The organism is Nocardia ignorata NBRC 108230 (assembly GCF_001612905.1).
In the GTDB taxonomy this organism is placed as follows: Bacteria; Actinomycetota; Actinomycetes; order Mycobacteriales; family Mycobacteriaceae; genus Nocardia; species Nocardia ignorata.
This window is the reverse complement of the sequence record NZ_BDBI01000005.1, coordinates 114,448-171,347: the sequence shown is the minus strand read 5'-3', so window position 1 is coordinate 171,347 and position 56,900 is coordinate 114,448. Positions and strand designations below refer to the sequence as shown.

52 protein-coding genes and 4 pseudogenes (2 of these 56 only partly in view) are annotated in these 56,900 nt (G+C 69.0%); 19 read left to right on the top strand and 37 right to left on the bottom strand.

Annotated features, from left to right (window positions below):
* Both NI2_RS04555 and NI2_RS04550 read right to left on the bottom strand, forming a co-directional pair.
* Positions 1-563, bottom strand: a pseudogene (locus NI2_RS04555) (transglutaminase-like domain-containing protein); its annotated part reaches 64 nt to the left of the window's first position; the annotation flags it as partial.
* A gap of 2 nt (positions 564-565) precedes the next feature.
* Positions 566-1,182, bottom strand: a pseudogene (locus NI2_RS04550) (alpha-E domain-containing protein); the annotation flags it as partial.
* Positions 1,183-1,356: 174 nt separating this feature from the next.
* Between NI2_RS04550 and NI2_RS32750 the strand changes: the two are divergent.
* Positions 1,357-1,497, top strand: a pseudogene (locus NI2_RS32750) (alpha-E domain-containing protein); the annotation flags it as partial.
* Here the strand turns inward: NI2_RS32750 and NI2_RS32745 are convergent.
* Positions 1,458-1,789 (bottom strand): annotated as a pseudogene (locus NI2_RS32745) (circularly permuted type 2 ATP-grasp protein); the annotation flags it as partial. The pseudogenes NI2_RS32750 and NI2_RS32745 sit on opposite strands and share 40 nt — an antisense overlap.
* Positions 1,790-2,118: 329 nt before the next feature.
* On the opposite strand from NI2_RS32745, the gene rpsT reads away from it, so the two are divergent.
* Together rpsT and NI2_RS04535 are read left to right on the top strand one after the other, a co-directional pair.
* Entirely contained in the window at positions 2,119-2,379 is a 261-nt protein-coding gene (gene rpsT, locus NI2_RS04540; protein ID WP_067486282.1) for a 30S ribosomal protein S20, read from the top strand.
* A 92-nt stretch (positions 2,380-2,471) separates the two neighbouring features.
* The gene (locus tag NI2_RS04535) at positions 2,472-2,717 is read left to right on the top strand and encodes a hypothetical protein (protein WP_067486280.1); all 246 of its coding nucleotides are present in this window, start codon (positions 2,472-2,474) and stop codon (positions 2,715-2,717) included.
* Between the two features lie 3 nt (positions 2,718-2,720).
* Here NI2_RS04535 and holA read toward each other — a convergent pair whose 3' ends face one another.
* The 3 genes from holA to NI2_RS04520 all read right to left on the bottom strand — a co-directional run bounded on the left by holA (position 2,721) and on the right by NI2_RS04520 (position 7,594).
* Positions 2,721-3,689, bottom strand: coding sequence for a DNA polymerase III subunit delta (gene holA, locus NI2_RS04530; protein ID WP_067486278.1), 969 nt, complete (start codon positions 3,687-3,689; stop codon positions 2,721-2,723).
* On the bottom strand, positions 3,652-6,390 hold the full coding sequence (locus NI2_RS04525; RefSeq protein ID WP_067486276.1) for a ComEC/Rec2 family competence protein: 2,739 nt from the start codon (positions 6,388-6,390) through the stop codon (positions 3,652-3,654). Before NI2_RS04525 ends, holA begins: the two co-directional genes overlap by 38 nt.
* 199 nt (positions 6,391-6,589) lie before the next feature.
* Complete coding sequence (locus NI2_RS04520) at positions 6,590-7,594, bottom strand: ComEA family DNA-binding protein (RefSeq protein ID WP_067486274.1); 1,005 nt, start codon at positions 7,592-7,594, stop codon at positions 6,590-6,592.
* Positions 7,595-7,773: 179 nt separating this feature from the next.
* Here NI2_RS04520 and NI2_RS04515 point away from each other — a divergent pair, with 179 nt between their 5' ends.
* Entirely contained in the window at positions 7,774-8,736 is a 963-nt protein-coding gene (locus tag NI2_RS04515; protein ID WP_067486272.1) for a DUF2332 domain-containing protein, read from the top strand.
* 8 nt (positions 8,737-8,744) lie between these two features.
* On the opposite strand, the gene lexA is transcribed toward NI2_RS04515, so the two are convergent.
* The 12 genes from lexA to NI2_RS04455 form a co-directional block, all read right to left on the bottom strand.
* A complete protein-coding gene (lexA, locus tag NI2_RS04510) occupies positions 8,745-9,353 on the bottom strand; it encodes a transcriptional repressor LexA (RefSeq protein WP_210740747.1) in 609 nt (202 codons plus the stop codon).
* A 75-nt stretch (positions 9,354-9,428) separates the two neighbouring features.
* A complete protein-coding gene (locus tag NI2_RS04505; protein ID WP_067487009.1) occupies positions 9,429-9,917 on the bottom strand; it encodes a GNAT family N-acetyltransferase in 489 nt (162 codons plus the stop codon).
* A 63-nt stretch (positions 9,918-9,980) separates the two neighbouring features.
* Entirely contained in the window at positions 9,981-10,823 is an 843-nt protein-coding gene (locus NI2_RS04500) for a DegV family protein (RefSeq protein ID WP_067486268.1), read from the bottom strand.
* A gap of 3 nt (positions 10,824-10,826) precedes the next feature.
* A complete protein-coding gene (gene octT, locus NI2_RS34910) occupies positions 10,827-12,332 on the bottom strand; it encodes a diglucosylglycerate octanoyltransferase (RefSeq protein WP_084475896.1) in 1,506 nt (501 codons plus the stop codon).
* The gene (locus NI2_RS04490) at positions 12,322-12,981 is read right to left on the bottom strand and encodes a histidine phosphatase family protein (protein WP_067486266.1); all 660 of its coding nucleotides are present in this window, start codon (positions 12,979-12,981) and stop codon (positions 12,322-12,324) included. The genes octT and NI2_RS04490 overlap by 11 nt, the downstream gene beginning before the upstream one ends.
* The gene (gene rsfS, locus NI2_RS04485) at positions 12,978-13,394 is read right to left on the bottom strand and encodes a ribosome silencing factor (RefSeq protein ID WP_067486264.1); all 417 of its coding nucleotides are present in this window, start codon (positions 13,392-13,394) and stop codon (positions 12,978-12,980) included. Before rsfS ends, NI2_RS04490 begins: the two co-directional genes overlap by 4 nt.
* Positions 13,391-14,035, bottom strand: coding sequence for a nicotinate-nucleotide adenylyltransferase (gene nadD, locus NI2_RS04480; protein ID WP_067486262.1), 645 nt, complete (start codon positions 14,033-14,035; stop codon positions 13,391-13,393). The genes rsfS and nadD overlap by 4 nt, the downstream gene beginning before the upstream one ends.
* Before the next feature lie 11 nt (positions 14,036-14,046).
* Positions 14,047-15,201: a hypothetical protein gene (locus NI2_RS04475; protein WP_133734019.1), complete on the bottom strand. Its 1,155-nt coding sequence runs from the start codon at positions 15,199-15,201 to the stop codon at positions 14,047-14,049.
* Positions 15,202-15,362: 161 nt separating this feature from the next.
* Positions 15,363-15,698 (bottom strand): MmcQ/YjbR family DNA-binding protein, encoded by a 336-nt coding sequence (locus NI2_RS04470; protein WP_067486258.1) that lies wholly within the window; start codon positions 15,696-15,698, stop codon positions 15,363-15,365.
* Positions 15,699-15,709: 11 nt separating this feature from the next.
* On the bottom strand, positions 15,710-17,101 hold the full coding sequence (locus NI2_RS04465; RefSeq protein WP_067486256.1) for a vWA domain-containing protein: 1,392 nt from the start codon (positions 17,099-17,101) through the stop codon (positions 15,710-15,712).
* A gap of 3 nt (positions 17,102-17,104) precedes the next feature.
* Positions 17,105-18,019, bottom strand: coding sequence for an AAA family ATPase (locus tag NI2_RS04460; RefSeq protein ID WP_067486254.1), 915 nt, complete (start codon positions 18,017-18,019; stop codon positions 17,105-17,107).
* Positions 17,980-19,263 (bottom strand): glutamate-5-semialdehyde dehydrogenase, encoded by a 1,284-nt coding sequence (locus tag NI2_RS04455; RefSeq protein WP_255283997.1) that lies wholly within the window; start codon positions 19,261-19,263, stop codon positions 17,980-17,982. The genes NI2_RS04460 and NI2_RS04455 overlap by 40 nt, the downstream gene beginning before the upstream one ends.
* 166 nt (positions 19,264-19,429) lie before the next feature.
* Between NI2_RS04455 and NI2_RS04450 the strand changes: the two genes are divergently transcribed.
* From NI2_RS04450 to NI2_RS04405, 10 genes are all read left to right on the top strand, one after another.
* On the top strand, positions 19,430-20,305 hold the full coding sequence (locus NI2_RS04450; RefSeq protein WP_067486251.1) for a ribokinase: 876 nt from the start codon (positions 19,430-19,432) through the stop codon (positions 20,303-20,305).
* A 103-nt stretch (positions 20,306-20,408) separates the two neighbouring features.
* Entirely contained in the window at positions 20,409-21,620 is a 1,212-nt protein-coding gene (locus NI2_RS04445; protein WP_067486250.1) for an RtcB family protein, read from the top strand.
* 61 nt (positions 21,621-21,681) lie between these two features.
* Positions 21,682-23,805 (top strand): RecQ family ATP-dependent DNA helicase, encoded by a 2,124-nt coding sequence (locus NI2_RS04440; RefSeq protein WP_067486249.1) that lies wholly within the window; start codon positions 21,682-21,684, stop codon positions 23,803-23,805.
* Positions 23,806-23,882: 77 nt separating this feature from the next.
* Positions 23,883-24,974, top strand: coding sequence for a methyltransferase (locus tag NI2_RS04435; protein WP_067486248.1), 1,092 nt, complete (start codon positions 23,883-23,885; stop codon positions 24,972-24,974).
* Positions 24,975-25,036: 62 nt separating this feature from the next.
* Entirely contained in the window at positions 25,037-25,426 is a 390-nt protein-coding gene (locus NI2_RS04430) for a hypothetical protein (protein WP_225281022.1), read from the top strand.
* Between the two features lie 64 nt (positions 25,427-25,490).
* A complete protein-coding gene (ligD, locus tag NI2_RS04425; RefSeq protein WP_067486244.1) occupies positions 25,491-26,450 on the top strand; it encodes a non-homologous end-joining DNA ligase in 960 nt (319 codons plus the stop codon).
* Positions 26,451-26,527: 77 nt separating this feature from the next.
* The gene (locus tag NI2_RS04420) at positions 26,528-27,478 is read left to right on the top strand and encodes a D-isomer specific 2-hydroxyacid dehydrogenase family protein (RefSeq protein WP_067487003.1); all 951 of its coding nucleotides are present in this window, start codon (positions 26,528-26,530) and stop codon (positions 27,476-27,478) included.
* Between the two features lie 210 nt (positions 27,479-27,688).
* Complete coding sequence (locus NI2_RS04415) at positions 27,689-28,423, top strand: ESX secretion-associated protein EspG (RefSeq protein WP_067486242.1); 735 nt, start codon at positions 27,689-27,691, stop codon at positions 28,421-28,423.
* 36 nt (positions 28,424-28,459) lie between these two features.
* Entirely contained in the window at positions 28,460-28,831 is a 372-nt protein-coding gene (locus tag NI2_RS04410; RefSeq protein ID WP_067486241.1) for a hypothetical protein, read from the top strand.
* On the top strand, positions 28,831-30,174 hold the full coding sequence (locus tag NI2_RS04405) for a hypothetical protein (protein WP_067486238.1): 1,344 nt from the start codon (positions 28,831-28,833) through the stop codon (positions 30,172-30,174). The genes NI2_RS04410 and NI2_RS04405 overlap by 1 nt, the downstream gene beginning before the upstream one ends.
* 139 nt (positions 30,175-30,313) lie before the next feature.
* Here NI2_RS04405 and NI2_RS33520 read toward each other — a convergent pair whose 3' ends face one another.
* The 10 genes from NI2_RS33520 to NI2_RS04355 all read right to left on the bottom strand — a co-directional run bounded on the left by NI2_RS33520 (position 30,314) and on the right by NI2_RS04355 (position 42,975).
* Positions 30,314-30,589, bottom strand: coding sequence for a MafI2 family immunity protein (locus NI2_RS33520; protein ID WP_481850183.1), 276 nt, complete (start codon positions 30,587-30,589; stop codon positions 30,314-30,316).
* A 47-nt stretch (positions 30,590-30,636) separates the two neighbouring features.
* Positions 30,637-31,752 (bottom strand): glutamate 5-kinase, encoded by a 1,116-nt coding sequence (proB, locus tag NI2_RS04395; RefSeq protein ID WP_133734017.1) that lies wholly within the window; start codon positions 31,750-31,752, stop codon positions 30,637-30,639.
* 111 nt (positions 31,753-31,863) lie between these two features.
* A complete protein-coding gene (obgE, locus tag NI2_RS04390) occupies positions 31,864-33,327 on the bottom strand; it encodes a GTPase ObgE (protein ID WP_067486234.1) in 1,464 nt (487 codons plus the stop codon).
* A gap of 118 nt (positions 33,328-33,445) precedes the next feature.
* Positions 33,446-33,712: a 50S ribosomal protein L27 gene (gene rpmA / locus NI2_RS04385; RefSeq protein ID WP_067486232.1), complete on the bottom strand. Its 267-nt coding sequence runs from the start codon at positions 33,710-33,712 to the stop codon at positions 33,446-33,448.
* Between the two features lie 22 nt (positions 33,713-33,734).
* Positions 33,735-34,046 carry a 50S ribosomal protein L21 gene (gene rplU / locus NI2_RS04380; RefSeq protein WP_067486230.1) on the bottom strand — a complete coding sequence of 104 codons (312 nt, stop codon included), beginning with the start codon at positions 34,044-34,046 and terminating at the stop codon, positions 33,735-33,737.
* A 232-nt stretch (positions 34,047-34,278) separates the two neighbouring features.
* The gene (locus NI2_RS04375) at positions 34,279-37,410 is read right to left on the bottom strand and encodes a translation initiation factor IF-2 N-terminal domain-containing protein (RefSeq protein ID WP_067486228.1); all 3,132 of its coding nucleotides are present in this window, start codon (positions 37,408-37,410) and stop codon (positions 34,279-34,281) included.
* 496 nt (positions 37,411-37,906) lie between these two features.
* A complete protein-coding gene (gene ndk / locus NI2_RS04370) occupies positions 37,907-38,323 on the bottom strand; it encodes a nucleoside-diphosphate kinase (RefSeq protein WP_067486226.1) in 417 nt (138 codons plus the stop codon).
* Between the two features lie 46 nt (positions 38,324-38,369).
* Entirely contained in the window at positions 38,370-38,768 is a 399-nt protein-coding gene (locus NI2_RS04365) for a DUF4233 domain-containing protein (protein ID WP_067486224.1), read from the bottom strand.
* A 44-nt stretch (positions 38,769-38,812) separates the two neighbouring features.
* A complete protein-coding gene (folC, locus tag NI2_RS04360; RefSeq protein WP_067486997.1) occupies positions 38,813-40,183 on the bottom strand; it encodes a bifunctional tetrahydrofolate synthase/dihydrofolate synthase in 1,371 nt (456 codons plus the stop codon).
* Between the two features lie 113 nt (positions 40,184-40,296).
* Positions 40,297-42,975, bottom strand: a complete 2,679-nt coding sequence (locus NI2_RS04355) for a valine--tRNA ligase (RefSeq protein WP_067486222.1) — start codon at positions 42,973-42,975, stop codon at positions 40,297-40,299.
* Positions 42,976-43,389: 414 nt separating this feature from the next.
* On the opposite strand from NI2_RS04355, the gene NI2_RS04350 reads away from it, so the two are divergent.
* Positions 43,390-44,019, top strand: a complete 630-nt coding sequence (locus NI2_RS04350; protein ID WP_243749890.1) for an AAA family ATPase — start codon at positions 43,390-43,392, stop codon at positions 44,017-44,019.
* Between the two features lie 116 nt (positions 44,020-44,135).
* On the opposite strand, the gene NI2_RS04345 is transcribed toward NI2_RS04350, so the two are convergent.
* On the bottom strand, positions 44,136-45,086 hold the full coding sequence (locus tag NI2_RS04345) for a diacylglycerol kinase family protein (RefSeq protein ID WP_067486220.1): 951 nt from the start codon (positions 45,084-45,086) through the stop codon (positions 44,136-44,138).
* Positions 45,083-46,711 carry an FAD-binding oxidoreductase gene (locus NI2_RS04340; RefSeq protein ID WP_133734016.1) on the bottom strand — a complete coding sequence of 543 codons (1,629 nt, stop codon included), beginning with the start codon at positions 46,709-46,711 and terminating at the stop codon, positions 45,083-45,085. Before NI2_RS04340 ends, NI2_RS04345 begins: the two co-directional genes overlap by 4 nt.
* A gap of 178 nt (positions 46,712-46,889) precedes the next feature.
* On the opposite strand from NI2_RS04340, the gene NI2_RS04335 reads away from it, so the two are divergent.
* Together NI2_RS04335 and NI2_RS04330 are read left to right on the top strand one after the other, a co-directional pair.
* Entirely contained in the window at positions 46,890-47,498 is a 609-nt protein-coding gene (locus NI2_RS04335) for a TetR/AcrR family transcriptional regulator (RefSeq protein ID WP_371851939.1), read from the top strand.
* 18 nt (positions 47,499-47,516) lie between these two features.
* A complete protein-coding gene (locus tag NI2_RS04330) occupies positions 47,517-49,076 on the top strand; it encodes a glycerol-3-phosphate dehydrogenase/oxidase (RefSeq protein ID WP_067486986.1) in 1,560 nt (519 codons plus the stop codon).
* A 401-nt stretch (positions 49,077-49,477) separates the two neighbouring features.
* Here NI2_RS04330 and NI2_RS04325 read toward each other — a convergent pair whose 3' ends face one another.
* Both NI2_RS04325 and NI2_RS04320 read right to left on the bottom strand, forming a co-directional pair.
* A complete protein-coding gene (locus tag NI2_RS04325; protein WP_084475892.1) occupies positions 49,478-50,113 on the bottom strand; it encodes a GNAT family N-acetyltransferase in 636 nt (211 codons plus the stop codon).
* On the bottom strand, positions 50,110-50,751 hold the full coding sequence (locus NI2_RS04320) for a TetR/AcrR family transcriptional regulator (RefSeq protein WP_067486218.1): 642 nt from the start codon (positions 50,749-50,751) through the stop codon (positions 50,110-50,112). The genes NI2_RS04325 and NI2_RS04320 overlap by 4 nt, the downstream gene beginning before the upstream one ends.
* A gap of 116 nt (positions 50,752-50,867) precedes the next feature.
* Between NI2_RS04320 and NI2_RS04315 the strand changes: the two genes are divergently transcribed.
* On the top strand, positions 50,868-52,064 hold the full coding sequence (locus NI2_RS04315; RefSeq protein ID WP_067486216.1) for an FHA domain-containing protein: 1,197 nt from the start codon (positions 50,868-50,870) through the stop codon (positions 52,062-52,064).
* A gap of 69 nt (positions 52,065-52,133) precedes the next feature.
* Here NI2_RS04315 and mihF read toward each other — a convergent pair whose 3' ends face one another.
* Complete coding sequence (mihF, locus tag NI2_RS04310) at positions 52,134-52,448, bottom strand: integration host factor, actinobacterial type (RefSeq protein WP_019045768.1); 315 nt, start codon at positions 52,446-52,448, stop codon at positions 52,134-52,136.
* Positions 52,449-52,923: 475 nt separating this feature from the next.
* On the opposite strand from mihF, the gene NI2_RS04305 reads away from it, so the two are divergent.
* Positions 52,924-53,733, top strand: a complete 810-nt coding sequence (locus NI2_RS04305; protein WP_067486980.1) for a hypothetical protein — start codon at positions 52,924-52,926, stop codon at positions 53,731-53,733.
* A 77-nt stretch (positions 53,734-53,810) separates the two neighbouring features.
* Here the strand turns inward: NI2_RS04305 and clpX are convergent, their stop codons facing one another.
* From clpX to tig, 4 genes are all read right to left on the bottom strand, one after another.
* On the bottom strand, positions 53,811-55,091 hold the full coding sequence (clpX, locus tag NI2_RS04300) for an ATP-dependent Clp protease ATP-binding subunit ClpX (RefSeq protein ID WP_067486214.1): 1,281 nt from the start codon (positions 55,089-55,091) through the stop codon (positions 53,811-53,813).
* Positions 55,092-55,303: 212 nt separating this feature from the next.
* Entirely contained in the window at positions 55,304-55,969 is a 666-nt protein-coding gene (locus NI2_RS04295) for an ATP-dependent Clp protease proteolytic subunit (RefSeq protein WP_067486212.1), read from the bottom strand.
* A 45-nt stretch (positions 55,970-56,014) separates the two neighbouring features.
* Positions 56,015-56,590, bottom strand: a complete 576-nt coding sequence (locus NI2_RS04290) for an ATP-dependent Clp protease proteolytic subunit (protein ID WP_067486977.1) — start codon at positions 56,588-56,590, stop codon at positions 56,015-56,017.
* 164 nt (positions 56,591-56,754) lie between these two features.
* On the bottom strand, positions 56,755-56,900 hold the final stretch of the coding sequence (gene tig, locus NI2_RS04285) for a trigger factor (protein WP_067486974.1). 1,219 nt of this gene lie beyond the right edge of the window; the window shows 146 of its 1,365 coding nt (coding positions 1,220-1,365); its start codon lies beyond the right edge, outside the window; it ends in the stop codon at positions 56,755-56,757.

The following is a 56,900-nucleotide window of genomic DNA, read 5'->3' as shown; positions in this document are numbered from 1 at the left end:
CCTTTCAGTGGCGGTACATCCGCGTAGTCCCGCCCGACACCCACCGACACGTGCTGCTCGTTGACCGCCAGGTAGTCGGTCGGGTCGTAACCCCACCACTGTCCCGTCCAGGCGTCCACCCAGGCGTGCGACTCCCCCGCCACCGCCTCTCCGATCGGCGCGGCCGGGTTCGGATGCAGATATTCCGACACATAGCGGCTGGGAATTCCCATGGCACGCAACAACACCAGTGTCAGGTGCGCGAAGTCCTGGCACACGCCGCGCCGTTCGGCGAAGGCCTGCGGGGCTGAGGTGTGCACCGAGGTGGTGCCCGCGCTGTAGTCCATTTCCCGGTGCACCCATTCGGCCGCCCGGACCACGGCTTCGGCGGGCGAGACACCGCGCGCCAGCTGTTTGGCCACGGCGTCGAGGGGCTCGTCGCGGGGCACGTAGGCGGTGGGACCGAGCATTTCGTCGAACCGGTCGACGGTGCGTTCGCCACGTAGCTCGGCCCAGGTCAGTTCCGTCGCCGGTTCGGTGAACGGTTCGGTTTCCACCACCGACGACCCACTCACCTCCAGTTCGGCAGCTCGGTCAGACAGGCCTCGGCAACCAGCAACGCATGGAACACCGATCGCGGGAAAAGGCGGTCGTGCAGGAGGAATTCGGCCACCCGGGCCGCGTCGAGCGCGCCACGGTGGGTGCGCAGGTAGGTGTCGTGGGCGCCCGCCGAGCGCAGCACCGTCACCCAGGCGGGTGAGGAGGTGCGGTCACCGGCCCGGGACAGCAGCAAGCGGACCATCATGTCGATGCGTTCGATGGAACGGCCGAGCAGCAGGAAGCGGTATCCGTCGTCGCGGCTCAGCGTCGAGTCGGTCAGTCCGGTGAACATCGCCGCGCGGTCCTTGACGTCGGCGAAGAATTTGTGTGGACCGAGCCCACGGGCGGCCTGCTCGGCGCGGCCAGCCCGTTGTAGGTGGTGTTGAGGCACTCCCACATCTCGCTGGAGGCGACTTCCCGTGCACCACGGGCGTTTTCGCGCGCCTTCGCGATGGACTCGCTGATGGACACGCCGTGCTCGTGGCTGAACGCGACCAGATCGGTGACCGACCAGACGTCCAGGCGCAAACCGACGGGCGGTTCGATGCCGAGCACCTCGAGCAGGACCCGCGACGTGCGGTCGGCGTCGACGGTGGCGTCCTCGAAGGACACCTGGGTGCTGGCAGGCCGCTCCGACGACAGCGAGCTGGCCGGCCCGCAGCTGGTGAGTGATCCGCGCCGATCCGTTCGAGCAGGGCCGCGACCTCACCACCTCGCAGGCTCATCAGCAACAGCAGCAGCAACAACAGACCCAGCGGCTGATCGGGGATTGACCACATGCTCGCCCACAATGCCGAATCCCTGTACTGGATCGGCCGCTACGTCGAACGCGCCGACGACACCGCCCGCATTCTCGACGTGGCCGTGCACCAACTCCTGTCGAGCCAGCAGCGGAAGGTGTCGACATTGGGCAGGACCGGTTTCTCGCCCAGGTAGTACTCGATGATCGCCGGGACGTAGGTGTAGACGAGTTTGTCGTCGCCCACACCGTTGCCGACGGCACTCGAGATCACCACATTGCCCACGCGGGCGGCGCTGAGCACACCGGCGACGCCGAGCACCGAGTCCGGGCGGAAGTGCATCGGGTCGAGGTAGATGTCGTCGATGCGGCGGTAGATCACGTCGACCTGTCGTTCCCCTCGGTGGTCCGCAGGTAGACGACATTGTCGCGGCAGAACAGGTCACGGCCCTCGACCAGCTCCACCCCCACGGGGCCGTAGCCGTGGAACAAACCGGTGTGTGCGACCGCCGGATGACCGTTCGCTGTGGTGGAGGTCATGGGAGAAAACTGTCCACGACCCGGCGACAACGCCGTGTGTGCCACACGTAAATTTCTCGCATCACCTGAAACGGGTGAACTCGCCGTCCGCACCGGTGTGGGCGGGCGGGGCCCGATTTCGCCGGGCGGTGCCGAGCTGGTAACCTCGATCTTCGGCGCGGTGTTACCCGTAGTTCAGCACCATCTGCTGCATCGTGGGCGCGCGCCCGACGAGCTTTCAAGACATACCACCCAGCGACAGGAAACCAGAGGATACAGGCGTGGCCAACATCAAGTCCCAGATGAAGCGGATCCGTACCAACGAGGAAGCGCGCAAGCGCAACCAGTCGGTCAAGTCCGCGCTGCGCACCGCGATCCGCAACTTCCGCGAAGCTGCTGCCAGCGGTGACAAGGAAAAGGCTGCCGAGCAGCTGCAGTTCGCGAGCCGCAAGCTCGACAAGGCTGCCTCCAAGGGCGTCATCCACGCCAACCAGGCCGCCAACAAGAAGTCCGCGCTCGCGCTGGCTCTGAACAAGATCTGATCTGCCCGGGTCGCTAGTACCCGGTTCGCAAGACGCAGCCGCCGTGGCCTCGATGACCACGGCGGCTTTTGTCGTCGGCTACCATTCCGCGCATGTTGACGGTGTACGCGAATCAGACGGTGGTACGAGGCGACGACCTGGCCGAGGTGATCCGCGCGGCGGAGATCCTCGGGCTCGGTCTCAAGATCGAGAACGTGATGGTGCCCGACGAGGACGGCGGCTACAGCGTCGCCTGGGTCGTCACCCGTGAGGACGAGATCCCGCTCTACGAGGAGTGGGAGGGCCGGTACGAGGACCTCGAAGAAGACGAGGAGGCCCTCGCCGTCATCGGCGACTGACCCTCAGCCGGTGGCCCGCAGGTCGAGGATGCGCGCGAGCGCGTGCTCCACGGCGAAGGTGGCATCGGCGGCGCCGCCCTTGACGTCGGCGTTGAGGGCGGCCACCACCTGCAGGGCGGTGCCGATCGAGGCCGGGTTCCAGCCACGCGCCTGCGCTTGGGCCTTCTTCACCTTCCACGGCGGCATACCGAGCTGCTGAGCCAGTTTGAACGGGTCGCCGCGGCCGGCCGATCCCACCTTGGCGATGGTGTGGACCGAGTCGGCCAGCGCGTCGGCCAGCAGCACGTGTGGGACGCCCCGGTCGGTCGCCCAGCGCAGCGCCTCCATCGCGGCCGACCGGTCGCCGGCCACAGCGAGTTCGGCGACGTCGAATCCGGTCACCTCAGCGCGGCCGGAGTAGTACCGGCGCACGGCGTTCACATCGATCTTGCCGCCGGTGTCGGACACCAGCTGCGAACAGGCCGCGGCCAGTTCACGCAGCTCGAACCCGACGCATTCGATCAGCACCTGCACCGCTTCGGCGCCGACCTTCACGCCCGCGGTCCGGAACTCGCCGCGCACGAATTCCACCCGCTCCGCCGGTTTGGTGAGTTTGGCGCACTCGTGCACCACGGCGCCCTGCTTCTGCAGCGCCGGGACCAGCGCCTTGGCGCGGCCGCCACCGGAGTGCAGCACCATCAGGACCACGCCGGGCGGCGGGTCGGCGGCCGCGTCGGTGATCACCGCCACCGCGTCCTTGCCCGCCTCGGCCGCCGATTCGAGCACGATCACGCGGTCTTCGGCGAACAGCGAGGGGCTGAGGAGTTCAGCCAGTTCGGCGGTGCTGGCGTCACCGGCGCGCATCCTGTCCACCGGCACCGAATCCGGGTCGGGCGCCCCCGCCCGTACCTCGCTCATCACCCGCGCGACAGCGCGCTCGACCAGCAGTTCCTCGTCACCGAGAACCAGATGCACCGCAGGGAGTTCGCTCACGAGGCGATCCTACGTAGGGGGACCGACGGGATCGGCGAGGACCGCGATACCGCGGCTCGTCCGCCGCGCACGGGCCCGGTCGCGCTGTGTCGGCGCCTTCCTGTAGCGCCTCACGGATGGGATCACGCCGTCCTCGGCATCGAAGTGCTCGACGTGGACGAGGTGTCGGTGGCGGTAGTCGGCGGGACTTGACCATTCGTTGTTCTGTCGCACTCCCGAGCACGATGACATCGCCGTCGAGGTCGGTTCGGGCGATTGTCGCGCCCAGCGAGGTGAGCACCCCGATGACATCCGGATGTGGATGTCCGAAGGTGTTGTCGGCGCCGGAGCTGATCAATGCCAGGCGTGGCCGGACCGCGCGTAGGAATTCCGCTGTGGTCGTCCGCGACCCGTGGTGTGGAACTTTGAGCACGTCGGCTCTGATGTCGTTGCCGCGCATCGTTTTCCGCTGAGCCTCGCTCTCGATGTCACCTGTCAGCAGAACCGTTCCGAGTGCCGTACGCGCCCGCACCACCAGCGACCGATCATTGGCATCATCGAGTTCCAGCGAACCGGGGGCCCGCTCCCCCGGCGCGAGAACGTCGAGTTCTGTCGCCCCGAAACGCAACACGTGTCCCTGATGCAGCTCGATCAGCGGAATCCCCGCGCCCTCGGCAAGGTCCACGACCCTGCGTACTCCGTCCCGTGAATGGTCATGAGCGCCAACGCTCTCCCTTGTGGTCGTCTCAGTCGACGCAGACCGAACGCAGGCTGTCGGCAGTCTCGAAATAACTCTCGGCAGCGTCTCCGCGGGCCTCGACTGCGATCCAAGGGTTGGCGTGGGGCAGGTGGGTTGGCGGGCTTCGCCGGGGGCGGTGGCTATGGCGTCTACTGTGCGGCCGTGGAGGGCGCCCGCGAGGCCGTCGATGTGGTCTGCGTGCGGGTGGGTGAGGATGAGGAGGGGGATCCGGGTGACCCGGAGGCGGTCGAGGCAGCGGCGGACGGGGCGGGGGTCGGGGCCGACGTCGACGACTACGGCGGCACCATGGGCGACAGCGACGGCGAGGGCGTCTCCCTGGCCAACATCACACATGGCGAGGACCCAGCCCGCAGGGGGCCACCCGGGGTGCCAGAGCCGGACTGGGACCAGGACGACCGCGATACCGAGGCAGACGACGGCAAGGAGCCGACGGGTCCACGACCAGCGCAATGCCGCCACCAGGACGACCATGAGAGCAGCCGCGACCAGGCCCGCCGCAGTGCCCGACCGCACCGTGACGGCGGCGCCGGGAAGAGCGGCAGCGTGTTCGGCGACCCCGAGCAACCACCACAGTGGCGGGCGCGCACACCACAGCACCCACACGGCCGCATCCACCCACAGGCACGCGACTACTGCACCGACCGCTCCGATCACCGTGATCACTCCGACCACGGGTGCGACGAGGGCATTGGCGGCGACGGCTACCAGACTCACCCGCCCGGACAGGGCAACCATCAGCGGCAGTGTCACGACGAAGGCCGCCGCCGACACCGCGAGAATCTCGGCGGGTACACGCCACCACCCGCGCTCGCGCAACCAGTCCGCCCAGCTCGGTGCGATCAGGATCAGCCCGGCCGTGGCGAGCACCGACAGCGCGAATCCCGCACTCACCGCCAATTCCGGTGCGACGGCGAGCAATCCGATCACCGCACCGCACAGGGCGGGTAGTGCCTGTTTGCGTCGGCCGGTCAGCAGGGCCAAGACCGTCACCGAACCCATCGCGGCCGCACGCAACACACTGGGATCCGGCCGGGCGAGAATCACGAACACCACCACTGCCCCCGCGGCGGTCGCTGCCCTGGTTCTTGGTCCGGCGGTGAGGATACGGCTCAAGCCGAGCAGAGCGGTCAACAAGATCGTGAAATTGGCTCCGCTGACTACGCACAAGTGCTGCAAGCCGGCTATTTCGAAGGCATCTCTGACCTCAGTCGACAGGGCGGCGGTGTCGCCGACCACCAGGGCGGGTAGCAGACCCGCCGCGTCGGGCGGGAGGGCGCGCGCCGCCGCGTCGGATAGGTCGGCGCGTACGCCCGTCGCGAGTCGTTGCCACCAAGGCGGAACACCGATGCGTTCCGGTTCGGTGCTCGCCCGCAACGTGGCGACGGTGAGGTCGGCCCGCAACGGTTCGCTCACCGTTCCCCGGAACCGAACCACCTGTCCCGGCGCGAGTTCCGCCCACTCCTCCCCGGCAGCGAGAACCACCAGCGTGCCACCGGCGTGTATGCGGTGCGCACCGCTGCCGAATTCGCGCAGTCCTGCCCGGAGGATCCATCGCCGTTCACCGCCGAACGAGCCTGCCCGAATCTGTTTGGCGTCGTCCGAGATCTCCGCTACCACCGTCACGGTTCGCCCGACCGATTCGCGCAACGGATGCGCCTGCACATGATGTTCCCGCCACGCGGCCGCCGCCCCGAATCCGGCGCCGAGCAGCATCGTCGCTGTCCCCACCACAGCGACGACCCGCCACCGTTCCCGGCGATGCGCCATAGCCCACAACAAGCCGACCCACGCGCCGATCGCTCCCAGCACCGCCAGAACGGCCAGCACCACCCCCGCTCGCCAGCCGAGGGTCAGGGCGATGAGCGTGGCCGCCCAGCATCCGAGTGCGGCGGGCACCAGCCGCATATCGAGGACCGGGGGCTCCTCCTGGTCCTCGTCGGCCGCCGTGTTGTCCGGCGTCACCGAGGGACGACGACTCGACCCCGGCGATCTGGACGACGACCTGCCGACCGACGCGGAACTGGCTGCCAACGGCCGGTCGACAGCTCGACTCGACATGTCCGCTCTCGCCCTGTCCGCCCCGATCCTCATCGACCCGCCGCACCGGCGGCCTGCACAGCCTGATCACGCAGGCCGGTGCCGATCGCGTCTCGCACACGGGTCATGTCGTGACCAGATCGCGCAGGCGAGCCAGTCGGGCCGGACCGATACCGTTCACCTCACCGAGTTGCGCCACATCGGTGAACGGCCCATTGGTCGTCCGCCACGTGATGATCGCCTTCGCGGTGACCGGTCCGACGCCGGGCAGCGCATCGAGTTCGGCCTCGGTCGCCGAATTGAGGTCGACTCGCGAATTGCCGGCCGCACCGGGACCGGGACCCGCGATCTCCCCCGCGGAGCTCGAACCCGGTGGCCCACCGGCGGCACTGATCATCGCGCTGCCCTGCACGGGTTGGCCCGCCTGGGGCCCGGCGGTACCGACAACCACCTGATCACCATCGGCGAGCCGCTGGGCGAGGTTCAGTCCCGCGAGGTCGGCACCCTCGCGGACACCGCCCGCCATCTCGATCGCGTCGGCGACGCGTGCCCCGCCGGGCAGACGATGCAGTCCGGCACGCTGCACCAAACCCACCACGCTGACGACGAGTTCCCCACTCCCACCTCCGGTTCCGGCTCCCGGATCATCGGTCGCGGCACCGCTCGCCGCCGCTACCACAGCGGTCTGTTCAGCGCGCGGAGTGAGGTGCTCGGCGCGCAGTGCCGGTACCGGTGGCACCGCCTGTGATACCGGGCGATCGCGCATCACCATCACCCCGGTAAGCACCACCGCGACCAGGCCGATGATGCCGAGCGCCAGCGCACCGCGCCGTCCCGGATCTATCCGAGCCTGACGAAAACGTTCCGGCACCAAGCGGTTCCGGCCGCGCCGACCTTCCTCGTCCAGCCAGCCGGGCGTCCCCACCTCGCCCGGCGCCCCGTCCGCGGGAGTCAGCTCGTCGTCGTCCCAGTGACCGGTACGCGGCGGATCGGCGGCACCGCCCCGCCGGTAGCCGAGGGGCTCGTCGTCCGCCTCCCACCGAGCCGTCGTATGTGGTCGTGGTTTGTCCTGCACCGCGAGCCCGCCCAACCGCTGCCGAACTCGCTCGTGCTCTTCGTGTCGTGGCATGGCGGCGACGCTAGCCCTCGGCTCTCCTCGAAACCCGCCGCCCACCTGGTCTTTCAACGGGGCTGTGGATAACTCGCGCCCTGTGGACAACTTCCGGTCAGCGGCGCTTTCCCACTGACCAACGGCGGTGCTCGCCGGATACCGTGCGCTCATGGCCGATTCGCAGTACGCAGGTACATATGCACCTGGCACAACGCTTCCGCGACTTCGCGGTGCGGGAGGTCCACACCAACTCCCCGCTGTACTACCGCCGTGCCCTCGACATCGCCGAGGACCCGGCGGTCCTGGCGCTGCTGGCGCGGCTGCCCGTCGAGAAGCAGCAACCCAATCTCGTGCTCGCCGCCGCGACGGTGAACGGCGTGAACGCGGTGCCCTACAGCGAGTTCCACACGCAGCTGATCGAACGGTGGGAGGCGATCGCGACAACGGCGTTGTCCCACCGCACGCAGACCAACGAGGTCGGCCGTGTGGCGACACTGCTTCCGGTGCTGGCCGGGCTACCGGGCCCACTCGCACTCATCGAGGTCGGCGCCTCCGCGGGTTTGTGTCTCTACCCGGACCGTTTCAGCTACCGATACGGCACAACAGTGCTGAACCCACCGGACGGCGAGTCACCGGTGGTGTTGCCCTGCACCGTGCGCGGCCCGGTCCCCGTGCCGACAGCCCTGCCGGAGGTCGTCTATCGCGCAGGCGTCGATCTGAACCCACTCGACGTCACCGACCGGCACAGCCGCGAATGGTTGGAGGCACTCGTCTGGCCCGGCCAGGAGGACCGGAAGACGCGACTGCGCGCAGCCTGCGAGATCGTCGCGGCCGACCCACCGATCCTCGTCACGGGAGATCTGAACGAACGGATCACCGAACTCGTGCGCGCCGCGCCATCCGACAGCACCGTGGTGGTGTTCCACAGCGCCGTCCTCACCTACCTCCCGCCGGAAGCCAGGGAACGGTTCCGCACGACAGTGCGATCGCTGCCCTGCCACTGGATTTCCCAGGAAGGCACAGGCGTGCTGCCCTGGCTGTCCGGTCGGCTCCCGCCACGGGCGTCCGAGGCGGCGCGCATGGTGGTCGCGCTGGACGAGGTCGCGTCGGCCTTCGCCGACCCGCACGGCCGGTCGCTGGACTGGTTCGGTCCGGCGTAGCGGCGGGCTCAGAGCCGGCGCATCACCGAGACCACTTTGCCGAGGACGACGGCGTCGTCGCCGTCGATCGTCGAATAGGCGGGGTTGCACGGTTCGAGGTGGATGTGGCCGTTGCGGCGGCGGTACACCTTCACGGTCGCCTCCTCGCCGATCATGGCCGCCACGATGTCGCCGGAGTTTGCCTCACGCTGGCTGCGGACGACGACGAGATCGCCGTCGCAGATGGCGGCGTCGATCATGGAGTCGCCGCGCACCCGGAGGCCGAAGACCTCACCGCGTCCGACCAGCTCACGTGGCAGCGTCAAGACGTCGTCGGCATGCTGTTCGGCGGTGATCGGTGTGCCCGCCGCGATGTCACCGACAACCGGCACGCTGACGGCCGAATCGGAGCCCGCACCGGGTGCGCCACGCAGGAAAAGACGCACGTCGATGGGCCGGGTCATCGCCGCGCCGCGACGCAGAAAACCGTCCTCCTCCAGTGCCTTCAGATGTTTGGAGACCGTCGAGGTGGATCGCAGCCCCACCGCGTCGGCGATCTCGCGCGCACTCGGCGGATAACCGTGCGCGAGCACCGAATCCCGGATCACCGCGAGGATGTGTTGCCTGCGCGGCGGCATGTTCGAGGTATCGGGAAAGTCGAACTCGTCGAATGCGGTCACGCTGGCATCGTAGAGCCCGGCCACCGCACCCTTTCAGGCCAGGTTCTTGGCGAAGCAGTTCGACAGCGGCAGCTCGTGATACGGCGCGAACAGCGGGATCCGGTGATATCCGCTGCGTTCGTAGAACCGCACCGCATCGGGTTGCAGATGCCCGGTCTGCAGGATGAGCCGCGGTCGCCCCGCCTCCCGCGCCGCCGCTTCGGCGGCCGCGAGCAGAGCCGTCGCTGTGCCCGTGCCACGAAAGGCCGGCCGGACGAACATCCGCTTGAGCTCCAGATCCCCCGCGTTCCAGCGCACCGCGGCATGACCCGCGGGTGTCCGGCCCGCGTAGGCCACGAAGGTCTTGTGGACGGTGCGCGGGTCGACGACTGTCGGCGGCGGCCCGACGAATTCGATATACGCGTAGCGCGGGCCGACCTCGGCCGACATCTCCGCGCGCAGCACGTCCGCGTCCGGATGCTCCCAGTCGACGGTCAGCACTTCGACGGCGGGTGGGGTCGGTCGCGTGGTGGAGGCGGTCATGTTCTCCACCGTAAGCAGAGGACCGATCCGGGCGCGCCGGTTGTCATCAGCGAGATTCTCGGCCTAGGCGCATCCGCCGGGCAGCACCGCGACGCCGAGGGCGCCAACACCGAGGTGAACACCGAGCGTGGGGCCGAATTCCGCGATGTGGAGTTCGGTGAGGGTGGGATTCTGTTCGCGCAGTTGGGTAGCCAGGGACTCGGCGGCCTCCGCGGCACCCAGGTGCTGGATACCGAGGGCTACGCCCTCGGTGCCCGCGGCGGACGTCGCGGCGGCGACGAGCTTGGTCACGGCGCGCGACCGTGTACGCACTTTTTCCCGCAGCTCCAGTTTGCCCTCGACCAACTGCAGCAGCGGTTTGGTGACGAGTTCGCTACCGAAGAAGGCAGCCGCGCTGCTGAGCCTGCCGCCCTTACGCAACTGTTCGGTGCGGTTCACCAGAATGAAGGTGCGGGCACGGTTGGCGGCGGCGACCGCACACTCGTAGACCGCGTCGAGGGTGTCACCGGACCGGGCGCGGCGGGCGGCGCCGAGGACGGGCAATCCCGTGGCCAAGCCCGCGCCGAGCGAATCCACCAGGCGCACACGGCCGTCGGCGCCCATCTCGCTCACCGCCTGTCGCCCTGCCTCCCAGGTGGCCGACAACATCCGCGACAGGTGCACGGCGACCACTCCGTCGCCGCCGCTGTGCTCCATGGCGCGTTCGTAGGCCTCGCGCAACTCACCCGGCGAGGCCGCCGACGTGGTGACCGAGTCGGCGCTGTAGTCGATCTCGACCGGCTCGACGCCCTCGCGCAGCTGCCGGTCACCGACCAGCACGTGCAGGGGCACCACTTCGATACCGAGCTCGGCGACGAGGTCGGCGGACAACCCGGCCGCCGAATCGGTGACCACCACAACGGCCACGGACTACCGGACCTCCTGCAGCGCCTTGGTCATGGCGGTGGCGACCGCCTGATGCCCGGCCCAGCCCCAGTGGATACCGTCGGGGTTGGCCGATCCCGATTCGATGTCGTCGCGCACGGCTTCGCCGAGGTCGACCAGCGGCACCGAGGTACGCGCCGACCACGCCCGCAATGCCTTCACCGCGCGCGGCCGACCACGGTGCACGCGACCGTAGGCATCGCAGCGATGCACCGACGGCAACACCGCGACCACCGGCAGCTCCGGACGCAACTGGGTCAGCGCCTCACGCGACTGCTCCAGATAGTCCACGCTCACCCTCGGTGGAAGAGCAACGGGGCGACCGAGTTTCGACAGCTTCGGCTGCAGCCAGTTGTAGGTGGCCCGCACCCCGCGACGCAGCCGGGGCGGACGGATGTAGCGGATCGTCTCCCGCAAGGCGGTGGGCAGCGGCGACGGCAGGGTGTCCATGCCGCCGACGGCGAAAACGACAGCCCCCGCTCGCGGCACCGCGGCCCACACCCGGGGATCACCGATCAGTGCCCAGTAGGCGTCACGGCAGGTCCACCCGATCCGGGCGACCAGCTCGACATCCCAATCCAGTTCGGCCGCCACGAGATTCGGCCAGATCCTCGGATCATCGGCAGGCAATCCGCCCTTGGGCCCGAAGTAGGCGAGCGAATCGGCGATCACCAACAGCACCGGCCGAGGCGACGCCTGCTCCACCACCTCGGTCGAGGCCTCCTGCCGAACCACGGGCGCCTCGACATCGACAGCGCTGATCGACTGATCCTGCGGGGCAGCAGGTTCCGCGAGAACACTCGGCGCCACGCTCACCCCATCGGCCGGCTGGACCGGGGAAGGCGCGATCAAAGATCGCGCAGTGGGCTCCCCTTCGCCAGTGGACCCGGATTCCACCGTCTCAGCTCCGAGCCGCGCGCCAGCGGCTGCATCAGCGTGCACCGAAACCGATTCCGCGTGAGCGATACCGGAAGCGTCGTCCTGCGCAGGAGCAGTTTCGATCAGAGCGACATCCGAAGCCTCCGCCTGCGGCTGAGCCGTTTCTGTCTGCGCGGTGCCGGTATCAGCCTGAGCTGCAAAGGAATCCGAGCCGTCGGTCAGTACGTCGGCGCTCACCGACGAACCGGCGCCGACCTTCCCGGCATCGTCGACAACATTCGCCGCTACGGAACCCTCGTCGTCCGACGACTCCGCACCGGAATCCTGTGCACTCGAACCGGTCTCGCCCTCAGGCGACGAACCGGCCTCGGGTTCGCCGACCGGGGAAGGCGGTGGCCCGAACAGCGCGTCGGGCAGCGATCGCGTACTGCGCGCGGTGACCTGCTTGAAGAGTTCGTCGGGTACCGAACGGATCGGCTCCTCACGCTCGGGGCGTGCGGGCCGCGCCGGTGGCGGGCCGAACAGCGCGTCCGGCAATTGCCGTCCGGGCTTGGCCGTCACCTGCTGGAACAATTCGTCCGGTACCGATCGGACGGGCTCTTCAGAGGACATCGGGAGCTACCTTCGCCGCTGCGTTCCAAACATCGAGGCGCCAGCCGGGTCGGTCGACATCCGGGCCGTGACTGGACAGCTGCACCCAGCTTGTATTGGCCAGCCCACCGAGGGCAGGCCAGTTCTCCGGTGGCAGATCCAGCAACGCGGCCGTCAGGGCAGCGATCAGCCCGCCGTGCGCAACCAGGATGATAGTCCGACCGGGCCAATCCTGCCGCTCGTTGTACAGTTCGCGCACCACGGGCAGCGACCGGGCGCCGACCTCGAGTTTGCTCTCACCACCGGGCGGACGGTAGGTGGCGTCGAGCCGCCACTGCACCCGGGCCCCGGGGTAGTCGGCGTCCACCTCGAGGTGGGTCAGGCCTTCCCAGTCGCCCAGGTTGGTCTCGCGCAGGCGGGTATCGGTGATCACCGGCAGATCACTGAGGTCACCGAGGGCCTGGGCGGTTTCCTTGGCACGACGCAGATCGGAGGCGTGGATGGCGATGGCGTTGCGTGAAACCAGTTCTCGGGCAGCCTCTTTGGCCTGCTGACGACCGAGCTCGGTGAGATCGGTGTCGATCTGGCCCTGCATCCGGTCGGCGGCGTTCCATTCGGTCTGCCCGTGCCGCAGCAGGATCAGCGTGCGAACATGGGCGTACTTGCTCACTCGCTGTCTGCCTCTGCCTGCGCGTCGTCGTCGGCGGCCGGGGCCTTGGGTGCGGCGATACCGTCCACGGGGACCGTCGGGCAGTCACGCCACAGGCGTTCGAGGGCGTAGAAGTTGCGCTCGTCGTTGTGCTGGATGTGCACGACCACGTCGACGTAGTCGAGCAGCGCCCAGCGTCCCTCGCGGGTGCCTTCGCGACGAACCGGCTTGTGCCCGGCCTCGCGCAGCTTCTCCTCGACGTTGTCGACGATCGCGTTGACCTGACGCTCGTTGGGCGCCGACGCGATCACGAAACAGTCGGTGATCACCAGCTGTTCGGAGACGTCGAGGACAACGACATCGGTGGCGAGCTTGTCGTCGGCCGCGAGTGCGGCGACTCTGGCCATCTCGACCGCTTCGGCGGTGGCGCTCATGCCTTACCTTCCGTTCCTGCGGGCACATAGAGGTGCCGCTTCGATATGTACTGCACCACGCCATCGGGGACGAGGTACCAGACCGGCCGACCCTGCGCGGCGCGGCGCCGGCATTCGCTCGACGAGATGGCCAGCGCGGGGATCTCGATCATCGTCACGGCATCGGCGGGAAGGTCCCGCAGATGTTCCTCGAGATGGTCGGTGTTCAGCTCGTACCCCGGACGGCTCACCCCGACGAACTTCGCCAGTTCGAACAGTTCGGCCCAATCCTGCCATGTCAGGATGTTGGCCAGCGCGTCCGCACCGGTGATGAAGTACAGCTCGGCGTCGGGATGGGCGCTCTGCATCTCGCGCAGGGTGTCGACGGTGTAGGTGACCTTGTTGCGTTCGATGTCGGCCCGGCTCACCGAGAACCTCGGGTTGGACGCGGTGGCGATCACGGTCATCAGGTAGCGGTCCTCGGCGGGACTGACCTGTTTGCCCGCCTTCTGCCAGGGCTGACCGGTCGGGACGAAGATCACCTCGTCCAGGTCGAACAGGTGCGCGACCTCGCTGGCGGCGACGAGGTGACCGTGGTGAACGGGATCGAACGTGCCACCCATCACGCCGAGCTTGCGGCGCGGCCGGGCTGTCTCGTGCATGAGGTCCGAGCTTAATAGGACCGCCACCATTCGTACGGATCGGAGGGCTCCGGGAACCGGGGCCGATCGGCTCGCCGTGGTCGCGGGCCCGCTTCGGCCGGTCGGTGCTCGGCCGTGCCCGACGCCTGGGCGCACATCTGGGCGAACTGACTGCGGGTGCGACGCAACTCCTCGACGTGGTGGGCGGCCGGGTCGGCGGCGACGAGGCGGTTCAGTTCGGTGAGCAGCACGTCCAGGGTCACCCACCACGGGCCGCGCAGCGTCCCGCCGGGGCCGCGTAGTTGCAGCCAGGCCGCCGCGCGCAGGCAGCGCGCGCGGGGCACGATCTTGTCCTGTTCACCCCAGAGACCGGCCGCACGCAGGTAGCCGCCGAGCGCCTCCGATTCCTGCCCGCAACATTCCCTTGCCACCGCCGCCGACCACAGCAGATCGGCGTGCCGGTGCCGCTCGGTGGGCGAGGCGGCGATCAGCCGGGCGGCCTCGGTGAACTGCCAGGCTGCCTCACGGTATCGGCCGAGGTGGTTGAGCGATTCGGCGAAGACCGCACGGACTCGCGCGAGCTCGCCGGGTGGGTAGCCGACTGCTGCCCCGCCGAGCAGCGCCTGGTCGAACGCCCGCACCGCCTCGGTATGCGATCGCGCCCGATGCCACGAGCGGCCCGCGACGATCCACAGATGTGTCGAGTCGGCCGGTGAGATCGGCGCCCAGTCGGCGGCGGCCGCGGCAGCCGCGCGGGCGACATCGCGAGCGCGACCGGGTTGGGCGGCGACAGCGGTGACCAGCCGTGTCCGTAGCTCCGCCCGCTCCCGTGCCCCGAGCTCCGCCGCGCCGACGACCAGGGCACGCCGCAACTGCGCCTCCGCCGCGTCGGGTGCGTCGATGAGGCGCGCCGCCGCGATCGTCGCGAGCTTTCGCGCGGCGCGGGCCAGCGAACCGGGCTCGAGAAGGCGGGCCGCCTCGGCGGCAGCCGAACCGGAGGCATTCACCTGACCGGCGGGAGCACCGACCCGGAGCTCGGCATCGTGGCCGGCGCCCTCGTCGATCGCCCCTCCGATCCGCGCGGCGTGGACGACAGGCCCGACGAGCGCGGCATGGGCGGCGGGTTCGGCTGGCGCGGCGGATTCGGCTCGAGCGTCATCGTTCTCGGCGGCGAACCGATCGCTCACCGGGCGGACCACATCCGCACGACACAGACGCGGGCGACGAATTCGATCTCGCGGTCCGATCCCCGATGTTCAGTTCGCCCGTCGCCGCGCGACGCCCCAGCCAGCATGGCGGTGATCTTGGTGGTTCGCCCCTACAAGTGGCTTAACGTCCGCTCAACGTTTCAGCGCTGCGGCCGTTTGGACTTCGGGAGTTTGGCGACGATCGCGTCGTAGGACGCGTCGATGAGTTCGCGTAGTTCGTCGTCGGGAACGGCGCCGCCGACACGAATGCTGTTCCAGCCGTAGCGGCCGATGTAGGCCGAGGTGGTGACATCGTCGGGGTAGATGGTGACCAGTTCGTCGGCCTCGGCGCGGTCTCGTCCGCATTTGAGACCGATCGATGTGCCCGCGCCGAGAAATGCGAACACCTTGTCGCCCACCTTGGCCACGGTGTCGCCCTCCCACGGTTCGTCTTCCCACGCACCGGGTTCGGCCAGGCAGTACGCCAATACATCCATCTCGCGGCTCCTCAGACGGGCAGCAGTTTCGACACGACGTCGGTGAGCTGGCGGGCCGACCGGCATTCGTGCATCTCGATCACCGCACCGTAGTCGGGTGCGGCCGAATCGCCTGTGCCCCAAAGATTGTGCGGTTCCGGGTTGAGCCAGTGCGCGTGTTTGGCGGTCTCGACCAGCCCGCGCAGCGTGTGCACCTGCGGGTTGCGGTAGTTGGTTCGGCCGTCGCCGAGGACAAGCAGTGACGTGCGGCTGGTGACGGCGTCACCGAAGTTGTCGGCGAAGCTGGTGAAGGCCTGGCCGTAGTCGGAGTGGCCGTCGGAGTCGATGACGGTGGACTGGGTGAAGATTCTGGTGAGCACGTCGTCGAGACCGGTCTGCGGGCCGAAGTAGTCGGTGACCTCGTCGGTGCGGTCGACGAACGCGAAGATCCGCACCCGGGAGAACTGTTCGCGCAGGGCGCTCACCAGCAGCAGGGTGAAGCCGCTGAAGCCGGCCACCGAGCCCGAGATGTCGCACAGCAGAACCAGATCAGGGCGCCCGGGGCGCGGTTTGCGCTGCACCAGGTCGATCGGCACGCCGCCGGTGGACATCGATGCCCGCAGGGTCTTGCGCAGGTCGATCTCGCCGCGACGGGAACGCTTGCGCCGCACCGCCAAACGCGAGGCGAGAATCCGCGCCAGCCGATGGGTTCCCCGGCGCAGATCGGCGAGTTCGCGTTCGGAGGCGCGCAGGAAGTCGGCGTCCTCCGCTTGCCGGGCGACCCCGTAGGTGGCGACCCGTTCCCGCCCGATCTGCTCGGCGACGCGGCGGTTCGTCTCCTCCTCCACGGTGGCGCGGAAGCTGGCGATGCGCATCCGCAGCAGGCGCTGCGCGATCTCGGCGTCCCGTTCGCTCGCGTCGGGCGGGAGGGCGAGACCGGCCAGCGCACGCGCCAGCAAGGTCTGCGGCGCAAGGTCTTTGAGCGCCTGGTAGGCGGAGAACGACGGCCCACGCGCCGACTGGTACCGCCCGAGCTGCTCCACCACCTGGGCGGCGAGCAGCTCGAGCTGGTTGCCGCTGTCGGGGGTGGCGAGCAATTCGGCGAGCTGTTCGCGCAGGGCGGGCAGATCGACACGCCCGTCGGGTGTGCGGGGCAGTTCGGGCGCCTCGGCACTGCGCTGCCCGACGGCGACCGGGAACCACAGGTCGAAGAGGCTGTCGAAGGTGGCGCGGTGGGTGGGCCGACGCAGCAGAGCGCAGGCCAGGCCCTCCCGCACCGCTTCCCGGTCGAGCAGGTCGAGCACGGTGAGTACCTGGCCGGCGTCGACGGTTTCCGACGGACCGACCGGCACCCCACGCGAGCGCAACGCCGCGACGAAACCCGCGACGTGACCACTGATGCCGTGGGGCGCGGGCGCGGTCATACCTCAGGCCAGTTTCAGCTCGGACAGTGCGCGCTGGTGGTCGCTGCGGTGCTTGAGCACCACGCCGAGCGTGGCCCGCACGGTGGCGTCGTCGAGATCCTGGGAACCCAGTGCGAGCAGGGTGTTGCCCCAGTCGATCGTTTCGGCCACCGACGGCAGCTTCTTGAGCTGCATGCCGCGCAGCACATGCACGATGCGCACCAGCTGCTCGGACACCACCGCCGACAGCTCGGGCACCCGGCTGGCCAGGATGCGGCGCTCGAGATCTTCGTCGGGGAAGTCCAGGTGCAGGTACAGGCAGCGACGCTTGAGCGCCTCGGACAGTTCGCGGGTGGCGTTGGAGGTGAGCACCACGAACGGCTTACGGGTGGCGGTGATCGTGCCGAGCTCCGGAACGGTGACCGCGAAATCGCTGAGGACCTCGAGCAGCAGACCCTCGATCTCGAGGTCGGCCTTGTCGGTCTCGTCGATCAGCAGCACCGTGGGATCGGTGCGCCGGATCGCGGTGAGCAGCGGACGCGAGAGCAGGAACTCCTCGGTGAAGACGTCGGCTTTGGTTTCGGCCCAATCGTTTTCGCTCGATGCCTGGATCCGCAGGATCTGCTTGGCGTGGTTCCACTCGTAGAGGGCGCGGGCCTCGTCGACACCCTCGTAGCACTGCAAACGCACCAGTTCGGCGTTGGCGACCTGGGCGACCGCGCGCGAGAGTTCGGTCTTGCCGACGCCTGCCGGGCCTTCGATGAGCAGCGGTTTGCCCAGCCGGTCGGCGAGGAACACCGAGGTGGCCGTGGCCTTGTCGGCCAGGTAGCCGGTGGTGGCCAGGCGGGCGATGACGTCGTCGACCGAGGTGAAGATCGGTTCCTGTACCAGGGTCACGGTCACACCGGCCGAGTCTGGCCGTCGCCCCACACGATCCATTTGGTGGAGGTGAGTTCGGGCAGGGCCATCGGGCCGCGGGCGTGCAGCTTCTGGGTGGAGATGCCGATCTCGGCACCGAAGCCGAACTGCTCGCCGTCGGTGAACGCGGTGGAGGCGTTGACCATCACGGCGGCGGCGTCGACGCGGGCGGTGAACTCACGCGCGGCGGCCAAGTCGGCGGTGACGATGGCCTCGGTGTGGCCGGTGCCCCAGGTGTTGATGTGCTCGACCGCGGCGTCGAGATCGTCGACGACCTTCACGGCGATATCCATGGTGAGGTACTCCTCGCCCCAGTCGGCATCGGTGGCGGGCACCTGACCGGGCAGGTCACCGTGAATGGTGACGCCGGCGTCCTCGAGTGCCTTGCTCAGCCGCGGCAGCGCGGTCTCGGCGAGGGCGGCATCGATGAGAAGGGTCTCGGCGGCGTTGCACACGCTGGGACGGCGGGTCTTGGCATTGAGCACGATCGCCTCGGCCATGTCGAGGTCGGCGGCGCTGTGCACGTAGACGTGGCAGTTGCCGGTGCCGGTCTCGATGGTCGGCACCTGCGCGTCGCGGACGACGGCATTGATCAGGCCGGCCCCGCCGCGCGGGATGACCACGTCGACCAAGCCGCGCGCCTGGATCAGGTGGGTGACGCTCGACCGGTCGTTGCTGGGCAGCAGCTGCACCGAGTCGGCCGGAATGCCCTGGGCGGTGAGCGCTTCGCGCAGGATCTCCACGAGCGCGGCATTGGAGTTCGCCGCCGAGGACGAGCCGCGCAGCAGCGCCGCGTTGCCCGATTTCAGTGCCAGGCCGAAGGCGTCGACGGTGACATTGGGCCGCGCCTCGTACACCATGCCGACCACGCCGAGCGGCACCCTGGTCTGCCGGATCTCGAGCCCGTTGGGCAGGGTGCTGCCGCGCACGACCACACCGACCGGATCGGGCAGGCCGGCGACCTGACGCAGGCCCGAGGCGATCCCGTCGATGCGGGCCTTGGTGAGCCGCAGCCGGTCGAGCAGGTTCTCCTGGGTGCCCGCCGCGCGGGCGGTCTCGATATCGGCGTCGTTGGCCGCGAGCACGCGGTCGGCCGCGGCGAGCAGCGCATCGGCCGCGGCGTGCAGTGCGTCGTTCTTCTGCGCCGTGGTGAGCTGAGCGAGCGCACGGGACGCGACGCGAGCCCTGCGGGCGGCGTCGTGCACCGCTGCGCGGATGTCGAGCTCGGGGGTCACTTCTACCGTCATGGGTATCAGCGTACGCATTGTGCCTGTTTCGCTCGACGCCACCCGTGACCCGGAATGTGGCTCCGACCGGCAGCGGGACCGAGTTATCCACAGGGTCTTGCGGGCAGGCGCCCCGCAACTCGACCACTGACGCCGAGTCGCAAGCGGGCACCGCACAACGCCGTCGCCGCTAGATTCGAGGTTTATGAACCACTCCGCCGCACCGACCGTCGTGGTGTTGGGCAGCGTCAATATGGACCTGGTCACCACTACCGCGCATCGGCCCGCCCCCGGAGAAACCGTGCTCGGCTCCGGCTTCGCCACGGTTCCGGGCGGGAAAGGCGCCAACCAGGCGATCGCGGCGGCCCGCTCCGGTGCCGACGTGCGTTTCCTCGGCGCGGTCGGCGACGACGCCTTCGGCGCCACCCTGCGCGCGACCCTCGACGGCGCGGGCATCGACACCACGCTGCTGCGCACGCTCCCCGGGCCCAGCGGGGTAGCGACGATCGTGGTCGATGGCGACGGCGAGAACAGCATCATCGTCGTGGCCGGTGCGAACGGCCGGATGACCGACCTGACCGAAGCGGAGCTCGCGGCGATCGAGGCCGCCGACATCCTGCTGTGCCAGCTCGAGATCCCCCTCGAAACAGTCACAGCGGCCGCACACCACGCCGGATCCGCAGGCACCCTCGTCGCCCTCAATCCCTCCCCCGTCCAGCCGCTGCCCGCGCGACTGTGGGCCGATGTCGACCTGGCGATCGTGAATTCACTGGAATACGAACAGTTCTCGTCGACCTTGGGACCGGTTGCGCACGTGGTGCGAACCCTGGGCGCCGACGGTGCGGTCTACCGTGGCGGCGACACGGAACTGGTCGCCGGTGGGCGTCGTGTCGACGTGGTCGACACGACGGGCGCGGGTGATGCCTTCACCGGCGCCCTCGTAGCAACCTGGTCGCAGGGCGCGGCCGCCGCTCTGAACTGGGCGAACACGGCCGGTGCGTTGGCGACCACTCAGCTCGGCGCCAGCGCGTCCATCCCCGGACGGGAACAGATCGCGGCCGCGCTCGCCGAGAATCGCTGACCTGCGGTGGCGAGCGTCGGCACCGACCGCCGCGTTGTAAATGGGGTGCGCCGCCCACGATACGGCCCCTACCGTTGGTATTACACCAAGGAAAGGACCGACCATGTTTCCCGTCGAGCTGCGCGGTACCCGAGCGCAGACGCTCATGTGGGCAGACGAGCACCAGATCGAGCAGGCCGCACTGAAGCAGCTCCGCAATATCGCGGAACTGCCCTGGGTGCACGGGCTGCGCGTGATGCCGGATGTGCACCTGGGCAAAGGCGCGACGGTCGGTTCGGTCATCGCCATGCGTGACGCGGTGGCTCCTGCCGCCGTAGGTGTCGACATCGGATGCGGCATGGAGAGCGTGAAGACGGACCTGACGGCGGCGGATCTGCCTGACGACCTGCGTTCGCTCCGCTCGCGGATCGAACAGGCGGTGCCGGTGGGGTTCAGTGCGCACAAGGAGGCGGTGAACGTCACCGCGCTGCACGCCGGGTCGCACGGGCAGTCCGCGCGCACCAAGGGATGGGACCGGTTCTGGCGTGAATTCGGCGAGCTGCACCCTGGTGTTTCCGCGTTGGAGTCCAAGGCGCACAAGCAGATCGGATCGCTCGGCGGCGGCAATCACTTCATCGAGATCTGCCTCGACCAGGACGACGCCGTGTGGATCCTGCTGCACTCCGGCTCGCGCAATATCGGCAAGGAGCTGGCGGAGCGGCATATGGCGATCGCGCGGGCGCTGTCGCACAACCAGTCGCTGCCCGATCGGGATCTGGCCGTTTTTCTTTCCGGGACACCGGAGATGGACGCCTATCGCCGGGACCTCGCCTGGGCCCAGGAGTACGCGGCGCGCAATCGCGCGGTGATGCTGTCGCTGGTGTGCCGGGCGGTGCGGGACGAATTCGGTGAGCGGCCGGTGCGGTTCGAGGAGCCGATCAGCTGCCATCACAACTATGTGGCCGAGGAGGTCATCGACGGCGTGCCGATGCTGGTGACCCGCAAGGGCGCGGTGCGGGCGGGGGCCGGTGAGTTGGCGCTGATTCCGGGGTCGATGGGCACGCGCTCCTATGTGGTGCGCGGCAAGGGCAACCCGCTGTCGTTCCAGTCGGCCTCGCACGGTGCCGGACGGCGGATGAGCCGCAACGCGGCCAAGCGGCAGTACACCGTCGCGGACCTGATCGCCCAGACCGAGGGCGTGGAGTCGCGCAAGGACGCGGGCGTGGTCGACGAGATCCCGGCCGCGTACAAGGACATCGACGAGGTGATCGCGGCCCAGACCGATCTGGTCGACGTGGTCGCGACCTTGCGTCAGGTCCTGTGCGTGAAGGGGTGACTCGACGGGCGGTCTGTATCGCCGATCAAACCTGTCGGTGGGGTGGGGCAGCATAGGGCCCATGACCACAGCGGCAGGTAACGACGTGCTCGACCTGATGGCTTCCGACCTGCGCGAACGCGCCGAGGAGCTGCTCCGCGACCTCGCCGGGCCGCAGGCCCGGCTACGCGAGGACCAGTGGACGGCGATCGAGGCGCTCGTCGTGCGGCGCAGCCGGGCGCTGGTCGTCCAGCGCACCGGCTGGGGTAAGTCCGCGGTGTATTTCATCGCGGCCAAACTGCTGCGCTGGGCGGGTCGGGGGCCGACAGTGATCGTGTCGCCGCTGCTCGCCCTCATGCGCAACCAGGTGGCCGCCGCCGAACGGGCGGGGGTGGTGGCGGCCACCATCAACTCGGGCAATGTCACCGAGTGGGACGAGATCCATCAGCGGGTCGCCGAGGGTGCGGTCGATGTGCTGCTGGTGAGTCCGGAACGCTTGAACAATCCCGACTTCCGTGATCAGGTGCTGCCGAAACTCGCGGCCGATGCGGGGCTGGTCGTGATCGATGAGGCGCACTGTGTGTCGGATTGGGGTCACGATTTCCGTCCCGATTACCGCCGTATTCGCACCCTCATCGCCGACCTCGGCACCGACGTGCCGGTGCTGGCCACCACGGCGACCGCCAACGACCGGGTCGTCACCGATGTGGCCGGGCAGATCGGCACCGACACCCTCGTGTTGCGGGGCACCCTGGATCGCGAGTCGCTGCACTTGTCGGTGGTCCGGTTCGACGACGCGGTGCAACGCACGGCATGGCTCGGCGCCCACCTCGATCGGATGCCCGGTTCCGGCATCATCTACTGCCTCACCGTCGCCGCGGCGAACGACCTGGCCGACGTGCTCGCCACCCACGGGCACACCGTCGCCGCCTACACCGGCCAAACGGACCCGGCCGAACGCGAAGCGCTCGAGGCTGCGCTGCTGAACAACGAGGTCAAGGCCTTGATCGCGACCTCGGCACTCGGGATGGGCTTCGACAAGCCCGATCTCGGTTTCGTGGTGCACGTCGGGGCGCCGTCCTCGCCGATCGCCTACTACCAGCAGGTCGGCCGCGCCGGGCGCGGCACCGACCGCGCCGAGGTGGTGCTGCTCCCCGGCCCGGAGGACGCGCGCATCTGGAGTTACTTCGCCTCTGTTGCCTTCCCCCGTGAACACATCGTGCGCTCGGTGCTCGCAGCCCTCGACACGGATCGGGCGATGTCGACGGCGGCGCTCGAACCGCTCGTGGAGCTGAACCGTTCGCGGCTCGAGATGGTGCTGAAAGTGCTCGACGTCGACGGCGCGGTTCGCCGCGTACGCGGCGGCTGGCTGTCCACCGGTCAGAACTGGACCTACGACACCGAACGCTACGAACGTCTCGCCGCCGCCCGCGACGCCGAGCAGCAGGCGATGATCGACTACCAGTCGACCACGACCTGCCGGATGACGTTCCTGCGCCGCCAGCTCGACGACCCCGGCCTCGACGGCCTGGCCACCGCCGAGCTCGACTGCGGCCGCTGCGACAACTGCACCGGCACCCGTCCCGACACCAGCGTCGACGACGTCGCGATCGCCGCCACCCGGGCGCGGCTCGACCGCCCCGGCCTCGACCTCGCCCCGCGCAAGCAGTGGCCGACCGGCATGGCGAAACTCGGAATCCCGTTGTCGGGCAAGATCACCGGCGGCGCCGAGACCGGGCGTGTGCTCGGCCGGCTCACCGATCTGGGCTGGGGCCAACGCCTGCGCGCCCTGCTCGACGGACCCGACGCCCCGGTACCCGACGCGGTGTTCGACGCCTGCATCGCCGTACTGCGGGACTGGGACTGGTCGGCCCGCCCCACCTCGGTCCTGGCCCTGGAATCGCCGCGCTACCCCCAGCTCACCACCAGTCTCGCGCAGCGACTCGCCCAGATCGGGCGACTCACCGACCTGGGCACCCTGCACGCGCGCCCCGACCGCCCCCCGGTCTCGGCGGCGAACTCGGCCCACCGCGTCGCGGGGTTGTTCGACTACTGGGAGGTGCCCGACCTGTCGCAGGTGGACGGACCGATCCTGCTGGTCGACACCCTCACCGACACCGGCTGGACCATGACTGTCGCCGCCCACGCCCTCCGGACGAGCGGCGCGGACGCGGTGCTGCCGTTCGCGCTGGCCACGCCGACCTGATCCACTCCCGCCCAGCGCGTCCGATCCCGTACTCTCAGCACGTACGCGCAGGTCGAACGGCCGACGATGGAGTCGTGATGACGTCGAAGAAGCTGCCCCCGATTCCCGTGGTCCACGCGTTCGACCGGGTGCGCGACGCGCTGGCCAGACTCCACCGGCGGCTCGTCCCCGGCCATATCGCGCTGCTGGAACTGCAGTTCGCGGGATTTCTCTCCCAGGCCATCAGCACCGCCGCCGAGCTCGGCATCGCCGACCAGCTCGCCGACGGCCCGCGCACCTCGGCGCAACTGGCGAGCGCGCTCGAGGTGGACGAGGACGGACTACGCAGGCTCCTGCGGCTGCTGGTGAGCTACGAGGTGTTCGCCCAGCGCCGCGACGGCAGATACGCCCTGACCCGCATCGGTGAGGCGTTGCGCGGCGACGCGGCGGTGACCATGCGTGAAGTGGCCCGGTTCTTCGGCTCCCCCTACCACCGCAACCACTGGACCCATCTCGGCGATGCCGTCCGCACCGGCGAGGCGGTCGGCCAAGCGCTGGAGGGCGCGAGCTTCTTCGAATACGCCGCGCGCAATCGTGCGGTGGGCGACCTGTTCGACCGCGCGATGACCAGCATCGGCACGCTGTCGATCGAACCGCTGCTCGCCGCCTCCGACTTCGGCCGGTTCGACACCGTCGTCGACGTCGGCGGCGGACGTGGCAGTCTGCTCGTCGAGATCCTCCGCCGGCATCCCTCGACCACCGGGGTGGTGTTCGATCTGCCCGGCGTGGTCGAGGATCTGAGCTCCGATCTCGCGGCAGCCGGACTCGGGCGACGCTGCACGGTGGAAGCGGGCTCGTTCTTCGAGGCCGTGCCCGCGGGCGCCGACGCCTATCTGCTCAAGAACATCGTCCACGACTGGTCCGACGAGCACGCCGAACGCATCCTGCGCACCGTCCGCGCCGCGATGGGCCCGGCCGCGACCCTGCTGGTGATCGAGCTGGTGCTGCCCGAGCATCATCGGCCGCACCCGGGCAAATTCGTCGATCTGGAGATGCTGGTCAATACCGAGGGCGGCCACGAACGCACCGAAGCCGAGTTCCGCGCCCTGCTCGACCGCAGCGGTTTCACGCTGACGCGCACGGTGGAGACCGTGGCGCCGGTCTGTGTACTCGAGGCCGTCGCGCGCTGATCGGGGCCGACACGCCGTCGCCGATTGTGTGTACGGCCGGTGAGCAGTGTTTCAATGCGGCTATGACCAGGACCACATTTGCTCGAACCCTGATGGCCGTCGCCACGGGCTGTGCGGCCGGCTTCACCCTTTTCACCGCCCCTGCCCAGGCGACGAACGAGAACCCGCTCGATTGCTCCGGCGTGCCGGGCGCCCAGGCCGCCGCCGACCGCGAAAGCGCACGGCGCGGCATCGCCATCACCCCGCTGTGCTTCAGCGGCGGTCTCTACAGCGGCATCCACGCGGGCATCCCGCTGGCCGTGCTCAACCCGTTGACGATGCCCGGCACCAACACTGTGTGCGTCGCCGAACGCGAAACCGTCGAGGCGGCGGCCAAATTCGAATGGACCGAGCAGGTGCATGTGATGCCGATGTGCATCCAGCACCGGGCCTTCGGGGTGTACGAGCTGTAGCCGCGGCGCCACGCGGGTCCGCTACCCGGCCACGGGGCGGGCCCGCTCGTCTATCGTTGCGCGTGTGGCCAAGTCTGCGGCTCCGGCGGTCGAACTGCCGGTGGGTGAGTACACGGTACGGGTCAGCAATCCCGATCGGGTGTACTTCCCCGAGCTCGGCGTGACCAAGCTCGACCTGGTGAACTATTACCTCAGCGTCGGCGACGGCATCGTCAACGCGCTACGCGACCGGCCGTGCATGCTGCACCGCTTCCCCAAAGGGCTGGCCGGTGACAAGGTCCATCAGAAACGGTTGCCCGCCGGTGCGCCCGACTGGATTCCGACCGTGCGGGTGTACTTCCCGCGCTACGGCAGGCACGCCGACGAACTCTGTGTCGAGAAGCTCGCCGACGTCGCGTGGGCGGTGCAGATGTCCACCGTGGAGTTCCATCCCTGGAATTCCCGCTCGACCGACACCGAGTCACCCGACGAATGGCGCATCGACCTGGATCCCATGCCCGATTGCCCGTGGTCGCGGGTGCAGCGCGTCGCCGGGGTGGTGCACGAGGTCCTCGACGAGTTCGGCGCCGTCGGCTGGCCGAAGACCTCCGGCGGTCACGGCCTGCACGTCTACGTGCGGATCGCGCCCGAGCACGGCTTCCAGCAGGTGCGCCGGGCGGCGCTGGCCTTCGCCCAGGAAGTCGAGCGACGCGCGCCCGACGACGTGACGACCGCATGGTGGCGGCGCGATCGCGACCCCAAAGCCCTGTTCGTCGACTACAACCAGAACGCGCGCGACCACACCATCGCCGCCGCCTATTCGGTGCGTGGCGTTCCCGAGGCCACCGTGTCGACACCGGTGCGCTGGGACGAGATCGACTCCATCCATCCTCGTGATTTCACGATCCGGACCGTCCCCGCCCGCTACGCCGAACTCGGTGACATCCAGGCCGACATGGACGATGCAGTCTTCGACATCACGCCACTGCTGGAACTCGCCGACCGCCACGGCGTGGACGAACCTGTCGATCTCGACGAATCGTGAGGTCCTGGCTCGACGCGGTCCCGGCGGTCCGGGAGAATCGGAACTCTGCCCGCCCCGGCACCAACCAGGAGGACTTTGTGCAGGAATCCGCGATCACCGTCGCGATCGGTCCGGACCCGAACGCTCCGCGACTGCTCGAGAAGGCGGTTGTCGGCGCGGGTGCCCGGGTCGGTCCGCTCGCCGACGCCGACGCTCTGATCTGGACCGGGACGCCCGCTGACTTCCCGGCCGAATTGCCTGCGTCGGTGCGCTGGGTGCAGTTGCCGGCCGCGGGGATCGAGGACTTCTTCGATGCGGGCGTGTTCGCCGCCCACCCCGGCCCGACGTTCACCTCCGCGGCAGGCGCCTTCGCGCACAGCGTCGCCGAGCACGCGCTGATGCTGTTGCTGGCGGGCGTGCGGTATCTGCCCGAGCAGTTGCGCGCGACCTCGTGGCGGCAGCGCGAGTTCTTCCCGCACGTGGGGTCGTTGCGCGGCAAGACGGTGACGATCGTCGGCGCGGGCGGTATCGGCCGCGCGCTGATCCCGATGCTCGCCCCGCTCGGTGCGCACGTGATCGCGGTGAACCGGTCGGGCAACCGCGTCACCGGACCCGGAATCGGCGCCGACGTGGAGACGGTGCCCGCCGATCAGCTCGGACGGGTCTGGTCGCATACCGACCACGTCGTCGTCGCGGCCCCGGCGACCGCGCAGACGCGGCATCTGATCGGTGCCGACGAGCTGGCCAGGCTCAAGCCGTCGTCATGGGTGGTGAATGTGGCGCGCGGCAGCCTGATCGACACCGACGCGCTGGTCGACGCACTGCGGCGCGGCATCATCGGCGGCGCCGGACTCGATGTCACCGACCCGGAACCGCTGCCCGACGGGCATCCGCTGTGGGACCTACCGAACGCGATCATCACCCCGCACGATTCCAATCCGCCGCAACTGCGCCTCGCCGCTTTCGCCGATCATGTCGGCGCCAACGTCGCCCGGTTCGTGGCGGGCGAACCCTTGCGCGCGATCGTGGATCCGCAGCGCGGTTACTGATCGACCGGCCTCGAACACGTCGGTCATAGCTCCTCCAGTCAACGGATCTGTCCTGACGGTAGGAGTCGCAGCGGTGACAGACGTCCGCCGAAATACTCATCCGGGTACTCATTGCGCCGGAGTTTCCATTCGGGCGGATGAACGGTGCGCCGGAATAGGACACTGCGGTTAGGCTGAGCTCGTCCTGGTTCGGTAAGGATGGGATCGGCAATGGGATGGACCTTCACCGCGGACGAGTTCGCGCACGTCTGGCGGGAGACCGGTCGCGACCGGGTGCCGTTTCCGCTGCGGCTGCTCGAAACGCCGCGCACCGAGGACGAAGCGCGCCGATTACGTTCGACGCTCGACCAGCGACTCACGCCCGGCACCGATCCCGATCTCACCGCGTGCCTGCGGATCGTCGCCGAACCGCACGCCAGGATCGTGCTCGTCGGCGGCGGGCACACGCCGGGCAGCGAGATCCGATTGTTGGCCTGCGCTGTCTACGATCACGCGGTTCTCGTCGTGCAGGAACCCGGCACCCGGCCCGATTACGGTGGGCAGGTGCGGGTTTCGATCGGACACAGTGCCGGAATCGGGGCGCGCGTCACCGCCTGCTTGCCCGACACACCGCCCGGCCGTGAACCCGCGCGTGAGGCGGCGGCCGACGCGGTGCGCGATGAGGAGACCGTGATCGCGGCCCATCCCGCGGTGCCCCGGATCCAGCGCTTGCTGCGCCGCCCGCACACCGCCGAGGGGCATATCCGCATCGAAACCGGACTCGACCGTGAAACCCCTTCCCCGCCGCTGCATTACAGCTGGATCGACGTCGCGGGCGACGGCCGATACCTGCTGCGGGTGGGGGAAACGGTGCACGTGGTTCCCGCTTCGCCCGGTCAGCTCGCCGCGCAACTGCAACGCCGGGTGGCACCGGCGCACAGTTCGCACAATCGTAGGTCCGGCTAGCCTGGACACCGACGCTTGATCTGGAGGGGAGACGCGATGACGATCGAGAGCAGCCGAGCCGAGATCTCCCGGTTCCGCAGCGCCGCCGCGGCGGGGACGGTGAAATTCGATCCCGAGGCCGCGCGCCGGTGTGCCGATCTCTACGCACAGCAGGCCGACCGGCTCGCCGAATTACGCCACGACCTCGAAAATGCCGCCGAGGCAGGCGGATTCGGTGGTTTCGTCTCCGCACAGCAATTGCAGGCCGGCTTCGCCCACAAGGCGCGCGACGCCGCCGATCTGCTCGATCGCTACATCGAAGCGGCCTACCGGATGCGTGAGGCGTTCCTGCTCAGCGCGGGCCTCTACGACGAAGCCGACGCCGCCGCGGCCGCCGCGCTGCGCGCCATCGATACGCGGGTGCACTGATGAGTACCGATCCCACCTACATCAGTGCGATGGAACATTTCGAGTCCATGCCGCACGAGCAGATCTATGCCCGCACCCAGCAGATCGACGCGGGCGAGATCCTCGGCGCCTCGATGGCCTGGCTGGAAACCGCCGCCGCCCTCGTCACCCTTCCCGTCGCCAAGGCCAACGCCGACCAGGTGATGGAAGAGGCGGGATGGGAAGGCGCGGCCGCCGAAGCCGCCGCCGCGAGCACCCGCAGCTTCGCCGCCGCCATCGACGAATTGGCCGCGGTGATGGCGGAAGTCGGCACCCGCCTCGGTGGGGTGGCGGCCGCCGCCGAAGCGGTGAAACTGGCGGTGGTCGCCCCCGGCGACTCCGGCCCGATCGGCACCATCGCCCGGCTGCTGGCAGCCGCGGATGTCATCGACGCGCAGATGGCGGCCGAAGCGTTGCGCCAGGAAGCGCTCCTGGCCATGAACATGATCTACAAGCCCGCCTACACCCTGGCCGGAACCGGCGTACCCGCCCTTCCCGTCCCCGCTGCGGATTCCCCTGTCCCATTGGACAACCCGCCCCGAACAAACGGCGCTCCCCCTGCCGAGACCACCCCCCAGAACCCCGAAACCCCGGCACCCGCCAACCCGAACAACTCCGCCCCAACCACCGAAAACCCCGCGCCCCCAGCACCGTCCACCGAAGCGCCTGCGCCGACCGAAAACCCGGCGCCGCCTGGACAGCCCACACCGCCGAGCCCCAACCCCGCTACCCCCAGCGAAAGCCCTGCGCCGACCACCGAACTCCCGGCACCGCCCAACGAAAGCCCTACGCCGACGAGCGAGCCACCGGCCCCGCCGAGCGAAAGCCCCTCCCCCACCACCGAACTCCCGGCACCGTCGAGCGAGATTCCGGCCCCGTCCAGCGAGCCTCCAGCACCGCCGAGCGAAAGCCCCTCCCCCACCACCGAGCTCCCGGCACCGCCCAGCGAAAGCCCGAGCCCTACAACCGAAGTCCCGGCACCACCCACCGAGCCACCGGCGCCGCCGCCGACGAATCCTGCTCCGCCGCAGGTGGAAAGCCCGGCACCCCCGAGCGAACCGCCCGCGCCAACGAGCGCAAACCCTTCACCGCCGAGCGACCCGCCGGCACCGCCAACTCAGCAGGACTCCAACCCAACCGCCCCGGACACCAACACTCCACCGGTCGCACCCGCACCACCCCAGAACGCCCCCGACATGTCCGACCCAGGCGGCCAACCCGGCGTCACGGGCCCCGTCCCCGGCGCCGAACCACCCCAACCCACCCCACCACCCCAACCCCCGGGCGGCCTGGACCAACCGGGCGTCATCCCGCCGCAGCGATAAGAAGTCGACGCATTCGGCCGGGATCGCTCACCCCGGTCGTGTCCGGCAGCCGACCGTGTTGATCGGATGTCATCCCAGCGCGGTCATCGATGGCACGTTCTCCTCAGGCGCCAGGCCGTCGGTGTGCATGCTGAGTCGATCAACCTTCACGCCGATGGAAAACGAGATGCCATCCGGGAGGCATGGTGACCCTCGTCGGCGGATCCAAGCGTTCGATGCTCTCGTCCACCCGGTGATCCGGAAAGTCCGCGATGACTTCGGCGGCTACACAGCTGGTCGAATCGCGATCGTCGTCGGTGATGGCTCCCTCGACGACGAACCTGATGGAGATCACGCCGTCTTCCGCCTTGCAGAACACCGCCCTGACAGCGGCCGAAACCTCGTGCCACAGAGCGCGATTGACCGAGAGAACCACATCGCCGCGGCTCGGGTCCGGCTGCCTGACGATCGGGGTCGGGACGCTCACACCTTGACGAGGTCGTCGGCGTGGATGACCGGGCGCTGCATGGTTTCGGGGAGGTCGGTGGTGGAGCGGCCGAGCATGGTGGACAGTTCGGTGCTGTCGTATTCGACGACGCCTCGGGCGATGACCTCGTCGGTGGGGCTGACGAGGTCGACCACGTCGCCGCCGAAGAAGCGGCCGCGCAGGCCGGTGATGCCCGCGGCGAGCAGGGAGCGGCGTTCGGCGACGGCGGCGACGGCACCGTCGTCGAGCAGGACGGCGCCGCGGGTGTCGGCGGCGTGGCGGACCCAGAACTTGCGGCCCGACAGGCGGACGGGGCGGGCGGCGAAGGCGGTGCCGACGGTACCCGAGGAGAGGGCGGTCGCGGCTTCGGCGGCCGAGGCGAGCAGGACGGGGATGCCCGCGTCGGCGGCGAGGCGGGCGGCCGACAGTTTGGAGGCCATGCCGCCGGTGCCGAGCGCGCCACCGCTGCCCGCGATGACGCCGTCGAGGTCGGCACTGCCGCGCACCTCGGGAATGAAATTCGCGGGCCCCTTGCGCGGGTCGCCGTCGTAGAGCCCGGCCACATCGGAGAGCAGGATCAGGGCGTCGGCGCCGACGAGGTGGGCGACGAGGGCGGCGAGGCGGTCGTTGTCACCGAAACGGATCTCCTCGGTGGCGACGGTGTCGTTCTCGTTGACCACCGCGACCGCCCCGAGGGAACGCAACCGATCGAGGGTGCGCTGCGCGTTGCGATGATGCTCACGACGGGCGAAATCGTCCGCGGAGAGCAGTATCTGGCCGACCGTGCGGCCGTACCGCGCGAACGAGGTTCCCCAGGCGTGCGCCAGGGCGAGCTGGCCGACACTGGCCGCGGCCTGTTTGGTCGCCAGATCCTTGGGCCGCTTCGACAGGCCCAGCGGTGCGAGCCCGGCGCCGATGGCACCCGAGGACACGACGACCACATCGGACCCTGCGCGCATCCGCGCTTCGACGGCATCGGCGAGCAGATCGAGCCGACCGGTGTCGAGACCGCCTTCGAGGCTGGTGAGAGCCGACGAACCGATCTTCACCACCACGGTGCGCGCCGACACGATAGCGGCCCGCCCTTGACTCAGCTCCGAACCCACCTGCATCGCCCAACTCCCTGCACGAATCGTCGTCGACGGGCTCGCAGAAGCCCTACCGCAGTATGCCGACCGACTCGTCGCGCCCGACAGCGAATTTCGCCGGGCGCGACACCACCGTCAACTCTTCCGTTCACCGTTCTCGTCGAGCAGACCACGTCGCGCCTGCGAGGCGAGCTTGCGCTCGGCCGCGCCGATGCGGTCGTTGTTCTCGAGCCGCAGGTCGGTGCCGCGCCCGGTCGGCTGCATGTCGACACCGGCCGAGATCTGCGGCTCCCACTCGAAGGTCACCTCGCCGATGGTCACCGGGCAGCCGGGTTCGGCACCCTGCTTGACCAGCTCCGCTTCGACACCGAGGCGAGCCAACCGGTCGGCCAGGTAGCCGACGGCCTCGTCGTTGTTGAAGTCGGTCTGGCGGATCCAACGTTCCGGCCGGGTGCCGCGCACGATGAAACCACCCGGCTCCTGCGGATCGGCGATCACGCTGAAACCGGACTCGTCGGTCGCGATCGGGCGAATGATCGGGCGCTTGGGTGCGGCCTTGGGGTGATCCTCGCGATACTGACGGACCATGTCGGCCAGCGCGAAGGTCAGCGGGCGCAGCCCGGCACGGCTCACCGCCGAGATCTCGAACACGGGCCAACCGCGGGTGGTGAATTCAGGCGTCACCATCTCGGCGAGCTCTTTGCCGTCGGGGACGTCGGTCTTGTTCAGGATGACCACGCGCGGGCGGTCGGCCAGGTCGCCCAGGCTCTCGTCACCGGAGAGCGCGGGCTTGTACGCGGCGAGCTCCGCCTCGAGCGCGTCGACATCGGAGACGGGGTCGCGACCGGGTTCGAGGGTCGCGCAGTCGACGACGTGGGCGAGCACCGCGCACCGTTCCAGGTGCCGCAGGAAGTCGAGCCCGAGGCCGCGACCCTGGCTGGCGCCGGGGATCAGGCCGGGCACGTCGGCGACGGTGAAGGTGGTGTCGCCGGACTGCACCACGCCGAGGTTCGGCACGAGCGTCGTGAACGGGTAGTCGGCGATCTTCGGCTTCGCGGCCGAGAGCACCGAGACCAGCGACGACTTACCGGCCGACGGGAACCCGACCAGACCCACATCGGCGACCGACTTCAGCTCGAGAACGAGATCGAGTTCCTCGCCCTCCTCACCGAGCAGCGCGAAACCGGGCGCCTTGCGCGCCTTGGACGCCAGCGAGGCGTTACCGAGCCCACCGCGACCACCACGGGCGATGATGAACCGGTTGCCGACGCCGACGAGGTCGACAACGACCTTGCCGTCGCTGTCCACGACCACGGTGCCGTCGGGCACCTGCAGCACCAGGTCGGTGCCCTGCTTGCCGTCGCGGTTACCGCCCTCGCCCGGCTTGCCGTTGCCCGCCTTGGCGTGGGGATGGAAGTGGAAATCGAGCAGGGTGTGCACGTTGGCGTCGACCTCGAGGATCACGTCGCCACCGTTGCCGCCGTTGCCCCCGTCGGGACCGCCGAGCGGCTTGAACTTCTCACGGTGCACCGAGGCACAACCGTGTCCACCTCTACCGGCACGAACATGCAGCACGACGCGGTCGATGAATTTGGACATGGGTTGATCCTCCTCCTTCTGACTTGTCGTTTGCGGTAATGGTGGACGAACACGACAGAGCGGGTCAGGGAAACCCTGACCCGCTCTGGTATCCGTGGGGAGCTGACGCTCCAGGCGGTCAGGCCTGGACCGGCTCCGGGACAACGATGTTGACGGTCTTGCGGCCACGCTTGGTGCCGAACTCGACCGCGCCCGCCGCGAGGGCGAACAGGGTGTCGTCGCCACCACGGCCGACGTTCACGCCGGGGTGGAAGTGGGTTCCGCGCTGACGGACGAGGATCTCGCCCGCGCTGACCTTCTGGCCGCCGAAGCGCTTCACGCCGAGGCGCTGGGCGTTCGAATCACGACCGTTCCGGGAGCTGGATGCACCCTTCTTATGTGCCATTGCTTCGTCTCCTCGGGAATTCTTACTTGATGCCGGTGACCTTGATGACCGTCAGCGGCTGACGGTGACCCTGGCGCTTGTGGTAGCCGGTCTTGTTCTTGAACTTGTGAATCCGGATCTTCGGACCCTTGGTCTGATCGACGACCTCGGCGGCCACGGAGATCTTGGCCAGCTTGTCGGCATCGGTGGTCAGATCGGCGCCGTCGACGACGAGAACCGGGGTCAGGGCCACGGCGTCGCCGGGCTTGCCCTCGATCTTCTCGACCTTCACCAGGTCACCGACCGCGACCTTGTACTGCTTTCCGCCGGTCTTGACGATTGCGTACGCTGCCATCGGTCGGCTTCCTCCACTCACGTTGGTCCTGCACATGTCCACGCCGCAGCTGCGACGCGTATTCCTGGGCTCATCCCCGCACGTGCGGGGGAAGAACGTTAGCTGCCTGCCTGCGGTATCACCCGGCCGTCCGGCCAGATGCCCAATCGCTGGGCAGCGACCGACCTAGGTTACCAGAACGGTATGCCGTCCCCCAATTCGGCCGGTCAGGGCCGAATCGGGGGACGTCACCTCAGTTCGATTCCGGCGCGGGCGCGCCCGCCGGACGGGCCACCGCACGCCTGCGCGGCTTGCGCTGCGGGACGACGACGGGTTCGGCGTCGAAGTCCACGACGGCTGCCGCGGGCGGCTGCTCGTTCGCCGAGACGACGAACACCGCGCCCGCGCTGTCGGCGGCCGGAGCCGCCGTCGAACGGGCTACACGACGCCTACGCGGCGCCCGGGCGGCCGGTTCCTCGGCCACCGGTGCGGGTTCCTCGGCCACGGGAGCGGCGGGCTCCTCGACGGGTTCCTGGGCGAGCGAAGACGATTCGACGGGTTCGACCGTCGGCGCCTCGTCGGCCGGGGCGGGCGTGACGACGACCTCCTCGACCACCTCGTCCTCGGCCGGGACGACCCCGGTCAGCGCGGGGCTGTCGATCGCGGTCTCGGTTTGCGCGGCGCGGTTGGACCGCCGCGACCGGGACCGGGAGCGCGAGCGGGTCGGCTCGGGAGCCGGCTGCTCGGTCTCGACCTCGGCCTGCACTGTCTCGCCGTCCTCGTCGCCGTGGTGGGCGGCCATCGCCAGCGCGACCGGGTGGGCCCGCTTGACGGCGATGTCCTCCTCGTCGGGCTCGGCGGCCGGTGCCGTGCCGTTGGTGGCCGGTGCGGCCGCCTGGGCGGGCTTGGCGTCGCGGTCCTTGTCCTTGCCGCGACGACGCCGCGAACCGCTCTCCTTGCCGCGCGGTTCCTCGATGCCCGACCCGGAATCGACCGGGTAGGAGTGCACGAGGATGCCACGGCCGTGGCAGTGCTCACAGGTGGTGGAGAACGCCTCGACCAGGCCGGTGCCCAGCTTCTTGCGCGTCATCTGGACCAAGCCCAGCGAGGTGACTTCCGACACCTGGTGGCGGGTGCGGTCGCGGCCGAGCGCCTCGGTGAGGCGGCGCAGCACCAGATCGCGGTTGGACTCGAGCACCATGTCGATGAAGTCGACGACGATCATGCCGCCGATATCGCGCAGCCGCATCTGGCGCACGATCTCCTCGGCCGCTTCCAGGTTGTTCTTGGTGACGGTCTCCTCGAGGTTCGAGGAGCCGGAACCGGTGAACTTGCCGGTGTTGACGTCGACGACGGTCATCGCCTCGGTGCGGTCGATCACCAGGGTGCCGCCCGAGGGCAGCCACACCTTGCGATCCAGCGCCTTGGCCAGCTGCTCGTCGATGCGGTAGGCGTCGAACACGTCGACACCGTTGTTCTCGTGCCGGTTCACCCGCGGCAGCAGGTCGGGGGCGACGGTTCGCACGTAGTTCTCGACGGTGCTCCACGCGCGCTCACCCTCGATGACCAGCTTGGCGAAGTCCTCGTTGAACAGGTCGCGAATGACCTTCACCAGCATGTCCGGCTCTTCGTAGAGAGCCTTGGGCGCGTCCTTGGCCGCGTTCTTGGAGGCCTCTTCGATGGTGCGCCAGGTGGCCTGCAGCCGTTCCACGTCGCGCGCCAGCTCGGGCTCGCTCACGCCTTCGGAGGCGGTGCGGATGATGACGCCGGCGTCGGCGGGCACGATCTCGCGCAAGATCTCCTTGAGCCGCTTGCGCTCGGTGTCGGGCAGCTTGCGGCTGATCCCGGTGGAGGTGCCACCCGGCACGTACACCAGGAAGCGACCCGCGAGGGAGATCTGGGTGGTCAGGCGGGCACCCTTGTGGCCGACCGGGTCCTTGGACACCTGGACCAGCACGGTGTCGCCCGGCTTGAGCGCCTGCTCGATCTTGCGTTCCTTGCCGCCGAGCCCGGCGGCCTCCCAGTTCACCTCACCGGCGTAGAGCACACCGTTGCGGCCGCGGCCGATGTCGATGAACGCGGCCTCCATGCTCGGCAGCACGTTCTGCACCTTGCCCAGGTACACGTTGCCGACCATCGATGCCTGACCGGAGCTGGTCACGAAGTGCTCGACGAGGATGTTGTCCTCGAGCACCGCGACCTGCGTGGTGGTCTGGTGACCCGGTGCGTGCTCGGCCGGATCGAACGCCTTCTCGCGCACGACCATCACCCGGTCGACGGCCTCGCGACGGGCGAGGAACTCCGACTCGGTGAGGATCGGCGGACGGCGGCGGCCCGCGTCGCGGCCGTCGCGGCGGCGCTGACGCTTGGCTTCCAGGCGGGTGGAACCGGAGATGCCCTGCACCTCGTCGGAGGCACCGGCCCGGCTGCGGCTCTTGTTGCGCGGCTCGCGCTCGTGCACGACCGTGTTCGGCGGGTCGTCCTCGGCGGCGGCGTCGGTGTCGGCGGACTCCCCGCCGACCTTGCGACGGCGACGGCGGCGACGGCGACGGCTCGCACCCTCGGGCTGGTTGTCGTCGTCTTCGTCGGTGTCGTCGGACTGCTCGGCCTCGGCCGGGGCGGGCTGCTCGGCGGCGGGCTCGTCCTCGGCGTCGTGATCGTCGGAGTCGTTGTCCTCGCCGTCGGCGGACTGCTCGCCACGGCCGCGACCGCGACCACGACGCCCACGACGACGGCGGCGCGGCTGCCCGTCGGCGTCGTTGTCGCTGTCGGAATCGGTATCGGTGTCACCGGACTGGTCGGTGGCCTCGGTCTCGTCGAGCGCCTCGGGCTCCTCGACAGGCTCTTCCACCTTCTTGGGCGCGCGTTCGGCGCGACGGCGCTTGCGCGCCTCTTCGGCGGCGCTCGCGTCGGGCGGCAGGAACAGCGGCATGCCGACCGAGGGCGCCTCGAAGGCCACCGGTTCGGGGGCCGGTTCCTCGGTCGCCCGGTGCGTGAACAGCCCGGTGTGGGCGTCGTCGGCCATCGGGGCGAACACCTCGTCGGGGCGCGCGACCTCGGGCGCGGAGAACAAGGTGGTGGTCGGGTCGGCCGGCTGCTCGGCGACGGGTGCGGTGGCTTTCTTCCTACCCCTGGTGGTCGGGGCGGGTGCCGGGGGTTCGCCGGTTTCGGCGTCGGCGGCAGCGATCGCGTCGCGAACGGTCTCGGCGACCGCCCGGTCGACATTGGATTGCACGCTGCGCGCCTCGGCGCCCAGCTCGGCCAACTTGGCCAGGATGCGCTTGCTGGTCACTCCCAGTCGTTTGGCCAGTGCATGAACTCGAATTCGCTCCGGCAATTGATCGGCATCCTGTTGTGTTGTGTCCAGCGGCTCTTGTTCGGCCACGAAGTCTCCTCGGGCCCCCGGGCGCGTCCATCCCCGGTACGGGAGTGACGCGGCCGGCGCGGGGGCATCGTCCGTGCACCTCGTACCCGATGGTACGAGGGTCATCTGGTCTCGCCCCGCGTATCCGGTCGCGCCTGGAATCGATCATCTGGCGGGCCAACCGGTCACGCGGCGCCTGGCTGTACGGCGTGACGCCGCGCGCTGAGGCGCTCATCCAGCGTGCCCGGCAACCCCAGCAACAGGGTTGTCCATGGCAGCGATGATCGGCATCCAACTGCGGTGTCATCCGGTCATGTCCGTCGCCGCTGCCGCGTACCTGCGCGTCAGGCTGTCACCGACCGCCCTGGTGGGGCTTCGATGACATCGGTATCGAACACATCCGTCTTCAGTATCCCATATGGTTCGCGCGGTGATCGCCATCGGCGCAACTCGCGCGCGGAACCGTCACTCGAGCCCGTCGCGTCCGAACCGGACGCGACGAGCGAGGACAGCACGGTCAAGCAGGGAATTCGGGAAACCAGAGCGCGATCTCACGCTTGGCGGACTCGGGCGAGTCGGAGCCGTGAACGAGGTTGTACTGGGTCTCGAGACCGAAGTCGCCGCGGATGGTTCCGGGGACGGCCTTCTCGACCGGGTCGGTGCCACCGGCGAGCTGGCGGAACGCCGCGATCGCGCGCGGGCCCTCGAGCACGGCCGCGACGACCGGGCCGGAGGTGATGAATTCGATCAGCGAACCGAAGAACGGTCGCTCGGCGTGTTCGGCGTAGTGCTCGCCCGCCAGTTCGGCGGACACGTTCTTCAGCTCCAGCGCCTTGATGGTGAGGCCCTTGCGCTCGATGCGCGCCAGGACCTCGCCGACGAGGCCACGGGAGACACCGTCCGGCTTGATGAGTACCAACGTCTGCTCAGTCACGCGCTAACCCTAGCGTCGGGTAGGCGTCCACGCCGAACGACCCCGTTCAGGACTGGGCCCGCCGCATCCGCTGGCTCGGCAACAACCCGGCGTCCATGCGTCGTTGCACGTCGGCGCGCAACAGCAGGATGAATGCCCACACGGCCGCGAACACCAGCCCGATGATCCCGATCGACAGGTGGATGAAGGTTCCCGCCAGCACCAGGACCTGCAGCCCGAGGTTGAACGGGATGGCCCACGGCTTGCGCTGCAATCCGGCGCCGAGGATCATCAGCAGCGCCAGGACCACCAGATAGGTGCCCGAGAACCAGGTCACCCCGCCGCCGACCGAACCGACGACCGGCAGTGCCAGCAACACCACGATCGCCTCGAGGATCAGCGTCCCGGCCATCACTCCCCGGAATCCCTTCCAGGGGTCGGTAGCGGGCGGGGGTACCTCACTCATGCTCGATCCGTCCGGCGTGCTCGCGTCGTTTTCCGGCTGACCACTCACGCCGGCCCCTTCCCGAACAGCGCGCGGGCGGCCCCGGCGGTGACCACCGATCCGGTGACGATCACGCCCGCACCCGAGATCACATCGCCGTCGTCGCCTGCCTGTTCGGCCAGGGCGATCGCCGATTCCAGGGCGTCGGGCAGGGTGTCGGCGGTGATCACGCGTTCGTCGCCGAAACGCTGGACGGCCAGGTCGGCGAGGGTGTCGACGTCCATGGCGCGCGGCGACCCGTTGCTGGTGACGACGATCTCGTCGAACACCGGTTCCAGGGCGTCGAGGATGCCCGCCGCGTCCTTGTCGCCGAGGACGGCGACCACCCCGACCAGCTTGCGGAAGTCGAATTCGCCGGTGAGTGTGTTCGCCAACGCCTGCGCGCCCGCCGGGTTGTGGGCGGCGTCGACGAAGATGGTCGGCGCGTTGCGCATCCGTTCCATCCGGCCGGGACTGGTGACGGCCGCGAATCCGGCGCGCACGGCCTCGATGTCGAGCTGACGCTCGGCACCCGCCCCGAAGAACGCCTCGACGGCAGCCAGCGCGAGGGCGGCGTTGCGGGCCTGGTGTTCGCCGTGCAGCGGCAGGAAGATCTCGTCGTAGACGCCGCCCAGCCCCTGCAGGGTCAGCAGCTGACCGCCGATCGCGACGGCCCGTTCCAGCAGCCGGAATTCCGCGCCTTCGCGCGCGACCGCCGCGTCGGCCTCCACGGCCCGGCGCAGCAGCACGTCCATCACCTCGGGGGCCTGTTCGGCGATCACCGCGACGGTGTCGACCGGAACCAGAGCTTCCTTGGCGCGCTTGATGATTCCCGCTTTTTCCTTGGCGATCGACTCGAGGTCGGGCCCGAGGTACTCGGTGTGGTCCAGGCCGATCGGGGTGATGACGGCGACCTGGCCGTCGATCACGTTGGTGGCGTCCCAGGTACCGCCCATGCCGGTCTCGACGACGGCCACGTCGACGGGTGCCTCGGCGAACGCGGCGTAGGCCATGCCGGTGAGCACCTCGAACTTGCTCATCGCCGGGCCGCCCGCCTCGGCGGAGCGCTGGTCGATCATGTCGATATACGGCGCGAGCTCGTGGTAGGTCTCCACGTACCGGGCGGGGCTGATCGGTGCGTTGTCGATGCTGATCCGCTCGGTCGCCAGCTGCAGGTGTGGGCTGGTGATCCGGCCGGTGCGCCGGTGCAGGGCGGTGAGCAGCGCGTCGATCATCCTGGTCACCGAGGTCTTGCCGTTGGTGCCCGCGATGTGGATGGCCGGATAGTTGTACTGCGGGTTGCCGAGCAGATCCATCAGGGTGCTGATGCGCGTGAGCGACGGCTCGATCTTGGTTTCCGGCCAGCGTTTGTCGAGTTCGGCTTCGACCAGCGCCATTTCGGCCAGCTCGACCGGCGACGGGCCGGTGCCGAGCTGGGCCGGGCGGTAGTCGTCACCGCCGAAGCCCGCCTCCTCGGGGCCGAGATCGCCGTTGTCGGGGCCGATGTCGCTCACTTGGCGCTCAGCTCCGCCAGGCGTGCGCTGATCCGGGCGACCTCCGCGGTGGCCACATCGCGGCGAGCGGTGATCTTGTCGACCACCTGCTGCGGCGCCTTGGCCAGGAACGCCTCGTTGGCCAGTTTGGCGGTGGTCTGGTCGAGGTCCTTCTGCGCGACCGCGAGATCCTTTTCCAGCCTGCGCCGTTCGGCGTCGAGGTCGATGGCGCCGGAGGTGTCGAGCTGGACGGTCACCGTGCCCGTGGACAGGCGGACCTCCACCTCGGCGGTGGTCGCGAAGTCGTCACCGGGTTCGGTGAGACGGGCCAGGTTCGCCACCGAGGCCGCGAAACCGGCGAGTCCGGCTTCCTCGATGCCGACCAGCGTGGCCTTCACCTTCTGCTTGTCGGCCAGGCCCTGATCGCCACGGAAGCGCCGGATCTCGGTGATGAGCCGCTGCGCGTCGGCGACCCGTTGGGCGGCCCGCTCGTCGGCGGCGACGCCACTGGCCTGCGGCCACGGCGCGACCACCACCGACTCACCGCCGGTGAGCGCCTTCCAGAGGGTTTCGGTGACGAACGGGATCACCGGGTGCAGCAGGCGAAGCACCGCGTCGAGCACGTTGCCGAGGACCACCGAGGTGCTCTCGGCGCGCGCATCGGACTCGGCGAACTGCACCTTCGACAGTTCCAGGTACCAGTCGCACAGCTCGTCCCAGGCGAAGTGGTACAGCGCCTCACAGGCTTTGCCGAATTCGTAGGAATCGAACGCGGAGTCGACATCGGCGCGGACCTGGTCGAGCCGGTCGAGGATCCAGCGATCGGCGTCGGTGAGCGTCTCGCGCGCGGGCAGGTCGCCGGTGCGGGCACCGTTCATCAGCGCGAACTTGGTGGCGTTGAACAGCTTGGTGACGAAGCTGCGCGAGGCGAGCGCGTGCGACTCACCGACCGAGAGGTCGCCGCCGGGCTGGGCGCCGCGGGCCAGGGTGAAGCGCAGCGCGTCGGCGCCGTAGGAGTTGATCCAGTCCAGCGGGTCGATGCCGTTGCCGCGCGACTTCGACATCTTCTTGCCGTGCTGGTCGCGGATGAGGCCGTGCAGGAACACGTCTTCGAACGGGACCTGCTTCTGCCCGCCCTTGCCCGCGGTGAGCACCGGATCGTCGCTGACGTACATGCCGAACATCATCATCCGGGCCACCCAGAAGAACAGGATGTCGTAACCGGTGACGAGCACGCTGGTCGGATAGAACTTCGCCAGCTCGGGGGTCGCGTCGGGCCAGCCCATCGTGGAGAACGGCCACAGACCCGAGGAGAACCAGGTGTCGAGCACGTCGGGGTCCTGCACCCAGCCCTCGGGGGCCTGCTCGTCCGGGCCGAGGCAGACGATCTCGCCCTCGGGCCCGTACCAGATCGGGATGCGGTGGCCCCACCACAGCTGACGCGAGATGCACCAGTCGTGCATGTTGTCGACCCAGTCGAACCAGCGGGGTTCCTGACTGGCCGGATGGATCTTCACGTCACCGTCGCGCACCGCGTCGCCCGCGGCCTTGGCCAGGGTGTCGACCTTGACCCACCACTGCATCGACAGACGCGGCTCGATCGGCTCGCCGGAGCGCTCCGAGTGACCGACCTGATGTTTGTAGGGGTACTTGCGCCCGACGATGCGGCCCTCGGCCTCGAGGCGTTCGCGGATCTTCACGCGCGCCTCGAAACGGTCCATGCCGTCGAATTCCGTTCCGGTGTCGGCGATCCGGCCCGCCTTGTCCATGATCGTCGGCATCGGCAGGCCGTGGCGCAGGCCGAGTTCGAAGTCGTTGGGGTCGTGGGCGGGGGTGATCTTCACCGCGCCGGAACCGAACTCCGGGTCGACGTAGTCGTCGGCGACGATCGGGATCTGGCGGCCGGTGATCGGGTGGTACAGCGTGGTGCCGATCAGCGCCTTGTACCGCTCGTCGTCCGGGTGGACGGCCACGGCGGTGTCGCCGAGCATCGTCTCCACCCGGGTGGTTGCCACGATGACGTGCGGTTCGTCGTCGTTCAGGGAGCCGAAGCGCATGCTCACGAGCTCGCCGTCGACCTCCTTGTGGTCGACCTCGAGGTCGGAGATGCCGGTCTGCAGCACGGGCGACCAGTTCACCAGCCGCTCGGCGCGGTAGATCAGGCCCGCGTCGTAGAGCCGCTTGAAGATGGTCTGCACGGCGCGCGAGAGCCCGTCGTCCATGGTGAACCGGTCGCGGCTCCAGTCGACACCGTCACCGAGGCGGCGCATCTGCCCCTGGATCTGGCCGCCGGACTCGCGCTTCCAGTCCCACACCTTGTCGATGAACAGCTCGCGACCGAAGTCCTCTTTGTTCTTGCCGTCGACGGCGAGCTGCTTCTCCACCACGGTCTGGGTCGCGATGCCCGCGTGGTCCATGCCCGGCAGCCACAGCACCTCGTACCCCTGCATCCGCTTGCGGCGGGTGAGCAGGTCCATGAGGGTGTGGTCGAGCGCGTGCCCCATGTGCAGGGTGCCGGTGACGTTCGGCGGCGGCAGCACGATGGAGTACGCGGGCTTGGCCGAGGTGGCGTCGGCGGTGAAGTACCCGGCGTTTACCCAGCCCTCGTACAGGTCGGCCTCTACCTCGCTGGGATTCCAGCTCTTGGGCAGGGCATCGGCACGATTACGCGAGTTGTCTGGGGCTGCGCTGGTCACGCCCCAATCCTAAGGGGAACGGACAACCGGGTTTCCCCCGCCTCACCCCGCAGTCCCAGCCACGTACGACCCGGCCTCGAGGCGGGTCCGTCGCGAACCTCGAGCGCGCCAGCGCTCCAACAAAACAGAGGCGAGGTCTTCGGTGGATGAGGGACACCGAAGACTTCGCCTCTCGTGGTCGACTCTACCGGCGATTTTCGGCCGCCCCTCGAATACATAGCCAATTCTCAGATTCTTCCAAGCGGTGGTCGGCGAGGTTTGTGAGTGTCTCCATCGACACGCGGAAACTGTTGTCCGACAGGCCGGTCGACGCGAACTCAGGGTGTTCACCGATTGCCGAATTGTCTGTTTTCCCGGATTCTGGAGAGGGTGACGCCTCCGCTCGATGCCAGCTCCCCTCCCGCCGATCGATCCGTGCCGTCCCGGACCGTCATTCCCGTCGCACTGCTGGACTTACGCGCGGACCATGTCGACGAATTGCGCTACCCCGCCACGGCGGTGCTGATTTTCGCCGGGGTGCCCGGCGCGGGGAAATCCACTGCGCTGCACCGCCTTTTCGGCGCCGACCCGAACGCGGAGCTGCCGGTGCGGACGGCAGCGGGCGCACTGGTGCTCGATTCCAACCACGCCCGCAACCGATTGCGGCACCGGCTCGGCCGGGTGCCCTACCCCCTGTGGCGTCCGCTGGTGCACCTGGCGCACTACCGGGCGATCCGCGCGGCGCTGCTGGTCGCCGACGGACCGGTCGCCATCCACGACTGCGCGACATTCGCCTGGAGCCGTCGCCTGATCGCGCGGTGGGCGCGCTCGGGTGAGCGCGAGGTGCACATGGTGCTGATCGATGTCCCCGCCACCCAGGCCAGGCGCGGTCAGGTCACCCGCGGCAGGCGGGTGAACATCGTCGCCTTCGGCGCGCACTGCCGCCGCTGGGAGCGCCTGATGCGCGACCTCGACGCCCGGCCGCTACCCGCGTCGTCGGTCGTCGTAGTCGACCGTCCCACCCTCACCGAGATCTCCCGGATCACCTTCGCGCCGCCCGCCTGATCGTGCTCGCCCGGTCGACGGTGCCGACCACAGGCATCGTCGACGGCACCGCACCGGGACCCGTCGTGCCTGATGGCGACACCGGTCACCGGGTGCCGACTCGCCAATCGTCCGGGTCAGGGCACCAGCACCGTCAGTGCACCCGGCATCGCCTGCACGGTGACGGGAAGGGTGCCCGCCGGTTCACCGTCGGCGGTGGCATACCCACCCGACGCCGTGACGGTGATGCGGCGGGCGCGGTACCGCTTGGTCGAGGGGTGATCGATGCGCTTGCCCGCCGACAGGGCGGGCAGCAGGCGCGCCATCTCCAGTCGCGAGACCGCACCGACCACTGTGATGTCGAGGTAGCCGTCGTCGGGCAGGGCGTCGGGGCACACCAGCATGCCGCCGCCGTAGGTGCGGGTGTTGCCGATGGGCGTCATCACGGCGTCGGTGTAGATCACCGCGTGCGCGTCGTCGGGGTTGTCGAGCGCGCCGGGCGCCAGACCCGACATCTCGATCTGGAACGGCAGCGTGTAGCCGCGCATGAGTTCGGCGGCGGCGGCGAAGGTGTAGCGCAGCGGTCCGCGCGGGCGGCTCATCGCGTTGGCGCGCAACGTGACTCGGGCGTCGAAACCGGCGCCGACGATGGTGGCGAACCAGGTGGGCGTGGCGCCGACGGATTCGATACGGCCCAGATCGATGGTCTTCGCGCGGCCGCGCAGCACGATCTCGGCAGCGGCGCGCGGGTCACCGGTGGGGATGCCGAGTTCGCGGGCGAGGTCGTTGCCCGTGCCGGCGGGAACCAGCCCGAGCGGCACGCCGGTGTGGGCGACGGCGGCGAGCAGCACGTTCATCAGACCGTCACCGCCCACGCAGACGACCGCGTCGGGCCGCCTGGCCGGGTCGGCGATCGCGGCGGCAACCTGCTCCACCGATTCCGCCGCGCTCGGCGCCCGCACCTGTGCGACCTCGACGCCACCGGCCAGGGCTACCGCCAGGACCGCCTCGGCGACACCGTCACCGCGACCGGCACCGGAGTGCGGGTTGGTGACGAGCAATAATCGCTGTACCGAATGCTGTTTCACGGCACCAGCTTTCCAGGATTCAGCACGCCTGCGGGGTCGAGTTCGTGTTTCACCGCCCGCAGCACCTGTACGCCCAGGTCACCGACCTCGGCGCCCATCCACGGACGGTGGTCGGCGCCGACGGCGTGATGGTGGGTGATGGTGGCACCGGCCGCCATGATGGCGTCGCCCGCGGCGGTCTTGGCGACGCGCCACTGCGCGATCGGATCCTCGAGCTGCTTGGCGACGACGGTGAAGTACAGCGACGCACCGGTCGGGTAGGTGTGCGAGATGTGACACATCACCAGCGCGGGGGTGCCCTGGGCGGTGAGCGAATCCGTGAGCGCGGCAGTCACTTTCGCCTTCAGATTCGCGAGGTTCGACCAGCTGGTCGCTGTTTCCAGCGTCTCGCACAGCACCCCGACATCGAGCAGGGCGTCACGCAGATAGGGCGCGGCGAAACGGCCGTGCTCCCACTGTTCGGCCGGGGCGGTCCCGAGCGCGGTTCCGCCGGCGGCGCTGAGCAGTTCGCTCGCTTCGGCGCTGCGGGCCGCGACATGGGCGGCGGTGCCCTCGAAGGTCGTCACCGCTAGGCAGCCGGAGACGGGCGCGCCGCCGATATCGCTCGAGCGGGCCAGGTTCAGGCCGGTCTCGGCCTCGTCGGACAGGCGAAGCACCGTCGGCGCCGCACCCGTCTGCACGACGGTGCGCAGGGCGGCCGCGCCGGTGGCGAAGTCGGGGAATGACCAGGCCTGGTAGGCAGTGGTTTCGGGGATCGGGTGCACCCGCACGGTGACCGAGGTGATCACACCGAGCGTCCCCTCGGACCCGACGAACAGTTCGCGCAGGTCGGGCCCGGCCGCCGAGGCGGGCGCGCGGCCGAGATCGAGGGTGCCCTGCGGGGTGGCGACCACCAGTCGCTGGACCATGTCGTCGAAACGGCCGTAGCCCGCCGACGCCTGCCCCGACGACCTGGTCGCGGCGAACCCGCCGATGGTGGCGAATTCGAAACTCTGCGGGAAATGCCCGAGCGAAAGACCCTGCCCGGCAAGCAGTTTCTCCGCCTGCGGGCCGGTGAGCCCGGCACCGAGGGTGGCGGTGCCACTCACCGGGTCCACGTCGGTGAGGGTGTCGAGCCTGCGCAGGTCGAGCGCGATCACGGTGGGGAACCGGCCGCGCACCGGGTCGACGCCGCCGACCACACTGGTGCCGCCACCGAAGGGCACCACCGCGATGCCGTGCGCGGAGCAGTACCGCAGTACGGCCAGCACCGCGTCGTGGTCGGCGGGCGCGACGATCGCGTCGGGCGCGTCCTGCGGGCGGGTGTCGCGGCGGCGCAGCAGGTCGGGGGTGCTCTTGCCGCCCGCGTGCCGCAGCCGGTCGATGTCGTCGGTGCTGACGTGCTCGGCGCCGACCAGGGCGGCGAGGTCCGCGCGGGTGGTGGCGGTGAGCGTGCTCGCGACCAGCGGCACGTCGCCCTCGTCGCGTCGTGCCGCCGGCTCACCCGAGATCCCGAAGACCTGGGTGAGCAGGCCGCGGATCTGCGCCGACAGGGGTTGATGTCCGGCGGGCACACCCCAGGCGTCCCACACCATACTCGGCCGTTCGGCCGTCGATCCGGACATTTCGCTGTTCAACTCGACCATGCGTTACATCCTGACATATAGTGTCAAGCAGTAACTACACGAGATCTCCTCGAGTCGGCCTCTACCCAGTTGTCGGATGTCACTGCCGCGAATTCGCGGCGACGAACCCACCGGCGCGCTCGATACCCTTGGGCGTTCCGGCCAGACCACGGCGCTCACCACGGCGCCGTCGAACACCATGGGGGTGTACAGGATGATCGACCTCGCGGCTCGAGCCGACCAGCGGCTTTCGCCTACCGATATGGCGATTCTCGATGCCACGCGGGCCTGCGTCGTCGATTTCGGGGTGCGCCGCACCACGCTCACCGAAGTGGCACGCCGCGCCGGCGTGAGCAGGCCGACGGTGTACCGGCGGTGGCCGGACACCGGCTCGCTGATCGCGGAACTGCTGGTGCGCGAGCTGCGCACCATCGTCGCCGAGACCATGCCCGACACCGGCCTCGGCCTCGATCGGCTGGTGCGCGGCATCGTGGCGGGTGCGGCGGCGGTGCGGGCCAACGCGGTGTTCGCCAAGATTTTCCGCACCGACACCGACCTCATGCTCACCTACGTGTTCGGCAGGCTCGGGCGCAATCAGCGCACGCTCATCGAACTGTTCGCCACCGCGATCCGGATCGGCCAGGAAGACGGGTCGATCCGGGCGGGCGAGCCCGAGCAGCTGGCCGCCATGCTGCTGCTCATCGCCCAGTCGGCGGTGCAGTCGGCGGGCACGATGGCGCCGTTGCTCGAGGGCGCGCAGTTCGACACCGAGCTGGCGAGGGCGATCGAGGGTTACCTGCTTCCCTGAACCCCGACAAGGATTGTGATGACTGCTGATTCACCCACCGCGCTCGACGCGGCTCGCCGCACCGCCGACCTCGCCGCGCTCGGCGACCACCCGGAGGTGGATGTGGTGGTGATCGGCGCGGGTGTCACCGGTGCCGGTGCCGCGCTCGACGCCGCCGCGCGCGGCCTGCGCACCCTGCTGGTGGAACGCAACGACTTCGCCTTCGGCACGAGCCGCTGGAGTTCCAAGCTCGTGCACGGCGGATTGCGCTACCTGGCGAGCGGGCGGGTCGGCATCGCCCACGAGAGCGCGGTCGAACGCGGCATCCTGCTGCGCACCACGGCACCCCATCTGGTGCGCCCGCTCCCCCAGCTCGTTCCGCTGCTGCCCGGTATGGGTGCGGCTCAGAGTTCGCTGATCCGCGCTGGTTTCGTTGCCGGTGACGCGCTGCGGGTGGCCGCGCGTACCCGGGCCGCGATCCTGCCGCGATCGCGAAAGGTCGCCGCCGCGGAGGCATTGCGGCTGGCGCCTACCGTGCGCCGTGACGGCCTGCGGGGCGGGTTGCAGGCGTGGGACGGGCAGCTCGTCGACGACGCCCGCCTCGTCGTCGCCCTGGCTCGCACGGCGGCCGGACAGGGCGCGACCGTGCTCACCCGCATGGAAGCCGTTGCGGCCGATGGCAATTCGGTGCGACTACGCGATACGCGGACCGGTGAGACCCTCGACGTGCGCGCCCGCGCCGTCGTCAACGCGACCGGCGTGTGGGCAGGCGAGGTCGACAGCAGCATCGAACTGCGCCCGAGCCGCGGCACCCACCTGGTGTTCGATGCCGCCGCCTTCGGTGGGCTCAGTGCGGCACTCACCGTGCCCGTGCCCGGCAGCATCAGCCGCTTCGTGTTCGCCCTGCCCGCCGCCCACGGCCGCGTCTACCTCGGCCTCACCGACGAGGACGCCCCCGGCCCGATCCCCGACGAACCCCAGCCCACCGAAGCCGAGGTCGACTTCTTGCTCGACACCATCAACACCGCGCTGCGAGAACCGCTGACGCGCGAGGACATCCGCGGTCGCTTCGCCGGGCTGCGGCCCCTGCTGAAGACCGCCGACGACAGCACCGCCGACATCTCCCGCGAGCACGCCGTGCTCACCGCACCCGACGGGCTCATCACCGTCGTCGGCGGCAAGCTCACCACCTACCGGCGCATGGCGCAGGACGCCGTCGACGCCGCGATCGCGCACGCGGGTCTGTCGGCCGCGCCCAGCCGCACCACCCGGCTCCCCCTGGTCGGCGCGGTGTCCGGCGCGGCCCGCGACCGCATCGACGCTCCTCCGGTCCTGATCGAGCGCTACGGGTACGAAGCGGGCGCCATCGTCTCGGCTTGGCTGGCCGACCCGGCCCTCGCCGAACCCGTCGCCCCCGGAATCGACGTCACCGCCGCCGAATTCGACTTCGCCATCACCCATGAGGGCGCCGAAACGGTCGACGATCTCCTCGACCGCCGCACCCGCATCGGCCTGGTTCCCACCGACCGCGCCGCCGCGACCCCTGCCGCCGAAGCCGCCCTCGCTCGCAACGCCGCGATCATCGGACGTCGCTCGTAAGCCGCCCGACTCCGGAAGCGGCCTTCGACCGCGTAGCCCGGCACAAAGCGGCCACAGGCAGCCGGCCGCCTCGGGGCCGCAGGTGCTGCGTGGCCAATTCGGCTCGGCGTGCGAACGCTGATCCGCAAACCGCGCCGGGCACCTGCACTTCGGAGACTCGGCCCCGCGCGGGGTAAGCCTTCGGATGAGTCGCAGTCGGCCGTAGGGACACGTCGGCACCCCAGCGCGGCCTGTGCCTCCGACCGCTACACCGACTCGAGGAGCCAGGGCCGGCGCAGGGCCACGCATTGCGAATAGGGCGCAGGACAGTCGCACACCCGCCGCCTCGACGCAGCGGCGGCGGACGGGTGGCGACTGGTGATGCGGGCCGGCACCACCGACTCGGACCCCCCAACGACGGGTCAGTCGTAGACCCAGCCCCTCAGATCGACGCGCATGCACGCGCGCGGCCATTCGTCGAGGCCGTTGGCGGATTCCTCGGCACGGACAGCGCGCAGGCCAGGTGGTTCGTCGTCGACGGGGATGTAGGTGAAGCCGAGCCGCTCGTAGTAGGGACCGTTCCAGGGGACCTCGGTGAAGGTGGTGAGGGTGAGCTCGTGCAGGCCCTGGGATTTCGCCCAGGTGACGGCGTTGTCGATCAGGCTCTTGCCGATCCGCAGACCGGCGAAGGCGGGGTCGACCGACACCTGGTCGATGTGCGGTTGCCCGTCGACGATGCCGAGCAGCAGGTAACCGATCGGTTCGTCCTGCGCATCGGGCCATACCCAGGCGCGTTCGCCGACGAGGAACTCGCGCAGCAGTTCCGCCGACGGCGGCTCGTCCTCGGCGACGGCGACCATGCCGATCTCGGCGAACGGCGCACCGGCGCGACGTTCGATCTCCTGCAGCGTGGCGATATCGCGTTCACGGGCCGGCCGGATCGGTCCGCCCGGCCGGACAAGCTCGCCGCCCCGGGTCGGATCACGGCGTTGAACGGGGCCGCCCGGTGCGATGGGGTAGCTGGTAGCCAGCGCGGGTACGTGCTCGAGGCCGGTCATCGCACCTCCACGGGGGTGGCGAGGATGCCGTTGAGCAGCGCGTTCAATGCCCACCGGGTGCGGGCGGCGGCGTCGCCCGCCAGGTGCTCGCGGGCGGCGGTGATGTTCGGGTAGCTCCGGGCGGGCAGGCCGGCGAGACGCCGCGACACGGTCGTGTCGTCGTAGACGGCCCGCTCGGCGGCCGCGGCGGTGATGTGCGGGTACAGCAGGTCGACGGCCCAGGCGGCCCTGGCCGGGTCGAGCCCGCCCTCGCGCAGCAGGCCGAGCAACTGCTCGACCAGCCCGAGCGCGCGACCGGTGGACCGGGCGAACGCGACGAGCGCGAGACCTTCGTGGCGGCCGAGCGCGTCGACGGCCGAGGTGACGAGGGCTTCGAGGCGCTCGCGCCAGTCGCCGTGGGTGGGTGTCGGTACGGCGGCCAGGACGTGGTCTAGCATGCCCGTCATCAGGTCGTCGCGATTGGCGACGTAGACGTAGAGCGAGGCGGCACCGGTATCGAGTTCCTGCGCCACCCGGCGCATGGTGAGCGCGGCCGATCCCTCGGAGTCGAGGATGCGCAATCCGGTCTCGATGACGATGTCACGACTCAGTGGAGCTTTCGCCGGTCTGGCCCGGCGACTGACGGGTGCGGCATTCATGGCGGGTAATCCTACTCGCCACCCGAACGTCGTTTGCGACGAACAATGTTCGCGAGACCGTCCGGTCAGTTTGCGAAGCCTGCGACAACCCGCTTCCGAGCCCGCCGTGTCCCTCTATGCTGGCAGTGACCCCGTCCGACAAGGAGGCGTTGATGCGCGCGCATTCGTCCACCGTGGCAATCGTGCCCGGTACCGGAATCGTCGCTCGGTTCGGCGATGTCGTGGTCTATCTGGCCGGCGAGACACCGTCGACCGACCGGTTACTCGGTGCGGTCGAGACCGTCGCGCTCAACACCACAGCCTCGGCACCCGGTGCGGCACTCGCCCAGCGGCTGGCCGGGGTGGTGTTCGGCGGCGCGTCGGCGCCACCGCCGTTCGGTGTCCTCGCCCCCACCGCCGACGGGATCCTGATCTTGTTGCGCGGCACCGTGATCGCGGAGGTCTCCGGCGCCGAGGGCAACCGCCGCCTGGCCGGGGACCGCGCCTTCACCTGGGTCGACGAGATCATTCGCGAACCGGTCCGCCGCATCGCGATCGGCGCCGAGATGGCCGACCCGACCAGCGCCAATCCGCGAACGGACCTGCGCGCGGGCATCGTCAACGGCAACGGTTTCGTGCTCAATCTGGGCCGTCGTCGCGGTCCCGCACCGCGCCGGGTGGAGGCGATCGACGAACCACCACCCACCGAGGCCACCGGTTTCCAGGCGGTGCGCCCGCGCAGCGAGGCCGAGCCCGCCGCGGCTCAGCCGTCGACCAGTGGTTTCGCCGTGGCCGACGAACCGGTGACGAGCATTCCGGACGGTGAGACCGTGAGTGTGGGTGGTCGGCCCGATTCCGGCGAGGGCGCCACCGTGAGCACCGGTCCGCGCAATTCCCCCGCCGCACACGCACCGCTGGCGTGGTCGCAGGCGATCGACGCCGCCAAGCGTGCCGAGCCGGTGGGGCTGCGTAAAAGCCAAGAGCACCTGGGCAATTCGACCAGTCCGCGGGGCGCCTTGGTCACCGAGGACGGTCTGAGCTATCCCCTCGACCGGCCATATGTATTGGGCCGCAACCCCTCTGGCGACAATTCTGTTCGCCAGTCCGCTGCCACGCCGATCCTGATCGAACGCGATCGGCTGGTCTCGCGGGTTCATGCCTTCGTCGATCCCGACCGGGGCAAGGTGTTCGTCCGCGAAGCGCCCGCCACCTCCGGCACCTATTTCGCCGCCCCCGACAGCGACCGGTGGTCGCGGGTCGGCACCCTCCCGATCGAGCTGCAGCCGGGCTGGCGCCTGCGTATCAATGATTTCCTGCTGACCTACTGCGTCTGAGCTCCGCGAGCCCGAGACCATCCCGACGCCCGTGCGTGGTGCACCACGGGCGCCGGATCACGATCCGGCTCAGGCCTCGAGGGCGTCGAGCAGTGCCGCGCGCTGGCGTGCACCGAGACCACCGATACGACGATCCTCGGGGATCTCGGCCTGATCCATCAGCTTGGCCGCCTTCACCGGGCCAACGCCCGGCAGCGCCTTGATCACGGCCGCGACCTTGGTCTTCTTGACCAGGTCGTCGCTGTCGGCCTTCTTGAGCAGATCGGCGACGGTGACCTTGCCCTCCTTCACCTTGCCGATCAGTTCCGAGCGCGCCTTGCGCACGGCAGCCGCTTTGGCCAACGCCTCGGTGCGCTGTTCGGCGGTCATCGTAGGCAGTGCCATGTCTCCTCCGCTTCCACTCGTCACTCGAACATCTGATTGACGGACCGAGTAAACAGCACGAAATCAGCAGCATCAGTCCGACACACCGCGAGGATACGCCGATGAGTTTTGCGAGGTGAGCCCGTCTTAATGGGTGAACGCCCTGCAAGGCGGACGAAAAGGACGAAACGAAAGTTTCCGAACACCAGGTAACACGCTGATGACCGGCAGCGACATCATCAGCAGAAGCACCGAACGGGACAAAGGTTCAACGGCGAACCACGGAGGATCAACGAAGCTCCTCGGCAACCGGGCGCGAACGATGCGAATCGTTCGTCACCGTGTCCACGACGGCCGCTGAAACAGCTACACAGTTGTGCGCCAGAAGTTTCCGGCATCCGCATGTTCGATCGACCCGGACCTCGGATGTGCCTCGGGCGCCTCGATGCGCAACAATGACGCGACCAGGCGAACCCTTTTGCACACTGGAGTTGCGATGCGCGAGGAACACCCGCTCGATGACGAAGTCCTCGCGTTGCCCGTCCGGGTGGAACGTGCCCGGCAACGCATCACCTATCAATCCGACCCGGCCCTGACCGACGCGCTCTCGGAAGACGAACTGCGCGCCGAACGCGAGCTGGCCGAGAAGATCCGCACCTACGAGCGCGATCAGCGCTGGAAGCAGATCAAAGCCGCCTCGACGCACGCCGACCGCCTGCGCGAGACGACCGCCGAGCTCGAACGCGCCGAGATGGCCGACCTCATGCTCGCCCGCAAGGCCATCGCCGCTCAGCGCCGCGAATCCAACCCGCGCGCCCGGCTGGCCTCCCTCTACCAGCACCGAACCTGGTCGTTGCGCGCGCTCGCCGGCGTGGTGATCGCGGGCATGCTGTGGTCGGCGGTGAACGTGCAGCACAACATCGCCCCCGGCGGCCCGAGCGACCCGCTGTTCTGGGCGAGTTTCGGCCTCGAGGCGATGATCAGCGTCTGCCTGGTCATCATCATGATCGGCACCACCCGGGTCTCGGAGTGGGGCGTGATGGGCAACCGCACCCAGGTGTTCGTCGCCGAGGGTTTCCTGCTCGCCCTCACCATCGCCCTCAACACCTACCCGCATCTGAGCGCGGGCAACTGGTACGACGCCGCTGTGCACGCGGTGGCTCCGGTGATGATCGGTGTTGCCCTGCTCATCCACAATGCCGCCAGCGCGCGCTACAGCACCGCCATCGCCCGCGCCTCGGCCGAGATCCCCGCCGAGGACGACGAAGACATCGTGTCGGCGGCGCCGTCGTTCCGCGACAACTGAGCGACCGCGACAACTCAGCACACAGCACAGCGCCCGCCGGATCGGATCCGGCGGGCGCTGTGGTGTTCGGGGTCGGTCTAGGCCGACTTGTCGCGACGCTCCGTGCGCTGGGCCTTGCGCGGCACGATGGTCGGCAGGACATTCTCGGTGACGGTGTCGGCGTTCACGACCACCTTGGCGACGTCGTCGCGGCCCGGGATGTCGTACATCACCGGCAGCAGGACTTCCTCCATGATCGCCCGCAGACCACGCGCACCGGTGCCGCGCAGGATGGCCTGATCGGCGACCGCCTCGAGGGCGTCGGGGGTGAACTCGAGGTCAACACCGTCCATCTCGAACAAGCGAACGTACTGCTTGACCAGCGCGTTCTTCGGCTCCGAGAGAATCTTGACCAGCGATTCCTTGTCCAGGTTCGTCACCGAGGCGACGATCGGCAGACGGCCGATGAACTCGGGGATCAGACCGAACTTGATCAGGTCCTCGGGCATCACGTCGGCGAAGTGGTCGTCGGTGTCGACCTCGGCCTTGGAGCGCACCTCGGCGCCGAAACCGATACCGCGGTGACCGGTGCGGTCGGAGATGATCTTCTCCAGGCCCGCGAACGCGCCCGCCACGATGAACAGCACGTTGGTGGTGTCGATCTGGATGAACTCCTGATGCGGGTGCTTGCGTCCGCCCTGGGGCGGCACACTCGCCTGCGTACCCTCCAGGATCTTCAGCAGCGCCTGCTGCACACCCTCACCGGAGACATCGCGGGTGATCGACGGGTTCTCGCTCTTGCGGGCGATCTTGTCGACCTCGTCGATGTAGATGATGCCGGTCTCGGCGCGCTTCACGTCGTAGTCGGCGGCCTGGATGAGCTTGAGCAGGATGTTCTCGACGTCCTCACCGACGTAACCGGCTTCGGTGAGCGCGGTGGCGTCGGCGATGGCGAACGGCACGTTCAGCATCTTGGCCAGCGTCTGCGCGAGGTAGGTCTTGCCGCAACCGGTGGGGCCGAGCATCAGGATGTTCGACTTCATCAGCTCGACGGCCTCACCCCGGCTGTCGCGACCCTTGTCGCCCGCCTGGATGCGCTTGTAGTGGTTGTAGACCGCGACGGCGAGGGTCCGCTTGGCGGTGTCCTGGCCGATCACGTAGTTCTCGAGGAAATCACGGATCTCCGAGGGCTTGGGCAGCTCGTCGAGCTTGACCTCGCTCGACTCGGCCAGCTCTTCCTCGATGATCTCGTTGCAGAGATCGATGCACTCGTCGCAGATATAGACCCCAGGGCCCGCAATGAGCTTCTTGACCTGCTTCTGGCTCTTTCCGCAGAACGAGCACTTGAGCAGATCGCCGCCGTCTCCGATGCGCGCCATCTCGTAGGTCCCTACTTCCTATGTCCGAGTGCGACCCTCGTCCTCCGATTGGGCCGGAATACGTTTCGGTGCCGACAATCAGAGCAATGGTCCCTGAGTCGACCGTACCTGCTGTGCGCGAGCCAGGTCGACAACTCGCGCATGTTCGATGTGTTGGGTTGTAGCAGAAAACCGGGTCCGCCGCCGGGTAGCAGGCGACGGACCCGGGCGTGTCACTTCTGTCCGCTGAGCTTGCGGTAGTCGAAGACCTGGTCGACGATGCCGTATTCCTTGGCTTCCTCGGCGGTCAGGATCTTGTCACGGTCGGTGTCCTTGCGGACCTGCTCCTCGGACTTGCCGGTGTGCCGCGAAATCGTGACCTCCATGAGACGGCGCATCCGCTCGATCTCGGCGGCGGCGATCTCGAGGTCGGACACCTGACCCTGCACGCCGCCGGAGGACGGCTGGTGGATCAGGATGCGCGCGTTGGGCAGCGCGGCACGCTTGCCGGGCGCACCGGCGGCCAGCAGCACCGCGGCGGCCGAGGCGGCCTGACCCAGGCACACCGTCACCACGTCGGGACGCACGTACTGCATGGTGTCGTAGATCGCCATCAGCGCGGTGAACGAGCCACCGGGCGAGTTGATGTACATGGTGATGTCGCGATCGGGATCCTGCGACTCCAGCACGAGCAGCTGGGCCATGATGTCGTTGGCCGAGACATCGTCGACCTGGTTGCCCAGGAAGATGATGCGCTCCTCGAACAGCTTGTTGTACGGGTCGGAGGTCTTGACGCCGAACGAAGTCTGCTCGGTGAACTGCGGCAGGATGTAGCGCGACTGCGGGTTGGCGGCGGCAGCGCCACCCAAGCCTGCGCGCGGGTCGATCAGATTGGCCATGGTTGTCTCCAGGGTCGAGTCGAGTGTGTCGGTGCGCGGCGTGGCTTACTTCGTCTGGTTCGCGTGGCTGACCACGTGGTCGATGAAGCCGTACTCGAGAGCTTCCTTCGCCGTGAACCAGCGGTCGCGGTCCGCGTCCTCGGTCACCTGTTCGACCGACTTGCCGGTGTGCAGCGCCTGCAGCTCGTTGAGCTCGCGCTTGGTGTGCGCGAACTGCTCGGCCATGATGGCGATGTCGGCGGCCGAACCACCGATACCGGCCGACGGCTGGTGCATCATGATCCGGGTGTGCGGCAGCGCGAAACGCTTGCCCTTGGTTCCCGCGGTGAGCAGGAACTGACCCATCGACGCGGCCAGGCCCATCGCGACGGTCCTGATGTCACACTCGGCGAACTGCATCGTGTCGTAGATCGCCATGCCCGCGGTGACCGAACCACCAGGGGAGTTGATGTAGAGGGAGATGTCCTTGGTCGAGTCCTCGGCCGAGAGCAGCAGGATCTGCGCGCAGATCTTGTTGGCGATCTCGTCGTCGACCTGGGTGCCAAGGAAGATGATGCGCTCGCGCAGCAGCCGCTCGTACACGGAATCACTGAGGTTGAGACCAGCAGTAGCGGCTGTCATGACCCCTGCCTGGTTGATTGTCACGGATACCTGCCTTCTCTTCTCACCGATTGCAAACGGCCTACGGTTCGTCGTCGTCTCAAACACTAACGAAACAGGGCGGCACCGAACTCCCGGTACCGCCCTTCTTCGCTCACAGCGCAATCAAATCACGCCGGGAAAACTTACTCAGCAGCGGCTTCGCCCTGCTCGGTCTCGGCGGAATCCGCAGGGTCACCGAACATTTCGGTGGTGTCGACCTCGTTGCCGTCGGTGTCGGTGACCTTGACCTGACCGACAACTCCGGCCAGCGCCTTGCCGCGGCGCACGT

What these genes read in the sequence shown, in the direction of transcription:
- NI2_RS04535 (WP_067486280.1), top strand. Translation starts at nt 2,472, where the DNA reads ATGTTGACGGTGTACGCGAATCAGACGGTGGTACGAGGCGACGACCTG.
- NI2_RS04520 (WP_067486274.1), bottom strand. Translation starts at nt 7,594, where the DNA reads ATGCCACGACACGAAGAGCACGAGCGAGTTCGGCAGCGGTTGGGCGGG.
- NI2_RS04515 (WP_067486272.1), top strand. Translation starts at nt 7,774, where the DNA reads ATGCACCTGGCACAACGCTTCCGCGACTTCGCGGTGCGGGAGGTCCAC.
- lexA (WP_210740747.1), bottom strand. Translation starts at nt 9,353, where the DNA reads ATGCCGCCGCGCAGGCAACACATCCTCGCGGTGATCCGGGATTCGGTG.
- NI2_RS04505 (WP_067487009.1), bottom strand. Translation starts at nt 9,917, where the DNA reads ATGACCGCCTCCACCACGCGACCGACCCCACCCGCCGTCGAAGTGCTG.
- octT (WP_084475896.1), bottom strand. Translation starts at nt 12,332, where the DNA reads ATGTCCTCTGAAGAGCCCGTCCGATCGGTACCGGACGAATTGTTCCAG.
- rsfS (WP_067486264.1), bottom strand. Translation starts at nt 13,394, where the DNA reads ATGAGCGCCACCGCCGAAGCGGTCGAGATGGCCAGAGTCGCCGCACTC.
- nadD (WP_067486262.1), bottom strand. Translation starts at nt 14,035, where the DNA reads ATGCACGAGACAGCCCGGCCGCGCCGCAAGCTCGGCGTGATGGGTGGC.
- NI2_RS04470 (WP_067486258.1), bottom strand. Translation starts at nt 15,698, where the DNA reads ATGGATGTATTGGCGTACTGCCTGGCCGAACCCGGTGCGTGGGAAGAC.
- NI2_RS04465 (WP_067486256.1), bottom strand. Translation starts at nt 17,101, where the DNA reads ATGACCGCGCCCGCGCCCCACGGCATCAGTGGTCACGTCGCGGGTTTC.
- NI2_RS04460 (WP_067486254.1), bottom strand. Translation starts at nt 18,019, where the DNA reads ATGGATCGTGTGGGGCGACGGCCAGACTCGGCCGGTGTGACCGTGACC.
- NI2_RS04455 (WP_255283997.1), bottom strand. Translation starts at nt 19,263, where the DNA reads ATGCGTACGCTGATACCCATGACGGTAGAAGTGACCCCCGAGCTCGAC.
- NI2_RS04450 (WP_067486251.1), top strand. Translation starts at nt 19,430, where the DNA reads ATGAACCACTCCGCCGCACCGACCGTCGTGGTGTTGGGCAGCGTCAAT.
- NI2_RS04445 (WP_067486250.1), top strand. Translation starts at nt 20,409, where the DNA reads ATGTTTCCCGTCGAGCTGCGCGGTACCCGAGCGCAGACGCTCATGTGG.
- NI2_RS04440 (WP_067486249.1), top strand. Translation starts at nt 21,682, where the DNA reads ATGACCACAGCGGCAGGTAACGACGTGCTCGACCTGATGGCTTCCGAC.
- NI2_RS04435 (WP_067486248.1), top strand. Translation starts at nt 23,883, where the DNA reads ATGACGTCGAAGAAGCTGCCCCCGATTCCCGTGGTCCACGCGTTCGAC.
- NI2_RS04430 (WP_225281022.1), top strand. Translation starts at nt 25,037, where the DNA reads ATGACCAGGACCACATTTGCTCGAACCCTGATGGCCGTCGCCACGGGC.
- NI2_RS04415 (WP_067486242.1), top strand. Translation starts at nt 27,689, where the DNA reads ATGGGATGGACCTTCACCGCGGACGAGTTCGCGCACGTCTGGCGGGAG.
- NI2_RS04410 (WP_067486241.1), top strand. Translation starts at nt 28,460, where the DNA reads ATGACGATCGAGAGCAGCCGAGCCGAGATCTCCCGGTTCCGCAGCGCC.
- NI2_RS04405 (WP_067486238.1), top strand. Translation starts at nt 28,831, where the DNA reads ATGAGTACCGATCCCACCTACATCAGTGCGATGGAACATTTCGAGTCC.
- proB (WP_133734017.1), bottom strand. Translation starts at nt 31,752, where the DNA reads ATGCAGGTGGGTTCGGAGCTGAGTCAAGGGCGGGCCGCTATCGTGTCG.
- obgE (WP_067486234.1), bottom strand. Translation starts at nt 33,327, where the DNA reads ATGTCCAAATTCATCGACCGCGTCGTGCTGCATGTTCGTGCCGGTAGA.
- rpmA (WP_067486232.1), bottom strand. Translation starts at nt 33,712, where the DNA reads ATGGCACATAAGAAGGGTGCATCCAGCTCCCGGAACGGTCGTGATTCG.
- rplU (WP_067486230.1), bottom strand. Translation starts at nt 34,046, where the DNA reads ATGGCAGCGTACGCAATCGTCAAGACCGGCGGAAAGCAGTACAAGGTC.
- NI2_RS04365 (WP_067486224.1), bottom strand. Translation starts at nt 38,768, where the DNA reads ATGAGTGAGGTACCCCCGCCCGCTACCGACCCCTGGAAGGGATTCCGG.
- folC (WP_067486997.1), bottom strand. Translation starts at nt 40,183, where the DNA reads ATGGCGCTGGTCGAAGCCGAACTCGACAAACGCTGGCCGGAAACCAAG.
- NI2_RS04340 (WP_133734016.1), bottom strand. Translation starts at nt 46,711, where the DNA reads ATGGTCGAGTTGAACAGCGAAATGTCCGGATCGACGGCCGAACGGCCG.
- NI2_RS04335 (WP_371851939.1), top strand. Translation starts at nt 46,890, where the DNA reads ATGGGGGTGTACAGGATGATCGACCTCGCGGCTCGAGCCGACCAGCGG.
- NI2_RS04330 (WP_067486986.1), top strand. Translation starts at nt 47,517, where the DNA reads ATGACTGCTGATTCACCCACCGCGCTCGACGCGGCTCGCCGCACCGCC.
- NI2_RS04325 (WP_084475892.1), bottom strand. Translation starts at nt 50,113, where the DNA reads ATGACCGGCCTCGAGCACGTACCCGCGCTGGCTACCAGCTACCCCATC.
- NI2_RS04320 (WP_067486218.1), bottom strand. Translation starts at nt 50,751, where the DNA reads ATGAATGCCGCACCCGTCAGTCGCCGGGCCAGACCGGCGAAAGCTCCA.
- NI2_RS04315 (WP_067486216.1), top strand. Translation starts at nt 50,868, where the DNA reads ATGCTGGCAGTGACCCCGTCCGACAAGGAGGCGTTGATGCGCGCGCAT.
- mihF (WP_019045768.1), bottom strand. Translation starts at nt 52,448, where the DNA reads ATGGCACTGCCTACGATGACCGCCGAACAGCGCACCGAGGCGTTGGCC.
- NI2_RS04305 (WP_067486980.1), top strand. Translation starts at nt 52,924, where the DNA reads ATGCGCGAGGAACACCCGCTCGATGACGAAGTCCTCGCGTTGCCCGTC.
- clpX (WP_067486214.1), bottom strand. Translation starts at nt 55,091, where the DNA reads ATGGCGCGCATCGGAGACGGCGGCGATCTGCTCAAGTGCTCGTTCTGC.
- NI2_RS04295 (WP_067486212.1), bottom strand. Translation starts at nt 55,969, where the DNA reads ATGGCCAATCTGATCGACCCGCGCGCAGGCTTGGGTGGCGCTGCCGCC.
- NI2_RS04290 (WP_067486977.1), bottom strand. Translation starts at nt 56,590, where the DNA reads ATGACAGCCGCTACTGCTGGTCTCAACCTCAGTGATTCCGTGTACGAG.